The 51,665-nt window shown below is 45.8% G+C and carries 55 protein-coding genes (1 of these 55 running past the window's edge); 17 read left to right on the top strand and 38 right to left on the bottom strand.

The window, feature by feature from the left end; all coding sequences use genetic code 11:
* Nucleotides 1-53: 53 nt before the first annotated feature.
* From murI to OW491_RS01565, 18 genes are all read right to left on the bottom strand, one after another.
* Nucleotides 54-911 carry a glutamate racemase gene (murI, locus tag OW491_RS01650; protein ID WP_290034455.1) on the bottom strand — a complete coding sequence of 286 codons (858 nt, stop codon included), beginning with the start codon at nt 909-911 and terminating at the stop codon, nt 54-56.
* The gene (gene der, locus OW491_RS01645; protein ID WP_075179882.1) at nt 912-2,327 is read right to left on the bottom strand and encodes a ribosome biogenesis GTPase Der; all 1,416 of its coding nucleotides are present in this window, start codon (nt 2,325-2,327) and stop codon (nt 912-914) included.
* Between the two features lie 68 nt (nt 2,328-2,395).
* Nucleotides 2,396-3,535 carry an outer membrane protein assembly factor BamB gene (gene bamB / locus OW491_RS01640; protein ID WP_290034454.1) on the bottom strand — a complete coding sequence of 380 codons (1,140 nt, stop codon included), beginning with the start codon at nt 3,533-3,535 and terminating at the stop codon, nt 2,396-2,398.
* A gap of 4 nt (nt 3,536-3,539) precedes the next feature.
* Complete coding sequence (locus OW491_RS01635; RefSeq protein WP_290034461.1) at nt 3,540-4,190, bottom strand: tetratricopeptide repeat protein; 651 nt, start codon at nt 4,188-4,190, stop codon at nt 3,540-3,542.
* Between the two features lie 56 nt (nt 4,191-4,246).
* Entirely contained in the window at nt 4,247-5,485 is a 1,239-nt protein-coding gene (hisS, locus tag OW491_RS01630) for a histidine--tRNA ligase (protein ID WP_217693889.1), read from the bottom strand.
* A gap of 42 nt (nt 5,486-5,527) precedes the next feature.
* Nucleotides 5,528-6,487 (bottom strand): RodZ family helix-turn-helix domain-containing protein, encoded by a 960-nt coding sequence (locus OW491_RS01625; protein ID WP_290034460.1) that lies wholly within the window; start codon nt 6,485-6,487, stop codon nt 5,528-5,530.
* Between the two features lie 5 nt (nt 6,488-6,492).
* Nucleotides 6,493-7,281, bottom strand: coding sequence for a type IV pilus biogenesis/stability protein PilW (pilW, locus tag OW491_RS01620; protein WP_178969234.1), 789 nt, complete (start codon nt 7,279-7,281; stop codon nt 6,493-6,495).
* A 16-nt stretch (nt 7,282-7,297) separates the two neighbouring features.
* On the bottom strand, nt 7,298-8,431 hold the full coding sequence (gene rlmN, locus OW491_RS01615) for a 23S rRNA (adenine(2503)-C(2))-methyltransferase RlmN (RefSeq protein WP_075173868.1): 1,134 nt from the start codon (nt 8,429-8,431) through the stop codon (nt 7,298-7,300).
* A gap of 60 nt (nt 8,432-8,491) precedes the next feature.
* Nucleotides 8,492-8,899 carry a nucleoside-diphosphate kinase gene (ndk, locus tag OW491_RS01610; protein ID WP_075173867.1) on the bottom strand — a complete coding sequence of 136 codons (408 nt, stop codon included), beginning with the start codon at nt 8,897-8,899 and terminating at the stop codon, nt 8,492-8,494.
* A 109-nt stretch (nt 8,900-9,008) separates the two neighbouring features.
* Nucleotides 9,009-9,206, bottom strand: coding sequence for a Fe-S cluster assembly protein IscX (gene iscX / locus OW491_RS01605; protein ID WP_075173866.1), 198 nt, complete (start codon nt 9,204-9,206; stop codon nt 9,009-9,011).
* A gap of 34 nt (nt 9,207-9,240) precedes the next feature.
* The gene (fdx, locus tag OW491_RS01600) at nt 9,241-9,579 is read right to left on the bottom strand and encodes an ISC system 2Fe-2S type ferredoxin (protein ID WP_075173865.1); all 339 of its coding nucleotides are present in this window, start codon (nt 9,577-9,579) and stop codon (nt 9,241-9,243) included.
* Nucleotides 9,580-11,460, bottom strand: coding sequence for a Fe-S protein assembly chaperone HscA (gene hscA / locus OW491_RS01595; RefSeq protein WP_178969236.1), 1,881 nt, complete (start codon nt 11,458-11,460; stop codon nt 9,580-9,582). It lies immediately after the preceding gene.
* A gap of 13 nt (nt 11,461-11,473) precedes the next feature.
* Complete coding sequence (gene hscB / locus OW491_RS01590; RefSeq protein ID WP_290034453.1) at nt 11,474-12,010, bottom strand: Fe-S protein assembly co-chaperone HscB; 537 nt, start codon at nt 12,008-12,010, stop codon at nt 11,474-11,476.
* A 19-nt stretch (nt 12,011-12,029) separates the two neighbouring features.
* On the bottom strand, nt 12,030-12,353 hold the full coding sequence (iscA, locus tag OW491_RS01585) for an iron-sulfur cluster assembly protein IscA (RefSeq protein WP_075173862.1): 324 nt from the start codon (nt 12,351-12,353) through the stop codon (nt 12,030-12,032).
* 53 nt (nt 12,354-12,406) lie between these two features.
* Entirely contained in the window at nt 12,407-12,790 is a 384-nt protein-coding gene (iscU, locus tag OW491_RS01580; protein WP_290034452.1) for a Fe-S cluster assembly scaffold IscU, read from the bottom strand.
* 24 nt (nt 12,791-12,814) lie between these two features.
* The gene (locus OW491_RS01575) at nt 12,815-14,029 is read right to left on the bottom strand and encodes an IscS subfamily cysteine desulfurase (RefSeq protein WP_075173860.1); all 1,215 of its coding nucleotides are present in this window, start codon (nt 14,027-14,029) and stop codon (nt 12,815-12,817) included.
* A 25-nt stretch (nt 14,030-14,054) separates the two neighbouring features.
* Nucleotides 14,055-14,549, bottom strand: coding sequence for a Fe-S cluster assembly transcriptional regulator IscR (iscR, locus tag OW491_RS01570; protein WP_075173859.1), 495 nt, complete (start codon nt 14,547-14,549; stop codon nt 14,055-14,057).
* 165 nt (nt 14,550-14,714) lie between these two features.
* Entirely contained in the window at nt 14,715-15,467 is a 753-nt protein-coding gene (locus OW491_RS01565) for an RNA methyltransferase (protein WP_075179874.1), read from the bottom strand.
* Nucleotides 15,468-15,582: 115 nt separating this feature from the next.
* Here OW491_RS01565 and OW491_RS01560 point away from each other — a divergent pair, with 115 nt between their 5' ends.
* Complete coding sequence (locus tag OW491_RS01560; protein ID WP_246283256.1) at nt 15,583-16,383, top strand: inositol monophosphatase family protein; 801 nt, start codon at nt 15,583-15,585, stop codon at nt 16,381-16,383.
* A gap of 88 nt (nt 16,384-16,471) precedes the next feature.
* Here the strand turns inward: OW491_RS01560 and OW491_RS01555 are convergent, their stop codons facing one another.
* The 12 genes from OW491_RS01555 to OW491_RS01500 form a co-directional block, all read right to left on the bottom strand.
* Nucleotides 16,472-17,767: an adenylosuccinate synthase gene (locus tag OW491_RS01555; RefSeq protein WP_178969238.1), complete on the bottom strand. Its 1,296-nt coding sequence runs from the start codon at nt 17,765-17,767 to the stop codon at nt 16,472-16,474.
* A 37-nt stretch (nt 17,768-17,804) separates the two neighbouring features.
* A complete protein-coding gene (locus tag OW491_RS01550) occupies nt 17,805-18,980 on the bottom strand; it encodes an ATP phosphoribosyltransferase regulatory subunit (RefSeq protein WP_290034451.1) in 1,176 nt (391 codons plus the stop codon).
* Nucleotides 18,981-19,001: 21 nt separating this feature from the next.
* Complete coding sequence (locus tag OW491_RS01545; RefSeq protein ID WP_306460960.1) at nt 19,002-19,202, bottom strand: DUF2065 domain-containing protein; 201 nt, start codon at nt 19,200-19,202, stop codon at nt 19,002-19,004.
* Between the two features lie 106 nt (nt 19,203-19,308).
* Nucleotides 19,309-20,184, bottom strand: coding sequence for a protease modulator HflC (gene hflC / locus OW491_RS01540; protein WP_075179870.1), 876 nt, complete (start codon nt 20,182-20,184; stop codon nt 19,309-19,311).
* Nucleotides 20,184-21,389, bottom strand: a complete 1,206-nt coding sequence (gene hflK / locus OW491_RS01535) for an FtsH protease activity modulator HflK (protein ID WP_290034450.1) — start codon at nt 21,387-21,389, stop codon at nt 20,184-20,186. The genes hflC and hflK overlap by 1 nt, the downstream gene beginning before the upstream one ends.
* A gap of 101 nt (nt 21,390-21,490) precedes the next feature.
* Nucleotides 21,491-22,789, bottom strand: coding sequence for a ribosome rescue GTPase HflX (gene hflX, locus OW491_RS01530; protein WP_075173852.1), 1,299 nt, complete (start codon nt 22,787-22,789; stop codon nt 21,491-21,493).
* Between the two features lie 12 nt (nt 22,790-22,801).
* Nucleotides 22,802-23,041: an RNA chaperone Hfq gene (gene hfq / locus OW491_RS01525; protein WP_075173851.1), complete on the bottom strand. Its 240-nt coding sequence runs from the start codon at nt 23,039-23,041 to the stop codon at nt 22,802-22,804.
* A gap of 112 nt (nt 23,042-23,153) precedes the next feature.
* On the bottom strand, nt 23,154-24,092 hold the full coding sequence (gene miaA, locus OW491_RS01520; RefSeq protein WP_290034449.1) for a tRNA (adenosine(37)-N6)-dimethylallyltransferase MiaA: 939 nt from the start codon (nt 24,090-24,092) through the stop codon (nt 23,154-23,156).
* 1 nt (nt 24,093) lies between these two features.
* The gene (mutL, locus tag OW491_RS01515; protein ID WP_075179868.1) at nt 24,094-25,953 is read right to left on the bottom strand and encodes a DNA mismatch repair endonuclease MutL; all 1,860 of its coding nucleotides are present in this window, start codon (nt 25,951-25,953) and stop codon (nt 24,094-24,096) included.
* 43 nt (nt 25,954-25,996) lie between these two features.
* Nucleotides 25,997-27,355, bottom strand: coding sequence for an N-acetylmuramoyl-L-alanine amidase (locus OW491_RS01510; protein ID WP_290034448.1), 1,359 nt, complete (start codon nt 27,353-27,355; stop codon nt 25,997-25,999).
* 21 nt (nt 27,356-27,376) lie between these two features.
* Nucleotides 27,377-27,853 (bottom strand): tRNA (adenosine(37)-N6)-threonylcarbamoyltransferase complex ATPase subunit type 1 TsaE, encoded by a 477-nt coding sequence (tsaE, locus tag OW491_RS01505; protein WP_178969241.1) that lies wholly within the window; start codon nt 27,851-27,853, stop codon nt 27,377-27,379.
* A gap of 38 nt (nt 27,854-27,891) precedes the next feature.
* Nucleotides 27,892-29,394 carry an NAD(P)H-hydrate dehydratase gene (locus OW491_RS01500; protein WP_290034447.1) on the bottom strand — a complete coding sequence of 501 codons (1,503 nt, stop codon included), beginning with the start codon at nt 29,392-29,394 and terminating at the stop codon, nt 27,892-27,894.
* Between the two features lie 113 nt (nt 29,395-29,507).
* Between OW491_RS01500 and queG the strand changes: the two genes are divergently transcribed.
* The 3 genes from queG (at nt 29,508) to OW491_RS01485 (ending at nt 31,618) form a co-directional block, all read left to right on the top strand.
* Nucleotides 29,508-30,689: a tRNA epoxyqueuosine(34) reductase QueG gene (queG, locus tag OW491_RS01495; protein WP_290034446.1), complete on the top strand. Its 1,182-nt coding sequence runs from the start codon at nt 29,508-29,510 to the stop codon at nt 30,687-30,689.
* Nucleotides 30,676-31,182 (top strand): YgjP-like metallopeptidase domain-containing protein, encoded by a 507-nt coding sequence (locus tag OW491_RS01490; protein WP_290034445.1) that lies wholly within the window; start codon nt 30,676-30,678, stop codon nt 31,180-31,182. The genes queG and OW491_RS01490 overlap by 14 nt, the downstream gene beginning before the upstream one ends.
* Nucleotides 31,183-31,252: 70 nt before the next feature.
* The gene (locus tag OW491_RS01485; RefSeq protein WP_075179864.1) at nt 31,253-31,618 is read left to right on the top strand and encodes a YacL family protein; all 366 of its coding nucleotides are present in this window, start codon (nt 31,253-31,255) and stop codon (nt 31,616-31,618) included.
* Nucleotides 31,619-31,693: 75 nt separating this feature from the next.
* Here the strand turns inward: OW491_RS01485 and OW491_RS01480 are convergent, their stop codons facing one another.
* Entirely contained in the window at nt 31,694-33,952 is a 2,259-nt protein-coding gene (locus tag OW491_RS01480) for an arginine/lysine/ornithine decarboxylase (protein ID WP_290034444.1), read from the bottom strand.
* Nucleotides 33,953-34,079: 127 nt separating this feature from the next.
* Nucleotides 34,080-34,622 carry an oligoribonuclease gene (orn, locus tag OW491_RS01475; protein ID WP_075179862.1) on the bottom strand — a complete coding sequence of 181 codons (543 nt, stop codon included), beginning with the start codon at nt 34,620-34,622 and terminating at the stop codon, nt 34,080-34,082.
* Nucleotides 34,623-34,754: 132 nt separating this feature from the next.
* Here orn and rsgA point away from each other — a divergent pair, with 132 nt between their 5' ends.
* The 7 genes from rsgA (at nt 34,755) to OW491_RS01440 (ending at nt 41,324) form a co-directional block, all read left to right on the top strand.
* Nucleotides 34,755-35,786 (top strand): small ribosomal subunit biogenesis GTPase RsgA, encoded by a 1,032-nt coding sequence (rsgA, locus tag OW491_RS01470; protein WP_290034443.1) that lies wholly within the window; start codon nt 34,755-34,757, stop codon nt 35,784-35,786.
* A 23-nt stretch (nt 35,787-35,809) separates the two neighbouring features.
* Complete coding sequence (locus tag OW491_RS01465) at nt 35,810-37,498, top strand: HDOD domain-containing protein (protein WP_290034442.1); 1,689 nt, start codon at nt 35,810-35,812, stop codon at nt 37,496-37,498.
* A gap of 84 nt (nt 37,499-37,582) precedes the next feature.
* The gene (locus tag OW491_RS01460) at nt 37,583-38,404 is read left to right on the top strand and encodes a rhodanese-like domain-containing protein (RefSeq protein ID WP_075173839.1); all 822 of its coding nucleotides are present in this window, start codon (nt 37,583-37,585) and stop codon (nt 38,402-38,404) included.
* 81 nt (nt 38,405-38,485) lie between these two features.
* Entirely contained in the window at nt 38,486-39,424 is a 939-nt protein-coding gene (asd, locus tag OW491_RS01455; RefSeq protein ID WP_290034441.1) for an archaetidylserine decarboxylase, read from the top strand.
* 64 nt (nt 39,425-39,488) lie between these two features.
* A complete protein-coding gene (locus tag OW491_RS01450) occupies nt 39,489-40,532 on the top strand; it encodes a folate-binding protein (RefSeq protein WP_290034440.1) in 1,044 nt (347 codons plus the stop codon).
* 155 nt (nt 40,533-40,687) lie between these two features.
* Complete coding sequence (locus OW491_RS01445; RefSeq protein WP_075173838.1) at nt 40,688-40,951, top strand: DUF3081 family protein; 264 nt, start codon at nt 40,688-40,690, stop codon at nt 40,949-40,951.
* Nucleotides 40,944-41,324, top strand: a complete 381-nt coding sequence (locus OW491_RS01440; protein ID WP_075179859.1) for a DUF393 domain-containing protein — start codon at nt 40,944-40,946, stop codon at nt 41,322-41,324. The genes OW491_RS01445 and OW491_RS01440 overlap by 8 nt, the downstream gene beginning before the upstream one ends.
* Before the next feature lie 29 nt (nt 41,325-41,353).
* On the opposite strand, the gene ung is transcribed toward OW491_RS01440, so the two are convergent.
* Entirely contained in the window at nt 41,354-42,118 is a 765-nt protein-coding gene (gene ung, locus OW491_RS01435) for a uracil-DNA glycosylase (protein WP_290034439.1), read from the bottom strand.
* Nucleotides 42,119-42,299: 181 nt separating this feature from the next.
* Between ung and OW491_RS01430 the strand changes: the two genes are divergently transcribed.
* Nucleotides 42,300-44,198 carry an MFS transporter gene (locus OW491_RS01430; RefSeq protein ID WP_075173836.1) on the top strand — a complete coding sequence of 633 codons (1,899 nt, stop codon included), beginning with the start codon at nt 42,300-42,302 and terminating at the stop codon, nt 44,196-44,198.
* Nucleotides 44,199-44,304: 106 nt separating this feature from the next.
* Here OW491_RS01430 and lysS read toward each other — a convergent pair whose 3' ends face one another.
* Together lysS and prfB are read right to left on the bottom strand one after the other, a co-directional pair.
* Entirely contained in the window at nt 44,305-45,783 is a 1,479-nt protein-coding gene (lysS, locus tag OW491_RS01425; RefSeq protein ID WP_075173835.1) for a lysine--tRNA ligase, read from the bottom strand.
* 104 nt (nt 45,784-45,887) lie between these two features.
* Complete coding sequence (gene prfB / locus OW491_RS01420) at nt 45,888-46,982, bottom strand: peptide chain release factor 2 (RefSeq protein WP_290034438.1); 1,095 nt, start codon at nt 46,980-46,982, stop codon at nt 45,888-45,890.
* 312 nt (nt 46,983-47,294) lie between these two features.
* Here prfB and OW491_RS01415 point away from each other — a divergent pair, with 312 nt between their 5' ends.
* Nucleotides 47,295-48,053: a cytochrome b/b6 domain-containing protein gene (locus OW491_RS01415; protein ID WP_175574762.1), complete on the top strand. Its 759-nt coding sequence runs from the start codon at nt 47,295-47,297 to the stop codon at nt 48,051-48,053.
* 80 nt (nt 48,054-48,133) lie between these two features.
* Here OW491_RS01415 and OW491_RS01410 read toward each other — a convergent pair whose 3' ends face one another.
* Complete coding sequence (locus OW491_RS01410; protein ID WP_083610131.1) at nt 48,134-48,583, bottom strand: cytochrome c; 450 nt, start codon at nt 48,581-48,583, stop codon at nt 48,134-48,136.
* 278 nt (nt 48,584-48,861) lie between these two features.
* Nucleotides 48,862-49,188: a phasin family protein gene (locus OW491_RS01405; protein WP_075173833.1), complete on the bottom strand. Its 327-nt coding sequence runs from the start codon at nt 49,186-49,188 to the stop codon at nt 48,862-48,864.
* Nucleotides 49,189-49,308: 120 nt separating this feature from the next.
* Here OW491_RS01405 and gloA point away from each other — a divergent pair, with 120 nt between their 5' ends.
* From gloA to OW491_RS01385, 4 genes are all read left to right on the top strand, one after another.
* The gene (gene gloA, locus OW491_RS01400; protein ID WP_075173832.1) at nt 49,309-49,707 is read left to right on the top strand and encodes a lactoylglutathione lyase; all 399 of its coding nucleotides are present in this window, start codon (nt 49,309-49,311) and stop codon (nt 49,705-49,707) included.
* A gap of 196 nt (nt 49,708-49,903) precedes the next feature.
* Nucleotides 49,904-50,710, top strand: coding sequence for a tetratricopeptide repeat protein (locus OW491_RS01395; protein ID WP_075173831.1), 807 nt, complete (start codon nt 49,904-49,906; stop codon nt 50,708-50,710).
* Nucleotides 50,711-50,770: 60 nt separating this feature from the next.
* Nucleotides 50,771-50,953, top strand: a complete 183-nt coding sequence (locus tag OW491_RS01390) for a DUF2892 domain-containing protein (protein WP_075173830.1) — start codon at nt 50,771-50,773, stop codon at nt 50,951-50,953.
* Between the two features lie 80 nt (nt 50,954-51,033).
* Nucleotides 51,034-51,489, top strand: a complete 456-nt coding sequence (locus OW491_RS01385) for an RDD family protein (protein ID WP_178969252.1) — start codon at nt 51,034-51,036, stop codon at nt 51,487-51,489.
* 21 nt (nt 51,490-51,510) lie between these two features.
* Here OW491_RS01385 and lptG read toward each other — a convergent pair whose 3' ends face one another.
* On the bottom strand, nt 51,511-51,665 hold the end of the coding sequence (lptG, locus tag OW491_RS01380) for an LPS export ABC transporter permease LptG (RefSeq protein ID WP_075173828.1). 910 nt of this gene lie beyond the right edge of the window; only the last 155 of its 1,065 coding nucleotides appear in the window; its start codon lies beyond the right edge, outside the window — the gene reads right to left on this strand; it ends in the stop codon at nt 51,511-51,513.

Raw genomic sequence — 51,665 nt, 5'->3', positions numbered from 1 at the left:
AAGGCCAAAAAATAAAGGCGGCCATAAAAGGCGCCTTTATTAGTAGGTTTTCCTCAGCCTCCAAAGTGCTGAATATCAACCAACTCAATAGCTGAAGGCTCAACACTCCCTGAAAAGAAGCAAGGCGCAACACGAGCAAAGCGCTCTGGACCATCCGTAACCATAAACTGGACTTGCCCTTCACTTTGCTCATTCAGCAATGCTCTATCACTCAACAGACCTGCAACATATCTTGCTGTGGTTTCAGCTGAGTCAACCAAAGCGACATCACCGCCTAACACTCGGCTAATGCTCGCTTTAAGTGCTGGAAAATGGGTACAACCCAATACGAGTGTATCCATACCAGTTAAACTATTAGATGAGGCCTTAATAATAGGTGACAAACACTTCGCAACAATTTGCTCTACTAAATCCCCGTCGTGCCATCCCTCTTCTGCTAGGGCAACAAACAACGAACAAGCTTGTGCTTGAATAGTTGCATCAGGTCTACGAGTGAGAATAGCACGCTGATAAGCTTGGTTACTTACCGTGCTTTCAGTAGCAATAACACCAATATGTCCATTACGCGTTGCTTTGCAGCTTGCTTCAGCTCCCGGCTCCACAACACCAACAACCAATAAATTAGGCAAAGCAACTTGAAGAGGCTCAACAGCTACAGCAGAAACAGTATTGCATGCTAGGACCAGCAATTTAATATCACGATCAACTAACGCTTGAGCTGCCTGACGTGCATAACGCGTAACAGACAAAGCACTTTTAGTACCATAAGGAACACGCGCTGTATCACCCAGATAAATTAAGTCCTCACCGGGCAACTGCTTTTTCAGCTCATTCAAGACAGTCAAACCACCAACGCCTGAGTCGAATACTCCTATAGGCTTCTTTGACTCATCAATAGATGCAGCACTCATTTATTTACCACGTGCCTTTTTAGACTTTTTCATCACACGGTTGTGCTTTTGCTGGCGTTCTTTCTTAGCAATTTGACGCGGTGTTAAAATATTACGCTTATTCGCAAACGGGTTATCGCTTGTCTTGAATTCAAAACGCATCGGTGTACCACGTATTTTAAGCACTTTGATAAACTTATTTTGCAAATAGCGCTTATAGGATATTGGTAATTGATTGGTTTGATTACCATGGATTACGATGATTGGCGGGTTGGATCCACCCTGGTGAGCATAACGTAATTTTATACGACGACCAGCGACTAAAGGTGGTTGATGATCTGCCGTGATATCCTCAAGCAAACGAGTCAAGCGCGGGGTTGGCCACTTAGCCATAGCACATTCATAAGCCTCATCAACTGAAGCATACATCTCACCGACACCGCTACCATGCAAAGCTGAAATAAAATGAAAACGCGCAAAATCCAAAAACTCTAAACGACGCTGAATCTGTTCTTTCACTTCTTTCTTTTGATCTTCACTCATGCCGTCCCATTTGTTAAGCGCGATGACGACGGCACGCCCTGTATCAAGTACAAATGTCATCATATGAAGATCTTGGTCCGTGATACCTTGTCGAGCATCAACCACAACCACAACCACATTCGCATCTTTGATCGCTTGAAGAGTCTTGATAATAGAAAACTTTTCTACCGCTTGCGTCACATTTTTACGACGCCTTACTCCAGCCGTATCTATCAAGGTATACTTTTGACCATCGCGCTCATAAGGGATATAAACACTATCTCTCGTTGTCCCGCTTTCATCAAAAACGACGACCCGGTCTTCCCCTAATAGCCTATTCACCAATGTGGATTTACCCACATTAGGGCGTCCTACAATCGCAATACGAACACCACTGTCTTTATGGCGTGCCTCTTCATCCAGATCATCGCAGTCTGCAAGAGTGTGTTCAACAAGGGACGTCACGCCACGGTTATGCGCGGCCGCTATCGCTAGGGGGTGCCCAAAGCCGATGGCAAAGAAATCGGAAATAGCAACATCAGGATCTAAGCCGTCTGTTTTATTAACGACTAGAAATACTTTTTTCTCCGCTTTGCGAAGATAGTTAGCGATAAGCTCATCAGCCGGATGAATACCCGCCCTACCGTCTACGATGAAGAAAACAGCATCGGCTTCTTCAATAGCTTGCAACGATTGACGAGCCATCTCGTAATCAAGACCATGTTCGTCTCCTGTAATACCTCCTGTATCAACGACTATGTAAGCTTTGTCTCCGGCCTTTCCTTCGCCATATTTACGATCACGAGTTACGCCTGGCATATCAGCCACCAATGCGTCACGAGTTTTAGTCAGACGATTAAAAAGGGTTGATTTGCCTACATTCGGACGCCCTACAAGCGCTATTACCGGTAACATGTTTGTACACCAAAAAAATAGCGGCCATCTACATTACGCAGATAGCCGCCTGAATTACGAAAGCTGAATCAGTTAAGAGTCAGCGCATACAGACGGCCTGAATCCGTCAACGCATAAATTGTATTATCTTTTACTTTCATATCACCGGTAACACCGGAGCCTAATTTAAAGCGAGCAATAAAGTGCCCGTCAATCTGAGACATAAAGTGTAAATAACCTTGTTTGTCTGCAACCGCCAACGCGTTCCCAGCAACAACCGGAGACGTAATTTGACGATTTTCTAATTGCGACTGGCTCCATACACTCGCAGCTGTGCGTGTATCTAAAGCCTGTATATGATCATTGGCCTCACTGATATAGATGTTGCCAAAGCCCGCCGCTAAACTGTGGTAGCTAGAGATGTCTTTACTCCAGAGTGTTTGCGCATTAAACGGATTGATAGCAACCACCTTACCTTGATAAGAAGGAATATAAATCACGTTTTCAAATAACAATGGACGACCATCAACATCAGTCATGCGTTCAAGCTCAGAACGCCCCTCAGCCAGAGAAATACTTTGCTCCCAAAGCACACCACCTGATTGATTATCCAGAGCTACAAACTTGCCGTTGTCCAGGCCCGCTAACGTTACATCCAAAGCTACTAAAGGAGAACTTGTCCCACGCAATGTCAAACGAGGCATAGAGCTTTCATAGCTCCAAACCTGCTCTCCCGTATCAGCATTAAGCGCTACGATTCTGCCATTTACCTGCTGCGCAACAACTAACTGACTATTAAATTGTGCATCAGAAACTACTTCTGATGACAATTGAGCCACCCACAATTTAGCTCCTGTGCCAGCATCTAAACATATCAGCTCACCCGCCATGGTAGAAACAACTACCTTACCACTACCTGCACCAACGCCGCCGATTAACTCCTGATCAAGCTCTACACGCCATAAGCGGTTGCCTGTGTTTTGGTCAAATGCCGCGACTACGCCATCACCAGACACAGCAAATACAGAGTTATCCAGTAACGCTGGTGTCATTTGGTTAAAAACTTCGCCCGGACCGTCACCGACCTGACTAGACCACTTAACCACTACCTGACGCTCAGCACTAAAGTCCACTAACGGGTTAGGCTCTACTTCATCAGAGCCCCCCCACATGCTGCAGCCAGTAAGGGAAATACTAAGAATTGATGCAGCTAACAAACGGCGCAACATAATGTTAACCCTCTTGCTCAACAGCGAGATCATCCAGTTTGATAGTCAGCAACTGCCTACTTCCAGAATCGCTATTCGCTAGCAACGCTTGCTCATAAGCCTTTCGAGCTGCGGACTTATCGCCTTTAGCTAATTGCAGATCACCTGACAACTCCAGCGCCGCGGCTTTGAAGGCCTCATCAGACACCTTGTTAAGTTCCGCTAATCCTTCCTCTGGCTTACCTTGAGCCAGATATACCTGCGCTTTACGCATGAGAATAACTGACGTCATTTCTTGGCTTGGCTCATTTTCCAAAACCCAATTTAATTCTTTCATCGCTGCATCGTAATTCTTTTGATCCACAGCAATACGAGCTAACAACATGCTACCTAACTTGGCATATTCACTACCATCGTAATCATTTTTAAGTTGCTGCCCCAGATGGTTAGCTGTGGTCACGTCATCAGCAGCACCTTGCTGAACACTAATAGCCACTGCTTGGACTAAATTTTGGTAAATAATAGAAGCGGCTTCTGCATCATTAGCTTGCTTCTGCTGCCAAGCTTTCCAGCCAAAAACCCCCGCCAGCACAACGGCAACGGTTAAAACAAGCGATTTGCCATTCTCTTTCCACCAACTTTTAATCGCTGCTACTTGCTCTTCTTCTGTTCGCATCTCTGCCACGGGTAACACTCCAAAAATTTACAATTAAGCATTTTACAGATTGATGATTACTGCCAAGCACTGTTAATCATTTCAGGAAGCGCTGATAGTGCAATATCTGACTGCACAAGCGCGTCTTCATTCCATAAACTTGCCACTGGCCCTTGCTCTGTTTGTTTTATTAACACAATTAATGCGGCTCCTGACTGGCGCGCTTTATTGTTAATATTTTTCAATCCTGCGAAATGACAACGAATTCGTAGCGACGGCAATTCATCTCTAAGCGTTTCTGCTAGAGCAAAAACCGCTTGTTGAGCCGCTTTATCATCGGCGGCTAGATACAAGTCAAAGCTGCTGCGCTCTTCTTCAGGGATTGCATTAAGCGTTTCTAATAACAAAATCAAACGCTCAACACCCATCGCAAAGCCTACAGCTGGGGTTGGCTTGCCCCCTAATTGCTTAACAAGCCCATCATAGCGACCACCTGCACAAACAGTTCCCTGAGCACCTAATTTGTCAGTAACCCATTCAAAAACTGTTTTACAATAATAATCTAATCCTCGGACAAGACGAGGATTAACCTCGTAGCGGATCCCGGATGCATCTAGCAACTCTGTTAAGTGTGCAAAATGAGACTTTGAATCTTCATCTAAATAATCAGACAACACGGGCGCATCAGCTAGTAAATTCTGAGTATTGGTATCTTTACTATCTAAAATTCGCAACGGATTAGTCGCGAGACGACGCTGACTATCCTCATCAAGCTGATCGAAACGAGCTTCTAAAAAGGCGGTTAAGTCAGCTTTATAGACTTGACGGCTTTCAGTACTACCCAGTGAGTTCAACTGTAAAGTAACAGCGTCCAATATACCCAATTTTTTCCATAAACGCGCACTTAAGACAATTAACTCGGCATCAATCTCAGCGGATGCCATTCCGAAGGTCTCAACACCTATCTGATGAAATTGACGATAACGCCCCTTCTGAGGCTTCTCATAGCGAAACATGGGACCTTGATACCAAAAGCGCTGTGTCTGATTAAATAACAAACCATGCTCTTCACCGGCACGAACGCACCCAGCCGTACCTTCAGGCCTTAACGTTAAGCTCTCGTCGTTACGGTCATTAAAGGTATACATTTCTTTTTCAACGATATCGGTAACTTCACCAATAGAACGCTTAAAAAGCTCAGTCTGCTCAACGATTGGCATACGGATTTCGTTGTACCCGTACGAAGACAGCACAGTGGAAACTTGTCTTTCTAAATATTGCCAGATAGGGGTACTGCTCGGGAGAATATCATTCATCCCCCGAATTGCTTTAACTTTAGCCAACAGGTTACTCGCTTACTATCGATTCAGTGGTAATGAGAATTTTGAAATATTATTATTACTTAACGGAGCCAAATCTATCACATCACCATTGAAGGTAATTTGAGAAACAGCCGACTGCCGCCCTAATGTGAGCCTGATCGGCGTTGGTCCATCAACATTCAATGACTCACCCGCTTTACGTATATTATTAAATAGTGTGCGCCCATTGGCGTCTTTTATCGTTACCCAACAATCATCATTAAACGCTATGTATACTCCAGAAGCCGATACCGGTTCAGAAGAAGCTGGTTCATCGGTAGTCGTGGCGTCAGTTGCTGATGGTTCTGAAGTATCAGACGCAGATACTGCTGCCGGCTGAGCATCTAACTCGGCTTGCAAGCTGGCGACCTGGTCATCAGACATATATTCTGGCTCTGGCTCTGCCTCTGTGGTTAGCGGCTCATCTGAAGAAACCGCTTCTTCTGTTACCTCAGAGTCATTAAACTTAGGTAAAACAAGTGTATTGCCATCTGCCGTTTCTACAGACAGCGTCTGCTCCGCAGCACTAGGCATGGTTTCTGGAGACAAACCATATTGTGTTTTCCACCACCAAACCGTTACAGCGATAATTGCTAAAATAAACAGCCATACCGAGTATTTAATCATCGGATCGCCCAATTTAACTTGCTCTTGTACTTTAGAAACAGAGCGTATGGGTGTGGTGCTGTTAGATTTACCGTATTGTCTATCAAAAGACTCAATTAAAGAAACGCCGTCGAGATCAAGAACCTTCGCATACGAACGGATATAGCCTCGCGCAAAAACAAGACTTGGAAGCTTCTCAAAAGCGCCTTCCTCAATCCATTGAATGTAACGAAGCGGCAGATGCAACTCATCTGCTGCCGATTGCTGAGTCATGTTTTTAGACTCACGCGCAATAATCAGGCGCTCACCGGGGAAGCGGTTAGCCTCTTGGATTACACTATCATCTGGCATACTACTCACTGAGCCGATTCCTTATAGGATTTATATTCTTCAGAGGCAGGATATAGGTTTTTCAAAAGAAGCGCGTAAGTCGCAGCGGTAGAAACATCATTATTCATCCGTGCGATCAAGATACCAACCCACAAGCTTTTTGCTGAGTGACTTACTCGCTTATCATCAACCAAACCTGAAAATTCTTTGTAATAGCCTTCCGCATTCGCTATTTGATTAGCATCTAAATACAACTGAGCTAATTCAACTAATGCTTGGGGCCGGCGACCACCTGTTTTAAGTGAGCGCTCAAAAGCCGAGATAGCCTCAGCTGTTTTGCCTATTCGATTTAAGCACCGGCCTAAGTTTTCAAAGGCCTGACCACGACTATTATAAAACGGGTCTTCTGTTGCTATTGCTAACTGCTTACAAGCCTCTTCGTAACGCTGCTGAGAGAATAAGAAAGCGCCATAGTTATTGTGAAACATGGCCGACTTTTCATCTAAGCTGATTGCTTTGCGATAATACTGCTCAGCCAATCCTTTTTCATCTTCCACTTGAAAGATCAAACCCAACGCGTTGTAAGCTGGCGCGTAGTCATCACGAATTTCGAGCGCTCTCTGAACCGATGACTTAGCACTAGACGTATCTCCACCTCGCAAATACTGCAGACCCAATCGAGTATAAGCTTCTAGCGCTGCTTCTGATGACACCGTATTTTTATTAACGTACTTCTGATCATCTGTTTGTAAATTGGTACATGCATAAAGATTGAGCACCAAAACAGAAAGAACAACTACCCGAAATCCATTCATTGTACACTTCCTTTTGTTACAAGGACTTAACAACTTCAGCCGTACTCTCTTGTACCACAGGTATATATTTTTGACTACGACGTGTTTTGTCTTCTACCTGACCTACTAGCTGGCCACAAGCTGCATCAATCTCATCCCCACGAGTTCTTCGAACGGTCGTCAAAACACCAGCCTTTAGCATAATATCTTTAAATGCCTTAATGGCAGCCTCGGATGGTCGCTCATACCCAGAATTAGGAAATGGATTAAACGGGATCAAATTCAACTTACACGGCAGTGTTTTGAGTAGCTTGCCTAGCTCTTTAGCATGCACAACTTGATCGTTGATACCCGACATCAAGGTATACTCAATGGTAATCACACGACGATCATTTAAATCTTCAAGATAACGGTGACAAGCTGCGAACAATTCTTTAATTGGGTAACGCTTGTTAATTGGTACTAATACATCACGCAGCTCGTCATTAGGTGCATGCAATGAAATCGCTAAGGAGACATCTGTGACCTCACGCAGCTTATCAATAGCAGGAACAACACCAGCAGTACTTAACGTTACTCGACGTTTCGATAAGCCATACGCATTATCTTCCATCATCAAAATAATAGCTTTGACGACGTTATCAAAATTCATTAACGGCTCGCCCATCCCCATCAAAACAACATTGGTCACACGGCGAGGCCCAGCAGGGTCCATTGGACCAAATGATTTAATGGCGATACGTAATTGACCGATAATCTCAGCCGCTGATAAATTGCGATTAAAACCCTGTTTACCCGTAGAGCAAAAGCTACAGTCTAACGAGCAACCCGCTTGAGATGAAATACACAGCGTTGCTCGATCCCCTTCAGGAATCAAAACAGTTTCAACACAAGAGCCACCATCGATACGGATAACCCATTTACGCGTGCCGTCTTTAGATATATCTTGAGTTACCACCTCGGGCTCTCGCACCTCAGCGACTTTACTCAACTTATCGCGCAGAACTTTGCTGATGTTAGTCATCTCATCAAAGCTATCCGCTCCATGTTGATGCATCCACTTTAAAACCTGAGTGGCGCGGAAACGCTTCTCACCCTGTTCAGCAAAAAAAGCATCCAGCTGCTCAGGAGACATCCCTAAAAGATTGGTTTTTGTGGTGTTATCAGTCATGGTCATATCCAAATTAATTACGGTGTGCAGAGAGCCTAGACTCCCTGCACAACCAAAAGATTACTTACCGAAGAAGTAAGCGATCTCACGTGCAGCCGATTCAGCAGAGTCTGAGCCGTGTACCGCATTCGCATCGATTGATTCAGCAAAGTCACGGCGAATAGTGCCTTCAGCTGCTTCTTTAGGGTTAGTAGCACCCATTAAATCACGGTTGGTTGCTATAGCATTTTCACCTTCTAACGCTTGAACCACAACAGGGCCAGACGTCATGAAAGCAACAAGATCCGCAAAGAAAGGACGCTCGCTATGCTCAGCGTAAAAACCTTCTGCATCGGCTTTGCTAAGTTGCTTCATTTGCATCTCAACAACTTTAAGACCCGCTTTTTCAAAACGAGTAACGATTTCACCGATAACATTTTTTGCAACAGCGTCCGGCTTGATAATAGACAGTGTACGTTCGATAGCCATGTGATTATATCCTCTAAAGGGCAATTTCGAAAAACGCGCAATTATACGCGAAGGCAGTGACAGGTCACAACACGCATGAATGAAACAGCCCGGCGAACCGGGCTATTATTTAATCTATTTCATCGATCCATGCCATCTGAATCGCTTCGAGCACTTTTTCACCACATCGATCGGGGTCATCATCAAACTCCGAGAGATCCATTACTTTTTGAAAAAGATCCGGAAAGCTCAATGTTAACGGGTCTACTTGTGGATAAGTTTCTGACAATTCTATAGCCAATTCATTCACATCTACCCACTTAAGCATAAATCCCCCTATCGCCACATGGCGCAAAGTGTCTTTAATGGCGCTCAGATACTTGGTTTATAGTGTAACGAGGTATCTCTACAACAAGATCCTTGTCAGCCACTACTGCTTGACAACTCAAACGAGATTCAGGTTCAAGACCCCATGCTTTATCAAGCATGTCATCTTCTAATTCGTCAGACTCTTCTAACGACTCAAACCCTTCGCGAACGATGACATGACACGTTGTACAGGCGCACGACTTTTCACAGGCATGCTCTATATCAATACCATTCGCCAACGCCGCGTCACACACTGTCACACCTGACTCTGCTTCAATTACCTGCCCTTCTGGACAAAGGTCTTCATGAGGCAGAAAAATAATTTGCGGCACTTAAGAACCCTCCTCGATCTCTTCGATAGTATGCCCTTGAAGAGCACGCTGTATACTTGCGTCCATACGACGCGAAGCAAATTCATCACTTGCCTTTGCTAACTGCTCTACAGCCAACTCAAGCGTCCGCGCATCTTGCGATTGATCGCGGATTAGTTGTAACTGTTCAATACCTGCAATCAAAGCGCTTACTTCATCTGCAGATAAAAGACGCTCACCATCATCAATCATAGCTTGACGAAGCGATAATAGAAGCCTGTCTGCATCCACCTGCTGCTCACGCAAAGCACGTCGGTCTTTATCACTATCAGCTTCAGTATATGAAGCCTTCAACATAGATGTAATTTGCTCATCATCAAGGCCATATGACGGCTTCACCTGAATACTGCTTTGCGTACCTGTGGATAACTCCTTGGCGGAGACATTTAGCAAGCCATCTGCATCTACCTGGAAGGTAACACGGATCTTAGCCGCCCCAGCTGCCATAGGAGGAATACCCTGCAATACAAATCTAGCCAGCGAACGACAATCCTCAACCAACTCACGCTCGCCTTGCAGTATATGAATGGCCATCGCTGTTTGACCATCTTGATAAGTGGTAAATTCTTGCGCCATAGCAACTGGAATAGCAGTGTTACGGTGGATTACCTTTTCAACCAAGCCACCCATCGTCTCCAACCCAAGAGACAGTGGAATCACATCCAGTAGCAACATATCTGATTCCGGCTTATTGCCTGCCAATACATCAGCTTGAAGTGCCGCACCAATAGCAACCACACGGTCAGGATCAATATCTACATGAGGGGCTCGACCAAACAGTGCTTCTACTTCCTCTCTTACAATTGGCACGCGTGTAGAACCGCCAACCATAACAACATCTTGTATCTCACTAAGACCTAAACCGGCATCTTTGACGACACGTTTACATGAACGGATAGTCCGTTTCACTAAAGGATTGACGAGCTCATTGAACTGATTTTTGGTGATAGAGATGCTCATCACATCCGAACCCAGTTGTATGCTAGCTGTCGCCACATCAGACTCAGACAACGCTTCTTTTACAGCTCGCGACTGGTCCATTAACTGCCTAGAAAGCTCTGCAGAGATAGTTCCTGTAATTCCAGCCTCCACCATCAACCACTCAGCAACGGCTCTATCAAAATCATCACCACCTAGGGCGCTATCTCCCCCAGTTGCCAACACTTCAAAAACACCTTTATTCAGGTGCAATACGGACACATCAAAAGTCCCACCACCCAAGTCATATACTAATATGGTGGCTTCATCTTTTTGATCTAGACCATACGCTACCGCTGCCGCTGTAGGCTCACTCAAAAGCCGCAGCACTTTAATATTCGCCAGCGTAGCGGCATCTTTCGTTGCTTGACGCTGCGCGTCATCAAAGTAAGCTGGTACGGTAATAACCGCCCCTACCAACTCGCCTTGCAATGAATCTTGAGCACGCTGCACTAACTCAGACAAAATATCAGCGGAGACTTCTACTGGGCTTTTCGCTCCAGCTACAGTTTTAATGAAGGGCATTCCACCGTTATCAGCTTCAAACTCGTACGGAAGCACATTACCTAATGAAGCGACATCGTCGATACCGCGACCCATTAAACGCTTAACGGAGACAACTGTATTATAAGGATCTTTACTGGCTTGTTCCCGAGCATCAAAACCAACGACCACAGCGTCTTTTTCGTAACGAACAACGGAAGGCAATAAATGACGCCCTTCAAGATCAGGCAATGTCACAGCCTCACCACTGCGAACAGTCGCTACTAGAGAGTTTGTTGTACCTAAATCAATACCTACCGCTAAGCGATGCTGATGTGGTACTGAGCTTTGACCGGGTTCTGCTATCTGCAGTAATGCCATAAACCTAAAACACCTATAAATCGAGTTCGTTTTCTGCCTGCTCTATTTCTTTTTGTAACTTTACCGCAAATTGCATCTTACGAATGACCACTTCAGCCTCGGCCAATGCAGAGTCAGACTCGCTAACTATGCATGCAGAAAATTGCTTCTCCAATAGAGCCAATTGTGACTCTACCGAGTCAGCCATTGTTTCAAGTTGATCTTCTGCATCAGCTGCCACTTTTGCTTGCTCTAATGATTCACGCAACTCCATTTGCTCAAACAAGAACATAGGATCGAGTTTTACTGATGATTCATTAGTAGTATCAACACCTCGTTTCTTCAGCAGGTATTGCGCACGCAACAGTGGGGATTTTAAAGTTGAATAGGCTTCGTTTAGATATGCTGTATATTGAACAGACATACGCTGTTCTTTCTCGGATAGATGAGCATGCCGGTCAGGGTGAAGCTGCTTTTGCAGCTCCCTAAAACGACTCGTCAACTCTCGCACATCTAGATCGTATGCGGCAGGCAACCCTAAGAAAGCAAAATAATCTTGTTGTATATCCATGCTACCTGGTTGCCAACACTTAGACGTTAAAACTTTCGCCGCAACCGCATTCGCTGCGAACATTTGGGTTATTAAACTTAAACCCTTCGTTCAATCCTTCTTTGACAAAGTCGAGCTCAGTGCCGTCAAGGTACGCCAAGCTTTTAGGGTCGACCACTACGTTTACGCCACCCATTTCAAATACTTCATCATCGGATTCTTGCTGATCCACAAACTCCAACACATACGCCATACCGGAGCAGCCTGAAGTTCGCACACCCACACGAATACCAAACCCAGAACCTCTTTTTTCAATAAAGCGAGAGATATGCTGAGCCGCAGCGGGGGTCATTGATATTGCCATAGTTACTTCCTATGCCTCTTCACGAAGCTGTTTAGTCAGAAACTAAAGCAGGCTTATTTAGCCTGCTTGTTCTTATAATCGTCAATTGCTGCTTTGATTGCATCTTCAGCAAGAACAGAGCAGTGAATTTTCACAGGTGGTAGCGCCAACTCTTCAGCAATCTGAGTATTCTTAAGCTCAGCCGCTTGATCTAGAGTCATCCCCTTAACCCACTCTGTTATTAGTGAGCTGGACGCAATTGCAGAACCGCATCCATAGGTTTTAAATTTAGCGTCTTCTATAACACCTTGATCACTCACTTTAATTTGCAAACGCATGACATCGCCACACGCAGGAGCGCCCACCATACCAGTACCAACACTGGCATCTTCATCGCTCATTTTACCGACGTTACGCGGATTTTCGTAATGATCTATAACTTGATTACTGTAAGCCATTGTCTCTCTCCAATCAGTGCTGGTTTAGTGATGAACCCACTCAACCTTGCTCAGATCCACACCGTCTTTAAACATATCCCACAGTGGTGAAAGCTCACGCAATTTTTCCACTGCACCTTTAATTTGATTGACTGCATAGTCAATATCTTCGTTTGTAGTAAAACGGCCAAATGAGAAGCGGATAGAACTGTGCGCCAACTCATCACTCAAGCCCAGTGCCCGTAAAACATAAGAGGGCTCTAGACTAGCCGATGTACATGCAGAGCCTGAAGAAACCGCCAAGTCCTTAAGAGACATTAGCAAAGACTCACCTTCTACAAAGGCAAAGCTAACATTCAGGTTAGCTGGTACACGCTGTTCTAAAGAACCATTAATGTGCACCTCTTCAACATCTTTCAAGCCGTCCAACATACGTTCGCGCAAGGCTAAAACGTGAGCGGTATCTGCTTCTAGCTCTTCTTTAGCTAAGCGGAAGGCCTCTCCCATCCCAACTATCTGATGTGTTGGCAAAGTACCCGAACGCATACCGCGCTCATGACCACCGCCGTGCATTTGCGCTTCTAGGCGAATACGCGGCTTACGGCGCACGTACAAGGCACCAATACCTTTAGGGCCATATGCTTTATGTGCGCTGAAAGACATTAGGTCTACTTTCATTTTTTCCATATCGATAACTACTTTACCCGCACTCTGGGCAGCATCTACATGGAAAACAATTCCTTTACTACGCGTGATTTCACCAATAGCAGCGATATCTGTAATCGTGCCAATTTCGTTATTCACATGCATCAATGAAACAACAGTTGTGTCTTCACGAACCGCATTTTCGACCATTTCAGGTGTGATTAAACCATCAGAACCTGGGTCAAGATATGTCACTTCGAAGCCTTCACGCTCCAGCTGACGACAAGTATCTAAAACCGCTTTATGCTCGATTTTAGAAGTGACGATATGCTTACCTTTCTTTTGGTAAAAATGAGCTGCCCCTTTGATTGCAAGGTTATCTGATTCTGTAGCACCAGAAGTCCAAACAATTTCACGAGGATCTGCGTTAATCAAATCAGCAACTTGGCGACGCGCCGTTTCTACCGCTTCTTCTGCTTTCCATCCAAATAAGTGAGAACGTGAAGCAGGGTTACCAAAGTTGCCATCCAATGTTAGACAAGCCACCATCTTTTCCGCTACGCGCGGATCAACAGGCGTTGTAGCAGAATAATCAAAATAGATGGGTAATTTCATTGTAAAAACTCCGGTTCGTCACTAACTACACGGCTGCTTTATCAAGCAGGAGGTCGTTTGATGATAAAAATATTTGGCTATCTTGGCGGCGATCTTGACGATCCGCGACTTGGCGCACATCTTTACGAGCAACCAGATCAGCCAGCGATATATTATTCAAAAAAGAGTGGATCTGTTCACTAAGATCACACCATAAATTATGCGTTAGGCACGTTTCGCCACCCTGACAATCACTTTGACGACTGCAGCCAGTAGCATCAACCGATTCATTAACCGCATCAATTACTTGGGCAACGCTAATAACATCTTGACCGTGGTTTAGCTGATAACCACCGCCTGGACCACGTACACTTTTTACCAAGTTGCTTCTACGAAGCTTGGCAAACAGCTGTTCAAGATACGATAAAGAAATGCCTTGCCTTTCAGAGATATCCGCCAGACTAATAGGCCCTTTTCCTTCATGCAGAGCCAAGTCAAGCATGGCCGTTACTGCATATCGCCCTTTTGTCGTCAGTCTCATAACACTTCCGCCATTTGTTTATTCAATGACGATATTATCCTTAAACCGACAAAAACAGTCAAGTATTTATCCTACTAATTTAGTCAGGTTTAAAGACGTGCTGGCGCAATCTTAACATTGTCTTGGCAAAATATCTTGCCACCCCACGAAGAAGCGCTGTTTATGTTATCGGCGACGCTTTTTTTCGATGTGAGTTAGCATTCCACGCAGGACGTTAATTTCAATTTTATCTAGAAGCGCACGCTGGAATAAACGACGCAACCTAGGCATCAACTGACGTGGTTTCTCAGGGTCTAAGAAGTCAACATCAATTAACACACGTTCAAGATGTTCATAAAACAACTCTAATTCTTTGTGCTCTGCCAGGTCCGCATCCCATTCCGTGCCCCACTGAGGCGCCTGCTGCACAGCTGTTTGATTTGCCAAATAAGCCATGCGACATTCATACGCTAGCACTTGAACCGCCGCTGCTATATTTAACGAGCTGAAGGACTCTACAGAGGGAATATGAACGTGAATATGACACAACTGTAACTCTTCATTAGTTAAGCCGCGATCCTCACGTCCAAAAACCAAAGCCACATGCGAACTAGCGCTACCCGACTGAGCCTTTGCTATAACACCAGCCATTTCATGTGGGTCCATGATAGGCCAAGGAATATGTCGCCCACGCGCACTTGTACCAACCACCAAATGCGCATCAGCGACCGCTTCCTCAAGCGTGCTCACAATGGCAGCCCCTTCCAGCAAATCAGTTGCGCCAGACGCTCTTGCATCTGCATCAGGTGAAGGAAAAGCCTTTGGCTCAACTAGCGTTAAAGATGATAAGCCCATATTTTTCATGGCACGTGCCACACCACCAATATTGCCTGGATGGGTGGTATTTACCAAAACGACACGAATATTATCTAAATTCATAACAATCTCACCGAAAAAACGCTCAATAGTTTAACAGATTGTGCATTAGGTATTCTTTAGCTTGGTTAGCTTTTGTATAATCTCTTTTTTGTTCTAACAGCAGGCTCACTATCTAATGCAACCCATGCTAAACATTGCCCTACGTGCCGCTCGCCTTGCAGGCGAACAGATTGCGCGTGCCGCCGAGCGTCTTGACCTGATCAAATCAGAGCACGACAGCGTCACCGACTTTCTTAACGAAACTGCAACCAAGGCAGAGCAGACTATTGCTTACACGCTTCAAAAAGCATACCCGGCACATGAAGTTAACGCCGAATTCTCAGGGACATATGCACCAGCAGAGGGTACTGCGGAAGTGATCTGGCATATTAACCCTATCGACAGCATCAACAACTTTATGTGCGGCCTACCGGACTTTGCTATTTGCTTAGCCGCCACCCATAAAGGCCGTGTTGAACATGCCGTCATTCTTAACCCCATGACCGGTGAAGAATTCACAGCTAGTCGCGGCCATGGCGCCCAACTCAACGGCAAGCGTATGCGCGTAACCAATCGACGCGAACTACCACAGGCCGTTATTGCCACTAGCTTTCTGAACAGTAAAAAAGAAAAAAGCTATACCGGCACCTTTACTAACATCCAGCAAAGCATACTCAACGCCAACGGTATTTTTCTAAACACAGGCTCCACCGCTTTGAACTTAGCTAATACAGCTGCTGGTCGTCTTGATGGCTTTGTACAAATAGGCTTAAGCCCTGTCGTTCTTGAAGCTGGCTCTTTGCTAATCCAAGAAGCTGGCGGCTTACTCGGTGATTTAAAAGGAGGCAACTCTTTCCGCCAACATGGCGACACCGTATCAGCTAACCCTAAAATGTTTAAATCTCTCTTAAAAGCACTGCATGGCATCGCTGATTAAAATCAGCTCCCGCCAACCAAGCAATACGCTTAAGGGAACTTAAACAAAAAAACCGGCAAAAGCCGGTTTTTTTATGCATTTACACTACTTACACCGTAAATGGGTCACGCAATACGATAGTCTCGTTGCGATCAGGGCCTGTTGAAACAATATCAATAGGCGTCTCAGTCAGCTCTTCTAAACGCTTAATATAAGCAAGCGCCTCTTTAGGCAGGTCATCAATCGACTTAGCGCCCACCGTAGAACCACTCCAACCTGCGATTTCTTCATACACAGGTTGAACAGCTTCGTAGTCTTCGCTACCTGTCAACGTTTCTACCGGATTACCTTGAGCATCAAGATAACCTGTACAGATATTAATCGTCTCCAAGCCATCGAGCACATCCAGCTTAGTCAAACAAATACCCGAAACCGAGTTAATCTGCACAGCATGCTTTAAAGCGACTGCATCAAACCAACCACAACGGCGCGCACGCCCTGTGGTAGAGCCAAATTCATGGCCTCTCTCAGCTAAACGATCACCAATTTCACAGTCAAGCTCTGTCGGGAAAGGACCTCCACCCACACGCGTTGTGTAAGCTTTAGTAATACCTAAGATGTAATCTAAGTAAAGCGGACCAAAACCAGAACCTGTTGATGTACCACCCGCCGTTGTATTTGATGACGTAACAAACGGATAAGTACCATGATCGATATCTAGCAATGAACCCTGAGCACCCTCAAACATAATGCTCTCGCCATTTTTGCGCATTTTATGCAAAATAGCGGTCACATCAGCGACTAGCGGGCGTAGTTGCTCACCCATTTCCAAAGCTTCTGCGAGCACTTGCTCAACATCCACTTCTTCAACTTTGTAATAGTTTTTCAATGTAAAGTTGTGATATGCCACAACTTCACGAAGCTTCTCTTCAAAACGCTTCGCATCCATCAAATCAGCTAAACGTAATCCACGACGCGCCACTTTATCTTCGTAAGCTGGGCCTATACCACGGCCTGTCGTGCCAATTTTAGCGTTACCACGAGCCAGCTCACGAGCTTGATCAAGAGCAACATGGTAAGGAAGAATTAATGGGCAAGCACCGCTAAGCTTTAATCGCTCACGAACCGGCACACCCGCTTCTTCCAGTCCACGCATCTCTTTGATGAGCGCTTCTGGTGATAACACCACACCATTACCAATCAGACAAAGCACGTTTTCACGTAGCACGCCTGATGGAATCAAGTGAAGGACTGTTTTTTTGCCGTCAATCACCAAAGTATGGCCCGCATTATGGCCACCTTGGAAACGAACAACCGCTGATACTTGCTCAGTTAACAAATCGACAATTTTACCCTTGCCTTCATCGCCCCACTGAGTACCTAAAACAACTACGTTCTTGCCCATTGTTGTCTCTAAATTAATTGCGTTAATCGTAGTAGGGTTACCGAGTCTGTACGACCCAGCTTCCCGCTTTTTGAACCAATTCTTTTTGAACAGATGACGCTAACTTATCACCCGGCAACTGCTGCACGACACGATAACCTTGATCACGCAACAATTTTATTGCACTTAGCAAGTCTGCCTCATCCCCAGATGGAGCAACCACTATGTCACCGACCCGATGAGAGCCAGCACTAAGTGAAGCCAAAGTTTTCAAGTCGGCACTAAAACCGGTAGCCGGTCTAGCCCGCCCAAAATCACGACCTATTGCGTCATAACGCCCACCCTTTGCTACAGCCTGCCCAAAAGCAGGCGTAAGCGCCGAAAAGACAACACCCGTGTGGTAGTGATAACCACGCAACTCACCCAAATCAAAGTACAGATCTATAGATGGGAAACGTTTAAGAATCTTTTGAGAAAGCGCATCGAGATAATCGACCGCTTCAAGAATAGCAGGGTTGGCATGAGCAAAAAGAGCTCTAGCTCGCTCCAACACTTCGAAGCCACCATTAAGTCGGGGTAACGCAGCAAGCTTATCTTTTAAGTCTTGCTCAGCCTCAAGTTCTGCCAAAAAGAGATCAAGCTCTGGCAACGCTTTGCGCTGCAGGAGCTCCATATAGCGGTCCGTAACACTAGCATCTAAACCCGCATCAACTATCAGGCCGCGAAAAATACCTATATGTTCTAAATCTAAACTTAGGCCATCTTTCAAACCCGATGCATACAATGTTTCGATCATCAGAGAGATCACTTCTAAATCACTCTCGATTCCAGCATGACCGTAAAGCTCAGCACCTATTTGCAGCGGGTTTCGGGAAGCTAGCATGTTCGCTTGATGCGTGTGTAAAACAGAGCCGCAATAACAAAGGCGGTTAGCGCCATCTACATGCATTCTGTGCGCATCAATACGCGCTACTTGAGGAGTGATATCTGCTCTTATACCTAGCGTTTGACCTGTTAACTGATCAACCAACTTAAAGGTATTTAAATCTAAATCTTTACCAACGCCTGTTAGCAGGGACTCTAAATGCTCCATCAGGGGCGGCATAACTAATTCATAGCCCCAAGCATCATACATATCCAACAAACTGCGACGCAGCGCTTCAACCTGGCGCGCATCTGATGGCAGCATTTCTTTTACACCATCAGGAAGTAACCAGCGATCAGCCAATGCCATTTAACAACTCCAAAACTGACTTCAGTGAATCAGATATAAACCAGAAACTCCGGCTAGCATGCTTAATAACCCAATGATACGTAACATACGATCATCGATAGTTGCCAACTGCTCCACCATACGACGCCAACGCCCAGGATGTAAAAAAGGAATAATTCCTTCCAATACAAAAACCAAACACAAAGCGATTGCTAATTCGTACCAAAAATTGGCGGACATCATAACCACACTTCACACAAAAAAACCGGGTCTCAGCCCGGTTTTGTAGATTTTAACACGGTTTGGTTGCCAAAGTGCAGTACATAACCACAAATTGGCAACAATCCGATTAATTAGTCGCTTTAGAACCTTTTAAGTACCTAAAGAACTCAGAATCCGGCTCCAAAACCATGATATCGCCCTTACCATTAAAGGACTCTGTATACGCTTTCAAGCTTCGTGTAAAAGAGTAGAACTCAGGGTCTTTACCGAAAGCGTCCGCGTATACAGCAGCGGCAATGGCATCACCTTCACCGCGCAGCTCTTCAGATTCACGATACGCTTGAGCTTCGATGACCGTTTTCTGACGATCAGCATCAGCACGGATACCTTCTGCAAGCTCAAAACCACGAGATCGCAATTCTCGCGCCTCTCTCTCACGCTCGGTTCTCATACGTTCGTAAACAGATTGAGATACTTCTTGAGGTAACTCAACTCGCTTAACGCGAACGTCGATGATACTAACACCCAGTTCTTTTTGAGCAACCTGACTCAGGTTGTTGATCACCTCTTTCATCACTTCATCGCGCTCACCAGACACAACCTCATTCAAAGTACGAGAAGCGAACTGGTTACGCAATTCATTCTCTACTTTAGAAGATAATAAGTCTGCTGCACGAATTTCATCACCCGAAGTTGCACTGTAATACGTTAAGTTATCAACAATTTTCCACTTAACAAATGCATCAACGCTCAAACGTTTTTTCTCGATGGTTAAGAAATCACGAGGGCGACCATCCATTGTCATCACACGCGCATCAAATTTACGCACTGCGTTAACAAATGGAATTTTGAAGCGCAAACCAGGCTTAACATCTGTATCGACGATTTCACCAAATTGCAGCTTAATCGCGCGCTCTGTTTCTTTAACGATATATACCGAGTTAGAGACCACTATAATGATAACTAACGCTAGAATAATCGATATTAAGGACTTACCGCTCATTATCGACCCTCCCTACGAACCGTTGCCTGGCGCTGACGCAACTCTTCAATTACTTGACTAGTCACGTTTTTGACTGACTGATCATCCAGACGCGTTGTGCGCGGTGATGTAGTCGTCGTTGATTGACGATCAGAGCTATTCTGCATCAACTTATCCATAGGCAAGTACATCACGTTATTGCCACCTTCTACGTCCATCAAGACTTTAGCGTTATTGGAAAGCACACTTTCCATCGCATCAAGATACAAACGTTCGCGAGTAACAACAGGAGCTTTTTGATATTCAGTTAGTAACGCATCAAAACGCTTAGTCTCACCTTCAGCTCGTGCAACTACTTGCTCGCGGTACGCATTCGCCTCTTCGAGAATACGTTGCGCACGGCCTCGTGCTTCCGGAACAATACCGTTAGCATAAGACTGAGCTTCGTTTTTCGCGCGCTGCTCATCCTCTCGCGCCTTGATCACGTCATCAAAGGCATCTTGAACTTGTGACGGAGCTTGCGCATCTTTGATGTTTACCTTGTTAACGGATAAGCCCGTCTGGTATTCATCCAAGTAGCTCTGTAGCCGGGCTTGTACATCAATACCCAACAGCTCACGTCCTTCGGTTAAGATTGAGTGCATATCAGTTGAGCCAACCACCTGACGAAGTGCAGACTCAGCCGATTGAGCAAGACTACCATCTGGATCACGAACCTGAAGCATGTAAGCAACAGGGTCAGAAACCACATATTGAGTCACCATGCTTACGTCGACGATGTTTTCGTCTTCCGTTAGCATCAATGCTTTATGATCATGCTCACGAACACGGGTTGTGTTAATGATGCTAACCTGATCGATTAATGGTGGGTTCCAATGCAGACCCGGATTAACTGTTTCGTAGTACTTACCCAACCTAAGAACAACACCCCGTTCCTGTTGATCGACCGTGTAGGCACCCATAGCTGCCCAAACGCCTAAAGCAACCACCGCAGCAATTACCAATACAAAACCACCGCCTCCGCTTGATGAAGATTTATCTCCACCACCAGAAGAGCCATTTTTGTCCGACCCAAACAGACTGTTTAACTTATCTTGAAGTTTACGCAGCGCTTCATCTAGATCTGGTGGGCCTTGGTCATTATTACCACGATTCCCGTTGTTGCGATCTTTACCGCCCCAAGGATCCTGGTTGTTACCGTTACCGCCAGGCTCATTCCAAGCCATATCGTTCTCCGTTAAAACCAATTAAAAGTCTTTAAATTATTATATCGGCTACTCTTTGGCAGCCGCACCAATCACTTTTGCCCACACATTACTGTATGGGCTTAGTAGATCTCATGTATGCGATATTGCTCTGTTGGCAAGCCTAAGCGACTCAATATCTGTAACAAGTCTTTACGCTGCAGACGCACTTCTAGATGCATCGCACCTTGATCATCTACTGTTTCCTGCAAAACGGCACCCTGTGCGTATAGCTGTGCACGCAGTTGCCCTTCGCGAGGTGATAGATTCATTGTCTCATGGAAAATATCATCCGTCAGTCGCTCATTAATCGCTTGCAGAAGAAGATCAATCCCCTCCCCGGACGCCGCAGACAACCACACCCGCGTTGGGACACCCTCGTCATTTCGATCAATACGAGGTTGCTGCCCTGGCATTTGGTCTATCTTGTTATAAACCTGCAACAAAGGCACCTCGTCAGCACCGATTTCACGCAGTACATTCTCTACTTCGGTTATGTGCCCCTGACGTTCCTCATCAAAAGCATCGATAACATGAAGCAATAAGGTAGCGTCAATCGTTTCCTGTAACGTAGCACGAAATGATTCAACTAACTTATGCGGCAAATGACGAATAAAACCAACAGTATCAGCCAATATAGCTGGCCCTACGTCTGCTAACTCTACCTTTCTCAAAGTTGGATCTAGCGTAGCAAACAATTGGTCCGCCGCGTAAACATCCGCGTCGGTAATACGATTAAATAATGTCGATTTCCCGGCATTGGTGTAACCCACCAACGATAGCGTAGGTACTTCGGCTCGCTGACGCGAACGACGACCTTGTTCTCGCTGCTTACGTACTTTTTCTAATCGAGAATGAATAGTTTTTATACGTGCTCGCAATAAACGTCGGTCTGTTTCCAGCTGTGTTTCACCCGGACCTCGTAAACCTATACCACCCTTTTGACGCTCTAGGTGAGTCCAACCTCGAACAAGCCGAGTAGACATGTACTCCAGCTGGGCTAATTCAACTTGTAATTTACCTTCATGAGTGCGAGCGCGTTGAGCAAATATATCCAAAATCAATCCGGTGCGATCTAACACTCGACATTGTATTTCACGCTCAACATTTCGCGCCTGAGCAGGCGATAAAGAATGGTTAAAAATAACCACTTCAGCTTTATGCTCGGCAACTAACGTACGCAACTCATCTAATTTACCCGTACCAATAAAATATTTAGACACGGGACGATGACGAGTACCTATTAAAATATCAATAGGATCCGCACCAGCGGACAAAGCGAGCTCTTCTAGCTCGCGCGGAGATTCCTGGACAGACTCATCGTACATATCCATATGAACGAGTATGGCTCTTTCACCAGACTCCGGACGTTCAAAAAACAATCAGTGTATACCTCAGTCGGCGGGTTTCTCTTCTGGCTGTGGCAGCTTGACCGGACGGGCAGGTACGACAGTAGAGATAGCGTGTTTATAAACCATTTGGCTAACTGTATTTTTTAGCAAAATGACAAACTGATCAAATGATTCAATTTGGCCTTGCAGCTTAATACCATTGACCAAGAAAATAGATACCGGAACACGCTCCTTGCGCAGCACGTTTAGATAAGGGTCTTGTAGCGATTGCCCTTTTGACATTGGAAACTCCTTCCTGAATAAAATTATTCGTTATTATGTAAGCCCATTCTGACCAACAACGGTCTGAAAACAAGGCATTTATTGTGCACAGCACCAAAGATTAACAGAAGCATTATATAATGGCAGCATTGATCAATTTCAAGCTGTCATTAACAACATCCCCACTCTTGCTATCCAACCAGTGTAGATCATCCCAGCTTCGCAGCCAGGTTATTTGTCTTTTTGCTAGCTGCCGGGTAGCGACAACACCCTTAAAGACCAGTGTGTCGTAATCATAGTCGCCCGTTAAATAACTCCATGCCTGTCGATACCCTACACAACGGATTGACGGCATGTTTATATCTAAATCCCCACGATCATACAACGCTTGAACCTCATCAAGGAACCCTGCTTCAAGCATTAATTCAAACCGTTGTTCGATTCGCTGATGCAAAACCGATCGATCGCCCGGCATAACGGCTAAATTAGCAACCTGATAAGGTAGCGAATTAGTTGTTTGTTCGGCCCAGAGCGACGTCATTGTACGCCCTGTAATTTCATAGATCTCTAATGCTCGTTGAATACGTTGTGAATCGTTAGGCTTTAGCCTTTTCGCTGATTCCGGATCCACTTCAGCTAAGCGGGCATGCACTGCAGGCCAGCCTTCGGCAGCTCCCCAATCAGATAAACGCTGCCGAATAACAGGATCCGCTTCTGGCAAATTAGCCAAACCCTTGACCAATGCGTTGTAGTACATCATCGTACCGCCAACCAACAACGGAATTTTGCCCGCGGCGGTAATTTCACTCATGGCAGCTAAGGCATCTCTACGGAAGTCGGCCGCTGAGTAGCTTTGTGATGGATCCAGTATATCGACCAATCGATGAGGATATCGTTCCAAGGTTTCTCGATCAGGCTTAGCAGTACCAATATCCATCCCTTTGTAAATTAAGGCTGAATCGACACTGATAATCTCACAAGGTAATTCTTCGGTTAAACGCAGTGCCAAGTCAGTTTTTCCAGCGGCGGTAGGCCCCATCAGAAAAATCGCGGGAGGTAATATAGACGGCATTTTATTGCCCCCGCATGAATAATTTATCAAGTTCAGACAAGCTCAGCTGCGTCCAAGTAGGACGTCCATGGTTGCACTGTCCACTGCGCTCTGTCGCTTCCATATCACGTAATAAGCCATTCATTTCGGGAATCGTTAATTGTCGATTTGCCCTAACCGCTCCATGACAAGCCATAGTGCCTAGCAATTCGTTAGTATGCTCTTCTATGCGCCGACTATTGCCATACATCAGCACGTCCGACAGCACATCGCGTAATAACTGTTCAACATTAGCTTTTGCCAAAGTCACAGGCACCTGACGGATAACGAGAGACTCCTCGCTAACGCGCGCTAGCTCAAACCCTAACTGTTGAAATAGCGCCTCATTCTCCTCTGCTGCATCAGCTTCTCGGCTGCTAACAGCCATACTGACTGGCACCAATAGCGGCTGGCTACGAACGCCTTCTTGTTCATAAGCCAGCTTAAGACGCTCATAAACGATACGCTCATGGGCCGCATGCATATCAACTAGAATCAAGCCTTCCTGATTCTGAGATAAGATGTAAATCCCGTGTAACTGCGCAACAGCAAAGCCCAAAGGAGGCACTTGCTCATCGGCTTCAGCCGCCGGCATAACCTGACGCGAAGGCGTTACGCCTCCAGAAAAAGAGCGTGTACTGGTATCACCAACAAACGGCCGGGCTCCCTCGCTATGTAACTGACCATAGGCGGCTACTTGTTCTCGCACCGCACCAGCAGGGACAGATTCACGCGCTGGCTGGAGCGGCATGTTATGTTGTTGGTAATTCATTTCCTGCGGCTGCGTCGTGGGTTGCAGGGTTTGCGCCGCCGGAACACTGGTATTATCAGGCCGCACATCACCTATTACCCGATGAATGGAACGGAAAATAAAGTCATGAACCAAGCGGCTCTCGCGGAAACGCACTTCATGCTTGGTAGGATGTACATTTACATCCACCAGCGCGGGATCTAGATCTAAGTACAATACATAAGCAGGATGCCGGCCATGATAAAGCACATCAGCATAAGCTTGACGTACCGCATGCGTCACAATTTTATCGCGAATCATGCGCCCGTTTACAAAGAAATATTGAAGATCAGCTTGGCTACGAGAAAAAGTTGGTAAGCCAATCCAACCACTTAATCTCAGCCCTGAAGCCTCGGCATTGACATCAACACGTAGGGATTGCTCGATAAATGCAGGGCCGCAAACAGAGGCTACACGGCGCTCAGCTTCTACCTGAGAGTCAGCGGGGCGCAGCTGATGGATCACTCGGCTATTGTGCTTAAGTGTAAACGCCACATCAAAACGGCTCAGTGCCAGACGTTTCACCACTTCTTCAAGATGCTTAAACTCTGTATTTTCTGTTTTTAAAAACTTCCGGCGCGCTGGTGTATTAAAAAAGAGATCACGCATTTCAACCGTAGTGCCCTGCGGGTGTGCTGCGGGAGCTAGCTCTGCCGCCATATCACGCCCTTGGGTTTGTACTTGCCAAGCTTGATCGCTCCCCTCCCGTCGAGACGTAAGCGTTAACCGGGATACCGAGCTAATACTGGCTAACGCTTCCCCCCGAAACCCCAAACTATTAACGGCTTCAAGGTCTTCTAACTCATATATTTTAGAAGTGGCGTGACGGCTGAGCGCCAAAGACAGGTCATCTTTTTCGATACCAGCACCATCATCCCGTATGCGAATGAGCTTGATACCAGCCTGTTCCACATCGATCTCTAAACGCATAGCACCGGCATCAATACTATTTTCAAGTAATTCTTTAACAACCGATGCTGGCCGCTCTACCACCTCACCCGCCGCTATTTGGTTAGCCAGACGAGGAGACAACAACTGTATACGTGAAGACATGTAAACTCTTATCGTTAATGAGACCGTTTAGCCAAGGTTTTAGCTACGTAGAAGGAATCTGTAACACTTGGCCAATGCGTATCTTATCACCTTTAATCTCATTAGCCTTGCGCAGGGTATTTAAAGAAACGCCGTGCCGAGACGCAATAACCGATAAAGTGTCGCCGCTTTCTACTTTATATACCCGCTTACCTTGCGCATTTAACCCCTCGCTTTTTTGATGAGCTACCAAAGTATACGCAGGCGGTTTGTTCCAAAAATGAGTCCGTATTCCACTGTAAATGGCCTTAGCCATTTTTTTGCGGTACGCACTCGTTTTTAACAAACGTGCTTCTTCGGGGTTTGAAATAAAACCAGTTTCTACCAATATAGAAGGAATATCAGGTGATTTAAGCACCATAAAACCCGCACTCTCAACATGGGGCTTATGCATTTTTGCAAAGGTATCAATATTGGCATGTATACGATTAGCAATTTGCTTACTGTCCGAACGGCTCGCATGCATCGACATATCTAACAGAACGCCAGCCAGCACCTCATCTTTATCTTCTAAGCTCACACCACCCACACCACCAATTAAGTCGGTGCTGTTCTCTTTGCTCGCCAACCAGCGGCCCATTTCACTGGTCGCTCCCCGGTTTGAAAGTACCCAAACTGAGGCACCTTTAGCACGTGCGTCTTTAAACGCATCGGCATGAATAGAAACAAACATATCTGCACTTTGGTTTCGTGCTTTTTTGGTACGTCCACGCAGGCTAATGTAATAATCGCCATCACGAATAAGCTCTGCCGAGAAGCCCGGCTCTTGATCAATTAAACGCTTCACTTCCCGAGCTATTTCAAGCACAACATCTTTTTCACGAACACCACCTGCGCCAATTGCACCGGGGTCATCACCACCATGGCCTGCGTCAATTGCGATAACAATATCACGTAATTTTGCAGGAACAGCAGGCGCGGTTGCTTGCGCAACAGGAGTCTTGGACTGCACATCCGTGAACAAATCTAAAACGAGACGGTCTCCATATTGCTCATTAGGCTTGAGCTCAAAACTCCTAGGTTTAACAGCTCGATTCAAGTCCAAAACCACGCGTAAGTCGTCACCATTTTCACCAGTGCGTATTTTACTGATGGGGCTATTAGTTAACTCAAGAGTAGATAACGAGGCTTTCATTTGAGCGCCTGTAATATCTAAGACAAGACGCTCAGGACTGGATAAGGTAAAAATTTTATGTGTGACGCCCGCTGACAAATCAAAAACAAGACGCGTTTTTTCTGGCGAGAGCCACATGCGCACCTGCTGAATATCAGCCGCCATACTCGTTTGTGCCAGCAATAAGCCGCTAACTAAAAATGCAGCCAGGGTAAAGCGTGGGATGAATGATCTCTTTAAAAGCGTCATATAAAACGTAATCTACCGTTACTATGTCAATGAAGAAAAAGTGTCATTTATTATATCGGCCGCTTTTTGACCTTTTGCAGTGTGGCTTACACATTGAATTGCGCGCCCTTCGCCGTGAGGTTCAATGTAAACCTCTAAGTCCGGCGCAGGTAGTAAACCATCACCTCTGTCGGGCCATTCAACTAGGCACAGGTGTTGCTCGCTAAAGTAATCACGTATGCCAAGGTACTCTAGCTCCTCCGGATCCATCAGGCGATATAAATCAAAATGATGAACAATACCCGCAGGAAGCTCATATGTTTCAACGAGCGTATAGGTAGGACTTTTGACAGCCCCCTTATGCCCAGCCGAGCGAATTAAGCCGCGGCTCAGGGTTGTCTTCCCCATCCCTAAATTGCCTTGCAGAAAAATAACACCCGTATGCTCCATCGCTGATAGCAAACGCGCACCAAACTCCTCCATAGCTCCCTCATCTGGGATAAAATAAACCGGCAGCATCTTCACCTTACATATTGTTATTTAACGTATTACACCGTTTATCGATGATTAAGAATTAATTTAACATACGGAGGCAGATCCGTCGCCTTCAATCCTCGTTCTCCCGTTGCGGCCGCACAGCGATCAGCTGCCGCTGCGTGGGCATAAACGCCAATTCGAGCCGCATCAATAGTGCTTAGGTTTTGAGCCACTAGTGCGCCAATAACCCCAGACAATACATCACCCATTCCCCCTGATGCCATACCCGGATTACCCGCAGCGCAAAGGTGCATTACATCGCCATCTGTTACTAGCGTACCAGCCCCTTTTAATACGACCGTAGCACCTGTTTGTTCATGTAAGCGTTGTGCCGAGCTTAAACGGTCTTGCTGAACCTGCGCAGTAGGCATAGAAAGCAGACGGCTTGCTTCCCCTGGGTGCGGTGTAATCACCCAATTAGCTCGGTCTACTTCATATAATTTACCCGTACGTTTTAATAGCGTAAGTCCATCTGCATCGACAACACAGGGTAATGATGAGTTCCACAGCGCTTGAAGCATTTGCTCAGCCCATGCGCCTAAACCTAACCCTGGCCCAAACACAACAGCATCCACTTTATCTAACAAAGGAACCAACTCTTGGCCTGAGTTGATACCCTGCACCATGACTTCAGGGCTGCGCATCAGAGCGGCTGTCACATGCTCAGGACGGGTAGCAAGGGTTACTTTACCCGCTCCGGCATTTACCGCCGCTTCAGCAGCCATAATCGCAGCACCGCCCATACCATGATCGCCACCAATGACCAATAAATGACCAAAGTCGCCTTTATGCGCCGAGCGCTTACGGCGGGGTAAGCATGCCTCAATATCTTCATCACTTAACCGGAAGGCACTAACGTTTACAGACTCGTAAACACTGTCAGGCAAACGCAAACTTTCAAATACCAACTCGCCTACGTAATCAACGGCCTCATGCATCAGCAACCCAAGCTTTAAGCCTATAAAGGTTACAGTAACAGACGCCCTCACAGCCTCGCCTAAAACCGACCCAGTGTCGGCAGATAACCCCGATGGAATATCCACGGCTAACACAGGCTTGTTCGATTTATTCACGCGTTTAATGGCAGCGATAAAACTAGGCTTCACGGTGCCGTTCAAGCCCGTTCCCAACATAGCATCGACTACAACCTCACCACGCAGAGGCTCATCAGCGTCAAAAGGCAAAAACTCTACCCCCTCAGCACAGGCCCATTGCCAAGCTTCAAATGCCTCACCCCGCAACTGTTGTGCAAACATCGCGTCACCTACGTATCGCGCCTGCACTGTCCAACCTCGCTGGACAGCCAACGTTGCCATCACAAACCCATCGCCTCCATTATTACCCGCACCACATAGTACCGTTATTGAACGAGCATGAGGCCAACGCTGCATCAACACTGAAAATGCAGACTTCGCCGCGCGCTTCATTAATGTGAAGCCAGGAATTCCCGCTTCATTAATCGCTGTTTTATCCAGTAAACGTGTTTGCTCAGCCGTGTATAATGGTAAGGGTAATTCATTCATTGCAGGCGTATCCTATCGGTCTTCGATAGATCAAGTGGGCGCATTAGTGCATCCACGCATCCATTGTGTACCATCATTATAGAATAACGCGCACGCTAACAGGCAAGCACTCAGTGACAGAACACGTATCATCATCAGAAATAAAGCCCAAAAATCCGTTATCTGATCAGCAGCTAGCCACATTGGCGCAAAAAATCCATGATCTGGCGGCTGACTTTGGTTTTCAACAAGTCGGCATTGTTGACCCACAACTGGATGAAACGCTCAAACATCATATGGCGTGGTTAGATAACGGCTTTCATGGCGAGATGAGCTATTTAGAAGGCAACCTAGATAAGCGAGCTAAGCCATATGATATGGTCCCCGGCAGCTGCCGGATTATCAGTGTGCGCATGAACCACTTACCTCCTGCGTTTTCAGCCCTTACACTGCTTAAACAACCGGAAAAAGCGTACATTGCGCGTTACACTTTAGGTCGTGATTATCATAAAACCTTTCGTAAACGCCTAACACAATTTGGCCAAAAGATTTCAGAGCTAGCTGGCGGCATGGGTTATCGTGCTTTTGTTGATAGCGCCCCCGTGTTTGAACGCCCTATCGCTGAACAAGCAGGATTAGGCTGGACTGGGAAACACACCCTCATTTTAAACCGCTCAGCAGGTTCTTGGTTCTTTTTGGGCGAACTGTTCATTGATCTGCCTTTGCCTGTAGATAACGTTAGCACTCAACAACATTGCGGCTCTTGTACTGCCTGTTTAGACGTATGCCCCACGCAAGCTTTTACTAAAGCATACGAACTCGATGCCACACGTTGCATTTCCTATCTAACCATCGAAAAAAAGGGAGAAATACCTGTAGAGCTCCGCTCTTTGATGGGCAATCGTATCTTTGGCTGCGATGATTGCCAACTTGTCTGCCCTTGGAATCGCTTTGCTAAACATACTGACGAGACCGACTTTCATCCTCGCCACTCATTAGATGACGTTTCGCTGCTAACCTTATTTAGCTGGGATGAAGCCACTTTCTTAAAACGCACCGAGGGGTCTGCAATTCGCCGCACGGGCTACGAGGGATGGTTGCGAAATATTGCCGTCGCACTAGGGAACAGTAAAGGAGGACAGCCTGTGATTGATGCGCTCGTTTCAAAACGTCCCGAATGCAGTGAGATGGTACAATCTCATATAGACTGGGCCGTAGAGCAATTACAAAAAGACCTAAGCGAACCCGTTAAGCTGCTACAATTTAACGATAACGACACAACTTCACGCAATCGAGATTCGCATGAGCACTCTTAAATACCTCGTCGCTTATCCTGCCGACGTGCAAGCTCAAGTGGCACAATTGTTACAACAAAACACACTGCGCAACTTTTTACTCAAACGCTATCCAGAACCGCACAATATCGCGAATGACAAAGCACTGCGCGAATACATATTTGATCTGAAGAACCAATATTTAAAAAGTTCTTCGCCATTAAGCAAGGTCATCTACGACAGCAAACTTCATGTTGTGCGCAACGCTTTAGGCACACATAGCTTTGTTTCACGCGTGCAGGGTAACAAACTAAAAAGCAAAAATGAGATACGCATTAGCTCAGTATTTAAAAAAGCCCCCGAGGCCTTTTTAAACATGATAGCCGTGCACGAACTGGCACATATACGCGAGAAAGAACACAACAAAGCCTTTTACCAACTATGCGAACATATGCAGCCAGATTATCATCAGCTCGAATTTGAAATGCGTGTTTATCTCACACAACTTGAAACCCACGGATCGATTTACGACTAAACTGGATTTTAACGGCGAAAGCCCTTCTAGATGGCCCATTACCTACCCCGAACAGCATAAGAGATTTTCCGTGGAATACGACTTTTACATTGATGATTTAAACCACCCCACAGCCCGCTGCTCAATGGAATCAGAAGCGATAGGCCGTTGGCTGACAGATGAATGCACGTCCATTGCTCAAAGCGAACACCTACTCAGAGTCATTACCGAGCTCATTCATCAAAAACGATTTGATTACCAACAGGCCAGTGAAGATTGGTTATTGCGTATGACCGGGACCGATGTAGAAGTCGTCGCTAACACTCTCGGTTTTGAACCCGATGTTGAACTTCCAGAAGATCTCTCCTTTTACGATTTAGAATCTATGGCAGGCTGTGGATTAGAGGACTTTAAAGCACTGATAGAAAACTGGCTCATATTTTTAGCTGAGTGCTAACGCCGCTTATTAAACGCAAAACGGCGGCCTTTTATTGACCGCCGTTTTGTTATCCACCTTCGCGCAGCTTTTTACTTAATTCTCTACACAATCCACGAAGTACGATGTCTCGGAACCGTGCTTTTCGGCAACCAAACCATGTACATAGGTTTCAAAGCCAGGAAATGCACTGTTAAAAGTTCGCGCAAACTTCAAGTAGTCGACAATTGTTTTATTGAACACCTCCCCAGGCACCAACAACGGAATACCTGGTGGGTAAGGTGTCAACATAACAGCGGTAACGCGCCCTTCAAGCTTATCAAGCGGTACGCGTTCTATATCCTTGTGTGCCATTTTAGCAAACGCTTTAGCGGGCTTCATGGCAGGCACTAGATCTGACAAGTACATCTCAGTCGTTAAACGCGCCACATCGTTTTCACGATAAATGCTGTGAATCTGCTGACAAAGTTCTTTTAGGCCAATACGTTCGTACTGAGGATATTGTGCGATGAACTCCGGCAGCACACGCCACAACGGAGCGTTCTTATCATAATCATCCTTAAACTGTTGTAACGCCGAAATCATCGTATTCCAACGCCCCTTCGTGATGCCGATAGTAAACATAATGAAGAACGAGTACAGACCATTCTTTTCAATAACGACACCATGCTCTGCCAGATATTTAGCAACAATCGACGCTGGAATACCCTGATCCGCAAAATCACCATCCACATTCAAGCCCGGTGTTAAGATGGTCGCTTTAATAGGGTCGAGCAAATTAAAGCCTTCGGCAACGTCGCCAAAACCATGCCAGCTCTCGCCTGGCTTGAGCATCCACGCATCACGCTCATCTAGACCTTCACTGGTTAAGTCGTCTGGGCCCCATACTGAGAACCACCAATCTTCTTCATATTCTTCATCCACTTTGCGCATAGCACGACGAAACTCAAGCGCCTCATCTAAGGACTCTTCCACCAAAGCAGTACCACCGGGCTCTTCCATCATCGCGGCAGCCACATCACAAGACGCAATAATCGCGTACTGCGGGCTAGTAGACGTATGCATTAAATACGCTTCATTAAAGATGTCGCGGTCTAATTTATTCGTATTGGCATCTTGAACTAATATCTGAGAAGCCTGAGACAAACCCGCTAGCAATTTATGAGTCGATTGAGTAGCAAAAACCATGGACTCATCGCAACGAGGCCGGCCTTCTCCTATAGCGTGATAATCACCATAGAAATCATGGAACGCCGCATGTGGTAACCAGGCTTCATCAAAGTGCAAGGTTTCGATCTCACCATCAAGCAAGTCTTTGATTTCCTCGACATTATATAAAACGCCATCATAGGTAGACTGGGTAATGGTCAACACACGCGGTTTAATATCTGGATTCTCTTCTAATTTTTTACGACAGAACGGATTCGCTAGCATCTTCTTACGGATGTTCGCAGGTTCAAACTCGCTACGCGGGATAGGCCCTATAATGCCGTAATGGTTGCGAGTTGGCATTAGGAAGATAGGTACTGCACCCGTCATCATAATGGCGTGCAAAATTGACTTGTGACAGTTACGGTCAACAACAACAATATCGCCCGGCGCCACCGTGGAGTTCCAAACAATCTTGTTAGAAGTCGATGTACCATTGGTCACAAAAAACAGGTGATCCGCATTAAAAATACGTGCCGCATTACGCTCAGAGGCAGCCACAGGGCCTGTGTGATCAAGTAACTGACCTAACTCATCCACCGCATTACACACATCGGCACGTAACATGTTCTCGCCAAAAAACTGATGGAACATTTGACCTACTGGCGATTTCAAAAATGCCACGCCGCCCGAATGCCCTGGGCAGTGCCAACTATAGGACCCGTCTTGCGCGTAATCTGTTAACGCTCGGAAAAAAGGCGGGGCTAACGTTGCTAAATATGACTTAGACTCACGAATAATATGGCGCGCCACAAACTCTGGGGTGTCTTCGTGCATGTGGATAAAGCCATGCAGCTCTCGCAAAATGTCGTTAGGCATATGACGGGAAGTGCGAGTTTCACCGTATAAATAAATCGGAATTTCTTGGTTCCTACGGCGAATTTCACCCACAAATGCACGAAGTTCTTCTAACGAACGTATACCTTGGTCATCGGTTTCAAAATCGTGATCATCAATCGACAAAATAAAGCCAGCTGCGCGGCTCTGTTGCTGAGCAAACGAGGTCAAATCGCCGTAACTGGTATAACCTTCTACTTCAACACCTTCTTTTGAGATGGCGTCAGCTAGCTGGCGAATCCCTGACCCACTGGTGTTCTCAGTACGAAAATCTTCATCGATAATGACGATCGGAAAATGGAAACGCATAATTTGACCCTTTCATTAATGATGGAACCGACACTCGCTACCTAAAGCCAGCCGCCCTCTAAAGTGTTGCGAGTGTAAGATAGTTTTATGTCAGTGTAATCCTCTTTTCGATGAGGAAAACGAATATTTATACGTTGAAGAAGTTTTCGCGATAATGCTGTAATTCTGCGATTGAGTCTCGGATATCATCTAACGCCAAATGCGTCCCTTGCTTCGTAAAGCCCGTTAGCACCTCTGGCTTCCAGCGACGTGCTAACTCTTTAATAGAGCTAACGTCCAAATTGCGATAATGGAAGTAAGCCTCGAGTTCTGGCATGTAACGGTGCAAAAAACGACGGTCCTGACCAATGCTGTTACCGCACATAGGAGAAGCCCCTTGATCTACGTAATCAGCAATAAAAGCGATGGTTTGTTGTTCGGCTTCGCGTTCCGATAGCTGACTCTCACGTACCCGTTGGGTCAGCCCTGTTTTTCCGTGCTGATTAATACACCACTCATTCATGTTATCAAGAATATCGTCGGGTTGATGTATCACTAATGAAGGGCCTTGCGCGATGATATTCAAATCAGCATCAGTAACGATCGTCGCCATCTCAATAATATAGTCTGTTTCAGGCTCTAAGCCTGTCATTTCGAGATCTAACCAGATCAGATTTGTTTTACGTGACATTACGTGTCCTCTTATTCTGTATAACCGACTGATTTTGACGTGATCTTCCGGTTCGTGGCGCATATTTTATTGCTTCGGTATAGAATACCACGAAGCGAAAAGCCCGCGATCGAACTTAGGTAGTTATTTTTAATGTCAAAACGCAAAGTTACCCGCCGTCAGGCGTGGCGAATTGAAAAAATTCAAAAAGAGCGCACTGACCGCGCCTCCAAAAAAGATGACCGCCTAGAACAAGCATTAAGCGGTGGAGAGCTTGGACCTGAGCAGCCAGGATTAATCATCTCTCATTTTGGTAAACAGGTCGACGTAGAGGCTACCGAAGGCGAAGCCGCTGGCACTATTTTCCGCTGCCACTTGCGTACCCACTTAGGCCAACTGGTCACAGGCGACCGTATTATCTGGCGCAAAGGCACAGAATACGGTGTTGTTGTGGCGGCATTAGCACGTGACAGTGAACTCATTCGCCCAACTAATCATGGCGAATTGAAACCGGTTGCCGCCAATATTGACCAAATAGTCATCACTTTTGCCGTTGAGCCACAGCCTTTCGCCAACTTGATCGATCGATACCTAGTTGCCTCTGAGCTAAGCAATATTAAACCGGTTTTACTTCTCAACAAATCAGACCTAATTACTGAAAAAAACCAAGATGAGATCACACAACTTGTCGAGCGTTATCGAGCGATTGGCTATGAAGTGCTACTCGCATCGACCAGCCATGATGACGGCCTAGCTGAGCTTAAAGCTGAATTAAAAGATCGTACCAGCGTTTTTGTAGGGCAATCTGGCGTCGGAAAATCATCTTTAATTAATGTATTGCTGCCGGGTGTCGATATAAAAGTAGGCGGGCTGTCCGAACAATCGCGTAAAGGCCGTCACACCACCACAACGGCTAGGCTATTTCATTTCCCAGCCGGTGGTGACTTAATCGACTCCCCTGGGATTCGTGAGTTTGCACTCTGGCACCTCGAACCAGAAAAGTTGATAGAAGGCTTTGTCGAGTTCAAACCTTTTATAGGCTATTGCAAGTTTCGAGACTGTAAACATGAGCATGAGCCAGGTTGCGCTATACTGGAAGCTATCGAACGCGGTGACATTAGTGCCTCCCGTATGGATAGCTACCAACGTATTCTTACGTCTTTACTGGAGAGTCCTAATAATTAATCAATAGGCGACAGTGAGAGTTCATGGAACAACAGGAAAAGTCAGGCGATTTTCAGGCTAAAAGTGACGAACTTTTTGGGCCTGAAGCATGGATTAGCTTTCTTAAAGATAAGCCTTTTCCTGTCAGAGCAAGCAGCTTAAAGCGTTTGCGGCTTCTCGTGCAAAATGACAACACTATGATCAGCCAACTCACCGCTTTAATTAAAAGCGACCCTATTTTAAGCCTTATTTTTGTACGCGCTGCCCAACAAGCGCACAAAGCAGCTAAGCGCGATTCAGTAATCACGAGCGTTGAACATGCGGTTTCCTCACTGGGTATGGACCCTATAGAGCAGCTAGCTAACCGGCTAAAACCCGTTAAAGTCAGCCCAAACAGTATCCAACAACAGCTTTATTTCCGCGCTATTGCTAATAGTCATCTGGCTGCTTTCCACGCAGAACGCTGGATGCGCCGTAAAAACCAGCCCTTTGTCGATGAGACCTTCTTAGCCAGTCTGTTTTACGGGGTTGGCTTATGGTCTTTATGGCTACACGCCCCTTTACACATACATGAAGTACATATCCTAATTAATGAAAAAGGGAGCGACCCTGTAGCCGCCGAAAAGAAAATCTTAGGCTGCACCATGCAAGACATCTCACATGGACTCTCTACTGAATGGGGGTTTTCCGACGTAATCTGTCAAGCGCAGGACCCAAACACATCCCCTTCTCGTGCATTACTGGCTAAGTTTCGTGAACGCACTGTAGGCAATAGCGAGATCAGCGATGACGATAATCGTGCCATCGGTCACATGCTGCAAGACCGCAGCTTTATTATTAAACTGGCCAACTGGTATGCCATGAACGTTAGCCGTGAATGGCAAACGAGCCGCCCAGCCGATACCACTGAAACGGTTTGTTGCTATCTGGGGGGCGATCATGATGAGACTCGCACCATGCTGAACCAGATAACGATTTCGTCATCTCATCATTATCATGTAGCAGGCACGCTAGCACCTGCGGCTGAAATGCTGCTTATTGCCTCTGATAATATGGGGAACTATAAGTTATCCAACAAAGAGCTTAGCGCCTTAATCAATACAGCCCCAGCAGTGAAAAAGTCTGCAGCTAAGAAACCAAGGCTGGCCGCTAAGGCGGTAACGGCCCCATCCGCCCCTACCCAACCAGCAACCCGCTATAGAGCACACCCAACCAGCCCCGATGAATTATTAGATAACAGCAAGTTTAAAATCATCATGGACAGGTTTAGAGATGGCTACCATCTTTACACAAAACCATCTCATATATTGGGGGGGCTATTACAAGGATTATCACAGGGTTTAGGCTTACAACGAGTCACTCTGAGCTTAGTAAACACGAAAAACCAAACAGTAAAAGCTGCGCAAGCCATTGGAATGGAGAAATCAGATCCCTTGGCTAGCTATGAAATTGACATTAGCACGGGAGGGCTCTTTAAAAAGCTCAGTGAGAAGCCCGTTTGCGTCTGGATCAAACAAAGTAACCGCGCCCAATATGAGCGCTTAATGTCGAAGGCATATACACAAATTTTGCCGCATCAAGATATACTCATCATGTCAATTTTTAAGGATGACAAGCCCGTAGCTGTTATCTACGCTGACGGAGGCGACAATCCATCGGCCTTGACTGACTTCCAACACCAGCAGTTCCGCTTGCTGTGCTCAGCGGCTAGTAAGGCCTTACACGCCCTATAATTTTACTTAGGCTATTCATGCTACCATTGAGGCTCGGACAACAAATCGTTATGATCATTTTCCAGTCTACGATGAGAACAAGCCATGCAATTGCCACTGGTAATCGACGCGGTCGAACTATCAAAAGTCATTGATCAACCTCATGTGATCGTCATTGATCTATCTTCAGAAGCTCATTACGAAACCAGCCACATCCCCGGCGCGATTCGTCTTGAGCCTACACGTATGCTCTGTGGACAAGCTCCAATACCCAATAAAATAGCCAGCGACGCTCAACTATCAGAGTTGTTCTCCGATGCAGGCATCACCGAAGCATCACACGTTGTTGTGTATGATGACCAAAAAGGTCCGTGGGCCGGTCGTTTTGTGTGGACCATGCATTGTTGCAACTTATTTAATGTCTCTTTTTTGAATGGCCATTTAGATGCATGGCGTTTAGAAGGCTTCCCAGTTGAACAAACTCCGCATACCCCTGTGCCGTCATCCCTTACCGTGAGTCATCAGGGGACGCCTCTATTAGCGGATTATAGCTTCATAGAAAAACACGTCGCACAAGGTGATATCAGCATTTGGGATGCGCGCGCACTCGATGAATACCAAGGTACAAAAGTAGTTAATGCCAGTAAAGGTGGGCACATTCCCACCGCTAAATGGTTAGAGTGGACGGACGTTCTCGCCCATGAGGCTCCTGCGCTTTTGCTATCCCCCAATGCCATCAAACAGCAAATAGTAGCAGCCGGGCTGGATACGACTAAACCGATTGTGACGCATTGCCAAACCCATCGCCGCTCTGGGCTCACTTACATCGCAGGCCTCTATGCAGGTATTGATGATATGCGGTGCTACGACGGCTCCTGGTTTGAGTGGGGCAACCTACCCAATAGCGCCGTCGAAAAAAGCCACTAACGTCCCATTTAACATCTATAAACCACCTTCTGTGGGTATTATGGCCTCAGGCACCCTACGGAAGGTTTTGGAGATACTGGTTTGAAAACCAAACTATTTATTCTGTTCCAACATATTGTTCCACAACATTTATTATCTCGTTTAGTCGGCAAGATTGCTGACTCTACAACACCGTGGATAAAAAATACCTTTATCACGCAGTTTGCGAAAAAATACCGAGTAAACATGAGCGAAGCGCTTATCGAAGAGCCTACCGCCTACCCTACTTTCAATGCATTTTTTACACGCGCTCTAAAAGAAGACGCCCGTCCAATTGACTCTTCAGCAAACAGTGTCGTTTCTCCTGCTGATGGTGCCATCAGCCAAATTGGCTCAATAGATCATGGCCGTATTTTTCAAGCCAAAGGACGCGGTTATGGGCTATCAACTTTACTGGGCGGATACGAGCACTTAGCCACGCCCTTTAAAAACGGTTACTTTGCCACCATATATTTATCACCACGTGATTATCACCGCGTACACATGCCGATTAAAGGCACTTTAATCGAAACCGTTTACGTACCCGGAGATTTGTTTTCTGTTAACCAAACAACAGCAGAAAACGTCGATCAATTATTCGCACGCAATGAGCGGTTAGTCGCGATATTTGAGACCGAGGTAGGGCCGATGGCTATGGTGTTAGTTGGTGCAATGATTGTCGCCGGTATTGAAACTGTCTGGAGCGGCCAAGAGGCTCCCGCTATCAAAAAACCGGTATTGACGCATTTTACACCTCAAGTTAGCGACCCTATCGTCCTAGAGAAAGGTGAAGAAATGGGGCGCTTTAAGCTAGGCTCTACGGTAGTGCTGTTGTTCGGACCTGAAGCAATTGAGTGGGTAGAACAGCTCAAAGCAGAATCACCCGTCAAATTGGGAGAGTCCATTGGCCACATGGGTAGCAATAATGCCACCCAAGCACCGCCCCAGCATGACAATACGCTGTCTGCGGATGATACGTCGTCTGAATCACGTTCCGTTTAATTGCTAGATATATTACAGAGCAAGCGCTCAATACGCTGGCTCTGAACCTTTACAGGATAATGTCATGAATCAATGGACAACACTGCTGGCTCCTTATCATATTACCTTAGCCGATAACCAACGAGCCATTTCAGCTGTTCCTAAAGCAGATAGCCCAACACGTATTGTGCCGCTTATTCACCAACGCGTTATTTCGGTGCTAGGCCCTGATGCCGAGAAGTTTCTGCAAGGTCAACTCACATGCGACATGCGTGAAGTCAGCAAACACGGTAGCCGGTTAGGTGCACACTGCACCATCAAAGGCAGCATCATAGCGCTCTACCGATTAATCGCCGTTGATAACGGTTTTCTACTTCGGCTGAACCACGAGGCTTTTGACCTAGGTCTTCAAACGCTCAAAAAGTACATCATGTTCTCTAAAGCCGAAGCCGTCGATGAGTCCGAGAACTGGTTAGGTTTTGGTTTATTAGGCCCGGGAGCAGACGCGCTCGTTGAACAGCTGCTCGAAGGCAATCCATTAGAAGTCGACTGTACGGTAAAAACAGGCAACCTAATCGCGGTTAAAGTGCCGGTAGCAGACAGTGAACCGGGTAACCGGTACGAACTATGGGTGCCAGCAGAGCAAGCCGAAGGCGTCTTGAAAAAGTTGACTGATCGAGCGCCACTAGGCACAACTAACGACTGGCTTTTAACAGAAATTGACGCTGGCATTCCTGAAATCGATGCAAAAACGCAAGAATCTTACATTCCACAAATGACGAATCTACAGGCGCTCAAGGGCGTGAGTTTCGCCAAGGGTTGTTATACAGGCCAAGAAATTATCACTCGCTTACAGCATCGCGGGAAACTCAACAAACCCATGTATTTACTCTCTGCGGACACTCAAGGGCTACCGAACAGCGGAGATGCCATTAACACGGAAACCAAACAAAACATTGGCCAAGTGCTAAGTGCCGCACGGGTTAACGACCATCAAGTTCATTTACTGGCTGTAATTACTAAATCACAAGCCGATGAACACCCTTTGAGTCTCGCTGACGGCACAGCTCTGAACCTGCTCGACTTACCCTACGAACTAGACCCCGAGTTATTTGTTGCTAAACGCTAGCAGCATACTCACTGCAGGATAACCAGCACGTATTACTAACAACATGCACTCTCGGGTGCGTGTTGTTCGGTGCTTCTTTCACTTCAAAAATAAACCGCACACCCATCCATTTTTACTGTCTATACGTATTAATAGTCATTGATACGGGTGGATTTATGGATCACAAATTAGATATACAAACGGCATTGCAAGCCTTCTTCAAGATCACTCAGCATGGAGAAAAGATCGGTGACGATTATGTTCTGGATGGCATACGCGCAAATAGCAGCATTGATGGCTACACCGTTACCTTAAAAGACAACAACGTCGAAGTGAGCATCTTTTTTCACAACAAGTACTCTGTTGAAACGGGCTCTCGCGGTCATTTCAATCAATTCCTCGACACGCTGTCATTGATCAATAAAAAAGATTATGAATAAACCGATTTTATTTTACGACGGAGGATGCCCGCTATGCAGGAAAGAGATCGCGCATTACCGTAAGCTAGATAAAGCAAACCGCATACAGTGGGATGATATTCACCAGTCATCCGCAACTTTGCAGCAATACGGCATTGAATACTCTCAGGCCATGCAAATTATCCACGCTATTTCAGAAGACGGCAAACAGTTACAGGGGGTGTCCGCTTTTATATGTATTTGGAAAAAGCTGCCCTATTACCGACACTTAGCGAGCCTAGTCTATTTTTTAAGAATAACTCCCTTACTTAACCGACTGTATTTATGCTTTGCTAAGCGGCGCTATAAACGACGTTGTTCAGAAAATAGCTGCCACATTTCAGATAAACAATAATCCGGCACAGTTAAATCAACCTAACTGCTCTACAAATCTGGCAGCTGCCATTGAATGGGGGTTATCGAATGTGAGGTTAGATAAGCATTCGCTTGACTAAAAGGGCGACTTCCAAAGAATCCACGGTGCGCAGACAATGGAGAAGGATGAGGTGCTTCTAGTACGCAGTGCCGACTTCTATCTATCGAAGCCCCTTTCTTTTGCGCGTAACTCCCCCACAACAAAAAAACAACATTCGTGCATTCACGGTTAACTATCTCGATTATTTTATCGGTAAAGCGCTCCCAGCCCTTATCTTTGTGAGCATTGGGTGTCGAATCTTCTACCGTTAACACACTATTGATCATCAGCACGCCTTGTTTGGCCCATGATTCTAGAAAGCCGTGAGCAGCTGACTCAATACCTAGATCAGTTGATAGCTCTTTATAGATATTAACTAAGGAAGGCGGGACCTTAATATCAGGTTTTACAGAAAAGCATAAACCATGAGCCTGATTAGGCTGGTGGTAAGGATCTTGACCAATCATCACCACTTTAACAGCGGATAAAGGCGTCACTTCAAGAGCGTGTAACCAATCATGTGCTGCAGGATAAATAACGGCATGCTGACTGCGCTCCACGAGATATGATAACAATTGCTTCATATAAGGTGCGCTAATCTCATTTGATAACTCAGGTTGCCAGCCTGCTGGCAAGTCTAGACTGACATCCTCGGGTAAAGGGGCCAGAGGCGCTCCTTCATCTAACGTTGAAAATAAGCTAGCTTGTTTTGGATTTCTCTTTATTGGAGGCATAACAATTATCTTATTATCGATTGGGTTAGCGGAGGATTATTAGCCTTCAAATGATACCTGAATTTTCAACGTGAACATTGTTTTTATCGTATCCTTTCCTTGACTTGCCTGTGATAGATTGACACTTAGGTACTAGATCCCTAGTCTGACCTTTTCTCACACGAACATTTAAAGGACTCTCGTGATACTCACCCTTCTTCCTTTGGTTTCTTTATACATAAGCTGCTTCATTCTTATGCTGGGCTTCGGCTTGATTGGTATTTTATTACCAGTACGCATGGGTATAGAAGGTACTGAAACGGATGTTATAGGTCTAGTTCTAGCTATGTATGCAGTTGGCATGCTCTTAGGAGGCCTTTACTGCAGAAGCTTAATCGCCCGAGTCGGCTACATTAGGGTCTTCGCCGCTTCGGCTGCTCTTAGCGCTATTGCTATTTTAGCCTGCAGTTTAACGATGAATGTTTGGGTTTGGGGAGCCATGCGAGGCTTGATGGGCTTTTGTATAGCCTGCTCTTTTGCCGTCATCGATGGCTGGTTGAGTCATGCGGCTACTGAAAAGACACGCGGGCGGATGCTAGCTACCAGCCAAATCACCATCATGGCTGCTATTTTCTGCGGGCAGTTTTTACTCAACATAGCCCCTGCTGACAATTCGACACTATTTACTATAGCGGCTATGCTGCTCACTATGGGGCTTGTTCCACTAGCAATGAGCCGACGCAGCGGTCCTGTATTGCAAGAAACACACGGCATGTCTTTATTACAAATTTTAAAGATATCACCGTTAGGTGCCGTCACATGCTGCTTTGGCGGTGTACTTTATGGCTCTATCATGAACCTGCTTCCAGTTTTTGCTGGCGGCTACGGTATTTCTGGCTTCATGTTATCCGTATTTATGGCTTCGGCTGTTTTAGGCGCCTTTTTGCTTCAGTTACCAATCGGGATGCTCTCTGACAGATTAGACAGACGTACTCTGTTGTTTGGTCTACTGGTTATCAATATCCTAACGACGATTGCCATCCCCTTCGCTGCTAATTACAACCTAACAACGCTAATGATGATACTCACAGGCATCTCAACCGGTGTGTTCTCCTGTTTGTATCCTATGAGTATTTCAGAAACTTTTGATAGGGTGCGCACCTCAGACATGGCGGCGGCCATGGGAGGCTTGTTAAGCATTTACGCCATAGGCAGTATCATAGGTCCTATTACATCTTCAAAAGCGATGGAAATTTGGGGCAATGATGCCCTCTTTGGATTTTTAGCAACCTTTGAATTAGCGCTACTATTGTTTGTTGTTTACCGCATGCGCGCTCGCCCATCTCTGCCTATCAGCGAACAAGAAGGCTTTGTTATGCACACAGATATCGGTAGCGGTTTATATGATCTCGACCCGCGTATTCCACACCAAGAAGATGAAACACCTAACAGCCTAGAAGCCCAAGTTGCCATTACTATTGCAGAAAGCAACCCTGGAGCAGCGGTTCGTATGGTGAAAGAATTAACACAGAGCTCACCCGAGAAAGCAGCAGAACTCTACACCGCACTGGCTCAGGTTGACGATATTGATGTGGGGCGCTTATTTGCGTCAATCACCCGGGCGGCTCCAGGGCTTAGCCTAGAAATTGCCGAGGCATTGGCTGATAACGCACCAGAACAAGCAACTGAACTGGTCCAGTGGCTAAGCGAGCACCGACCAAATGAGCTTTCTGATATTGTCACGGCTATTATCAACCACATCCCGAGCAACCCAGCTCCTGCGACCGAGCCGGATAATACCGAAACACAGGAAGAAAGCTTAGCTGTAGACACCTCTGACATGCGCCCTGCCGATTTAGAAGCATATCATGAGTCAGCAACGGAGCTGGTAACGCACTTTGCCGAAAATCATCCAGAGCAAGCGTACGATATTGCGGCTGCCGTCGTGGAAACAGTACCTGAAATGGCTTCTGACGTTGTGGATATTTTGCACGATTCAGATAACTTGGATGACAATATATCAATGGATATTAATGATCGTCCGGACGATTATGAAGTTAACGACCTGACAGATAAAACAACAGCCGACAAGCCTACGTAGCAGATCAAGGCACGCCAATTGGCTGCCCATAAGAAGACGCTTGTTCACCTACAAAAAAGCCGCTCTAAGAGCGGCTTTTTAACACATGTAGCAAACTGAATCTGGGTTATTTTGCTGCTAGAGGGCGCATAGCTGGGAACAACAAAACATCACGGATTGAATCGCAGTCTGCAAAGAACATGACCAGTCGATCTATGCCAATACCTTCGCCTGCCGTAGGTGGCAAACCGTATTCAAGTGCGTTGATGTAGTCTGCATCATAGTGCATCGCCTCATCATCACCGGCATCCTTATCAAGGACTTGCTGACGGAAGCGCTCAGCTTGGTCTTCAGAGTCGTTTAACTCCGAGAAACCGTTTGCAACTTCTCGACCACCCATGAAGAACTCGAAACGATCCGTAATAAAATCATTATCGTCATTTCGGCGCGCCAATGGAGAAACTTCCGCTGGGTACTCAGTGATAAATGTTGGCTGTTGTAACAAATGTTCAACGGTTTCTTCAAAGATTTCAATTTGAACCTTACCAAGCCCAAAACTATCTTTAATGTGGATACCAAGCTTCTCGGCTGTCGCGCGTGCGGCGTCGAGTGTATCTAGGTCAGCAGGTTTTAGCTCCGGGTTGTATTTCAAGATTGAGTCGTACACGCTAATACGAGCAAACGGCTGACCTAAATCGAATTCGCTACCTTGGTAGGTAAGCGTCGTTGAGCCCAACACATCAATCGCCAATGTACGCAGCATGTCTTCGGTTAGGTCCATTAAATCTTTGTAATCCGCATAGGCTTGGTAAAACTCAAGCATTGTGAATTCTGGATTATGACGCGTCGACAAACCTTCATTTCGGAAGTTACGGTTAATCTCAAAAACACGCTCAAAACCACCAACGACCAAACGTTTCAAATAAAGCTCAGGCGCTATACGCAAGTACATATCCATGTCTAATGCATTATGGTGCGTAACGAATGGACGCGCGGTAGCACCACCTGGAATCACCTGTAACATTGGCGTTTCGGCTTCAACAAAGCGGCGATCAGCCAAATAACTACGGATACCGGCTACCATTTTTGAACGTATTTCAAACACTCGGCGAGAATCGTCATTGGTGATCAAATCGACATAACGCTGACGGTAGCGCTGCTCCGTATCAGTTAAGCCTTTGTGCTTTTCTGGCAATGGGCGTAAGTTTTTAGTAAGCAGTTGATACTCACCTAAATCAACGTACAGGTCACCCTTACCTGATTTATGTAATACGCCAGTCACGCCAACGATATCGCCTAGGTCCAAGCTTTTCGCGAAAGGACGAGACTCTTTATTGACGTACAGCTGGATACGACCTGTCATATCTTGCAATACCATAAAGGCACCGCGGTTCAACATGATCCGACCCGCTACACTGACCTTGATGCCCGCCTCGGCTAACTCTTCCTTTGTCTTGTCGCCATACTGGTCTTGCAAATCTTGTGCGTAACTATCACGACGAAACTGGTTAGGGAATGCATTACCCGCTTCGCGCAACGCGTTAAGTTTTTCGCGGCGCTCTGCTATCAAGCGATTTTCATCTTGTTTCTGAGTGTTATCAGACATCAATTAAGAACCTTTTATTATTCAAAGTATCAGCGCCGCTAAGGAACTACTCTGCAACCAGAGCCCTTATACGAGCCATGAGCGCTAAGCGCTTTCGTTGGTATTTAAAGTCCGGCTTTCAAACTTGCTTCTATAAACTGGTCTAAATCGCCATCTAGCACTTTATCGCAGTTAGAAGTTTGCACACCGGTACGTAAATCTTTAATACGTTGGTCATCTAACACATAAGAACGGATTTGGCTGCCCCATCCTATATCAGCTTTAGAGTCTTCCAATTCTTGTGCAGCTGCACTGCGTTTAAGCATTTCCATTTCGTAAAGCTTGGCACGCAATTGTTTCATACAGGTGTCTTTGTTTTGGTGCTGCGAGCGCTGGCTCTGACTCTGTACGACGATGCCTGAAGGCGCATGGGTAATACGCACAGCAGATTCTGTTCGGTTTACGTGCTGACCACCCGCACCCGAGGCTCGATATACATCAATACGCAAATCGGCTGGGTTGATATCAATATCAACGTTGTCGTCGATTTCCGGCGACACAAAAACAGAACAGAACGAGGTATGGCGGCGGCCACCCGAGTCAAAAGGTGATTTACGCACTAGACGGTGAACCCCTGTTTCAGTGCGTAGCCAGCCAAATGCATACTCACCCTGGAAGCTGATTGTCGCCGACTTGATACCGGCCACTTCACCATCAGAGACTTCAATAAGCTCTGTTTTAAAGCCTTTATCTTCGCCCCAGCGCAAAAACATGCGTAATACCATATTGGCCCAGTCCTGGGCTTCTGTACCGCCTGAACCAGACTGTATGTCCAAAAACGCATTATTCTGATCATTTTCGCCGGAGAACATCCGACGAAACTCAAGCGTTGTTAACTTTGCCATGAGCGCGCCAACTTCGGCTTCGACTTCTTCAACAGTGTCTTCGTCGTTTTCTTCAACAGCCATATCCAATAGCTCTCGTGTATCGACGGCACCTGTTTTTAGCTCATCAAGGGTTTTAACCACGAGTTCTAGTGCTGAGCGTTCTTTACCCAATTTTTGAGCATTATCTGGATCATTCCACACCGTTGGATCTTCTAGCTCACGCTCAACCTCTTCCAGACGCTCTTTTTTGCCTGGATAGTCCAGATAGGTGTACAACGCTTGGGTGCGCTCACCGATATCTTTAAGGTTTTGGATAATTGGATTGACTTCCATTGCTCTGCTCAACACTCGCCGAATTCAAAAGGGCACATATTTTAACCGATCCGAGCGCGGCTTTAAATCATTGTGAAAAGAATCCGCACTCGCCCTTAAAATTAACCCCTAATTAACCCAATAGCTGCCAGTATTTGACCAACTAACGCGCGACATCAAACGAATGAAGGGCAAAAGACAGAGTCACTTGCACTAGCGGCCGTTTACAGTATCTTATGCCCTAAAATCCCCTAGGTTAGCGTTATTATTTTAACAACGAACTACAATGGGGCTCAATTATAGCCGTTCATGAGACAACGGAGTGCCGCTAACATGACAAATAACTCGCAAGAACCACAAACCGCACCTTTAACCGCAGAGGTGCGTACTAAAAAAACTGTGGCCGACACAGAGACATCCTCCAAACCTCAACCAGAACGCACCATAAAGGTGTGGGATATTTCTGTGCGTTTACTGCACTGGATGTTAGTGCTCGGTATAGGCTTTTTGTGGTATTCGGGTGAAACTGGCGGCAATATCATGACGTGGCATATGTACGTTGGCTATCTAATGCTGGGCTTAGTGACCTACCGTGTCATCTGGGGCTTTATTGGTAGTAAATATGCACGCTTTGGGGCATTTTTAACCGGCCCTTTTGTGACAATGAAATACGCTGCGCTTTTTTTAGTAGGACGAGAAAAGCACTACCTGAGCCATAACCCGCTAGGTTCATGGATGGTATTTATCTTATTGCTGCTAGTCTTGATTCAAGCGTCAACGGGGCTTTTTGCGACGGATGATATTTTTACTGAAGGCCCTTTGTATGCTCTCATTCCAAGCGACATTGCAGACATTCTAACTAGGATCCACAAACTTAACTTTAATATACTTTTAGCGTGTATCGGCGCGCACGTATTTGCTGTGTTAATTCATGCAGTTTTTAAACGAGACAAGCTGATCAAAGCCATGTTCACAGGCAACAAAGTCACGCATGACCCCCATGCTATTTCGATTAAAGAGCCATTTATACGGATTGGTATTACGGCCATCATCGCGTTTGCGGCTATATATAGTCTGCTGCAATTAGGCTAAGTGCTTTTAATTATATTATGTTTATAAAAAAACGGGCTAAAGCCCGTTTTTTTATAAGGTTAGTAGCACCGTAAATGGGCTTACTCTTCTCGGAATTCGTCATGGCAACCTTTGCAGGTCTTACCTACTTCACCAAAAGCGGGTTTGATCTGATCTAAATCCCCCGTTTTAGAGACGTCTAATAAAGCCGATGTATTTTCAGCCAATGCAGCCAAATGCTCATCAAACTCGCCTTTATTATCCCAAATAGAAGCTTTAGCTTCTGTGTCACCTTTATCCGAACCTGGGATAAAACCATCACCCGGCATCTTAGCCAATTCAGCGACTCGCTCGGCATGCAGTGTAAAAGCGGCGGGATCGTAATCAATTTTGCCACGAATCATGCCGGCCATTGGGCCAAAGTGGTATTTAATCGCTTTAAAGATACTTTGACGGTACTCAATTGCGTCCTCAACATCATCTGCAAATGAAAGCGTCGTCGTGCTCAGCAACAAGGCGGCTGCAGCAGTTAGTAGCGGCTTTTTCATCATCACGGTCTTCCTTTATGTCGTTAATAAAAATGTCGCTCTCTTTTCAGAGTTAGCTCCTGTAAGCCAACAATGGCGAAGCGATCATAGTGGATCAGTTTTTTATTTTTCTTGCCGTGCTCGCAACACAACAAGAAAACCTACATTAATAATATGACTAATTTCCTTTTACAAGGTTCCTGTCATTAACGTAATTAACATGACAATTAGACCTATTATAGACACAAAAAAAGCAGCTTAAGAAACTGCTTTTTTATTGAATGGGTCGTATGAACCATGAGTTACTTTGGCATAAATCCATTAAAACCTTCAGCTGTGATTTTTTCGATTTCTTCACGCGCTTCTTGTAAAGCTTTCATATTATGGGCGCTGGCGCTATTTAGAGTTTCCTCTAGTTCCTTTGCATAGGCCTGCTGCAAGGTGACTAAGTCGCTCGGCGTTTGGCACTTAGTTAGCTCTTTGGTTTGCTGAATGGTCGCTTCTATACATGAGTTCGTACAATCCATTTGATGTCGCGTTAGCTCTTCCAACATCTTGGTTTGCACATCAATTAATGCTTTGAACGGCCCCATTGATTCGGTCATTTTTTTACTCATATCCTGAAACATAGTGTTGTTACTCCCTCTTGTGCACATCTTTAACGTGTACTTGGTTATACTTAAGCACGCTATTGAGTTTTCAGCAAACATGTATAGCCCTTTATAACAATTTATTGACAGGAACCAATAATGCGCATACTTCACACCATGCTTCGCGTGACTGATCTGGAGAAGTCCATCGCTTTCTACACAGAAGTGCTGGGCATGACACTGCTACGAAAAAACGATTACCCAGAAGGGCGCTTTACTCTGGCCTTTGTTAGCTTTGGTCCCGAATCACAAGAAGCTGCCTTAGAGCTCACTCACAACTGGGATACCGACAACTACGACCTTGGTAACGCTTACGGACACATCGCTATTGAAGTGGATGATGTTTACCAAGCATGCGATGCCATAAAAGCCCGCGGCGGAGATGTGGTCCGAGAAGCCGGTCCAATGAAAAATAGCAGCTCAGGTACAATCCTCGCATTCGTTAAAGATCCTGACGGATACATGATTGAGCTACTAAGCCCGCAGCGAAAAGATTAAGAAAAGATTAATCGACATCAATATTCCGGCTAGTAATACAAAAACGAGATGGCTTTTTAGAACCATTTCGATATATTAGCACGATCTAATTAATGACACCTTGGTAGCCACTCACTAAGGTGTCATTTCTACCATAAAGTAGCTTATGTATACTGACGCTCTTTATACCCAGACAAATTGTAAGGTAGAACCTGACATGAACAGAAAGGTGTTATTAGGCATTTTAGGCCTAGTGATGGGATTACAGTCCATTTCAAGTATGGCTGCCGATATTTCTACGGCGGAAAAAGCCATCGAATCGCGTGATTACGCAACCGCCATTAGCGAGTTACAGCCACTTGTTAAAGAAGGCAACACCGATGCACTTAACCTGATGGGCCAGCTTTACGAAAACGGCTGGGGTGTAGATCAAGATATCGCTTTAGCCGAAAAGCTATACGACCGCGGTGCTCGTGTGGGTCATATTGGTAGTGTTAATAGTTTGCGCGCACTCAAAAACAAAGCCTACCGCATCGAATTAGCAGGCTTAGCGCCGCAACTGGAAGCGGGAAATCCGTCAGCTCAAAACAGAGCCGGTGAGATGTATGAATTTGGATATGGCGCTAAACGCGATGGCGTAAAAGCATTTGAATTGTATAAAAAAGCCGCTGAGCAAGGCCTAATTGTTGCGCAACACAACTTAGGCCGCAGTTATAACTTTGGTACAGGCGTAGAACAAAACTTTGAGGAAGCCGAACGCTGGTATCGTATTGCCGCACGCCAAGGCCATACTGATTCTATGTTCTACCTAGGTACTCTATATTCAAATGGCTATGGTTCAGACACTAGCCACGAACAAGATATTATTGCCTATGCTTGGATGCATAATGCATCAGAGCTTGGCAACCGCACAGCCAAAGCCATTGAGAGCCGCTTATTAATGAAGCTTAAAGACTCGCAAATGGCTGAAGCTAACTCGTTGGCCAGTGAATACGCAGAAGACTACGTTAAACCGTTCAAGTAACCCAGTACCACCGCCACGAGTTTTTGTTTCTTTAACACGTCATTTGCAGAGGAAATCGCAATGAAATGTAATGTTGGTAAAGCAGACAAGATCGCCCGGATTATCATTGGCTTATGCATTATTGCCGCCGGTGTTTATTTCAACTCGTGGTTCGGTGTTATTGGAGTTGTTCCTATAGTTACCGCTATACTGGGCTGGTGTCCGCTATATATTCCTTTTGGGATATCTAGCTGTAAAAAATAAACACGGAGCCTCCTAATGATTGGCAGTCTCCCACAAACGGCGATGTAATAGATCGCCGTTTTGATGTAACGGATAAAGTCATGCCGCGCCAATTAGACCAAACAGGCACTCAACAAGCCTCATTAGCTAAACGATTTGCTGCCCTGATTTACGATTTGTTAGTTCTGATAGGCTTACTCTTCTGCGTAAGCGCTTTGTGGATTGTGTTTAACAACGGAGAAGCCGTCTCTGGCCCGTTTTACAATACATCTTTGTTTTTAACCATCTTCTTATTTAACGCATATTTTTGGACGCGCTCCGGGCAAACCATCGGTATGATGGCATGGCGATTACGCGTTCAAACGGTTGATGGCTACACCCTAAATTGGACGCAATCATTAATTCGCTTCTTTAGCTCATTATTCTCTATTGCGTGTTTTGGCGCAGGCTATTGGACGATGCTACTCAATGACGAACGCCTTACCTGGCATGATCGTTTTTCAGATACCCGCGTTGTTGTTTTACCCAAGCGCGATACTAAAAAACAACCTAAATAAACAAGCATGCTAGCTCCTGCGCTAGCTAGCCCTGCGCAGCAATAGCAGCCCCACCGCAAAGCAAATTAAAATGGGGATTAACGAAGCAAGCAGTGGTGTAAACCCTAAGATTGCGCTTGCCGGAGATAACAGGTCTTGCGAAAACTTAAAGATTAACCCGACCACCACGCCAGCTA

This window comes from Neptunomonas sp. CHC150 (assembly GCF_030397555.1).
GTDB lineage: Bacteria > Pseudomonadota > Gammaproteobacteria > Pseudomonadales > Balneatricaceae > Neptunomonas > Neptunomonas phycophila.
This window is presented reverse-complemented; position numbering and strand designations above follow the sequence as displayed.

Excerpts from the sequence above, each read along its gene's own strand:
- OW491_RS01500 (WP_290034447.1), bottom strand. The coding sequence starts at position 29,394 with ATGAATGAATTACCCTTACCATTATACACGGCTGAGCAAACACGTTTA.
- OW491_RS01415 (WP_175574762.1), top strand. The coding sequence starts at position 47,295 with ATGACAAATAACTCGCAAGAACCACAAACCGCACCTTTAACCGCAGAG.
- iscU (WP_290034452.1), bottom strand. The coding sequence starts at position 12,790 with ATGGCTTACAGTAATCAAGTTATAGATCATTACGAAAATCCGCGTAAC.
- OW491_RS01405 (WP_075173833.1), bottom strand. The coding sequence starts at position 49,188 with ATGTTTCAGGATATGAGTAAAAAAATGACCGAATCAATGGGGCCGTTC.
- lysS (WP_075173835.1), bottom strand. The coding sequence starts at position 45,783 with ATGTCTGATAACACTCAGAAACAAGATGAAAATCGCTTGATAGCAGAG.
- rsgA (WP_290034443.1), top strand. The coding sequence starts at position 34,755 with ATGTCAAAACGCAAAGTTACCCGCCGTCAGGCGTGGCGAATTGAAAAA.
- pilW (WP_178969234.1), bottom strand. The coding sequence starts at position 7,281 with ATGAATGGATTTCGGGTAGTTGTTCTTTCTGTTTTGGTGCTCAATCTT.
- OW491_RS01445 (WP_075173838.1), top strand. The coding sequence starts at position 40,688 with ATGGATCACAAATTAGATATACAAACGGCATTGCAAGCCTTCTTCAAG.
- hfq (WP_075173851.1), bottom strand. The coding sequence starts at position 23,041 with ATGTCAAAAGGGCAATCGCTACAAGACCCTTATCTAAACGTGCTGCGC.
- OW491_RS01440 (WP_075179859.1), top strand. The coding sequence starts at position 40,944 with ATGAATAAACCGATTTTATTTTACGACGGAGGATGCCCGCTATGCAGG.
- OW491_RS01450 (WP_290034440.1), top strand. The coding sequence starts at position 39,489 with ATGAATCAATGGACAACACTGCTGGCTCCTTATCATATTACCTTAGCC.
- hflK (WP_290034450.1), bottom strand. The coding sequence starts at position 21,389 with ATGGCTTGGAATGAGCCTGGCGGTAACGGTAACAACCAGGATCCTTGG.
- iscX (WP_075173866.1), bottom strand. The coding sequence starts at position 9,206 with ATGCTTAAGTGGGTAGATGTGAATGAATTGGCTATAGAATTGTCAGAA.
- tsaE (WP_178969241.1), bottom strand. The coding sequence starts at position 27,853 with ATGCTGCCGGTTTATTTTATCCCAGATGAGGGAGCTATGGAGGAGTTT.
- mutL (WP_075179868.1), bottom strand. The coding sequence starts at position 25,953 with ATGTCTTCACGTATACAGTTGTTGTCTCCTCGTCTGGCTAACCAAATA.
- iscR (WP_075173859.1), bottom strand. The coding sequence starts at position 14,549 with ATGAGACTGACGACAAAAGGGCGATATGCAGTAACGGCCATGCTTGAC.
- OW491_RS01395 (WP_075173831.1), top strand. The coding sequence starts at position 49,904 with ATGAACAGAAAGGTGTTATTAGGCATTTTAGGCCTAGTGATGGGATTA.
- bamB (WP_290034454.1), bottom strand. The coding sequence starts at position 3,535 with ATGTTGCGCCGTTTGTTAGCTGCATCAATTCTTAGTATTTCCCTTACT.
- OW491_RS01565 (WP_075179874.1), bottom strand. The coding sequence starts at position 15,467 with ATGAATTTAGATAATATTCGTGTCGTTTTGGTAAATACCACCCATCCA.
- rlmN (WP_075173868.1), bottom strand. The coding sequence starts at position 8,431 with ATGACTGATAACACCACAAAAACCAATCTTTTAGGGATGTCTCCTGAG.
- ndk (WP_075173867.1), bottom strand. The coding sequence starts at position 8,899 with ATGGCTATCGAACGTACACTGTCTATTATCAAGCCGGACGCTGTTGCA.
- OW491_RS01625 (WP_290034460.1), bottom strand. The coding sequence starts at position 6,487 with ATGCCAGATGATAGTGTAATCCAAGAGGCTAACCGCTTCCCCGGTGAG.
- OW491_RS01550 (WP_290034451.1), bottom strand. The coding sequence starts at position 18,980 with ATGGCATTGGCTGATCGCTGGTTACTTCCTGATGGTGTAAAAGAAATG.
- OW491_RS01545 (WP_306460960.1), bottom strand. The coding sequence starts at position 19,202 with ATGATGTCCGCCAATTTTTGGTACGAATTAGCAATCGCTTTGTGTTTG.
- prfB (WP_290034438.1), bottom strand. The coding sequence starts at position 46,982 with ATGGAAGTCAATCCAATTATCCAAAACCTTAAAGATATCGGTGAGCGC.
- gloA (WP_075173832.1), top strand. The coding sequence starts at position 49,309 with ATGCGCATACTTCACACCATGCTTCGCGTGACTGATCTGGAGAAGTCC.
- OW491_RS01480 (WP_290034444.1), bottom strand. The coding sequence starts at position 33,952 with ATGCGTTTCCATTTTCCGATCGTCATTATCGATGAAGATTTTCGTACT.
- OW491_RS01460 (WP_075173839.1), top strand. The coding sequence starts at position 37,583 with ATGCAATTGCCACTGGTAATCGACGCGGTCGAACTATCAAAAGTCATT.
- OW491_RS01385 (WP_178969252.1), top strand. The coding sequence starts at position 51,034 with ATGCCGCGCCAATTAGACCAAACAGGCACTCAACAAGCCTCATTAGCT.
- OW491_RS01410 (WP_083610131.1), bottom strand. The coding sequence starts at position 48,583 with ATGATGAAAAAGCCGCTACTAACTGCTGCAGCCGCCTTGTTGCTGAGC.
- OW491_RS01635 (WP_290034461.1), bottom strand. The coding sequence starts at position 4,190 with ATGCGAACAGAAGAAGAGCAAGTAGCAGCGATTAAAAGTTGGTGGAAA.
- OW491_RS01555 (WP_178969238.1), bottom strand. The coding sequence starts at position 17,767 with ATGGGCAAGAACGTAGTTGTTTTAGGTACTCAGTGGGGCGATGAAGGC.
- der (WP_075179882.1), bottom strand. The coding sequence starts at position 2,327 with ATGTTACCGGTAATAGCGCTTGTAGGGCGTCCGAATGTAGGCAAATCA.
- orn (WP_075179862.1), bottom strand. The coding sequence starts at position 34,622 with ATGTCACGTAAAACAAATCTGATCTGGTTAGATCTCGAAATGACAGGC.
- hscA (WP_178969236.1), bottom strand. The coding sequence starts at position 11,460 with ATGGCATTACTGCAGATAGCAGAACCCGGTCAAAGCTCAGTACCACAT.
- iscA (WP_075173862.1), bottom strand. The coding sequence starts at position 12,353 with ATGGCAATATCAATGACCCCCGCTGCGGCTCAGCATATCTCTCGCTTT.
- OW491_RS01510 (WP_290034448.1), bottom strand. The coding sequence starts at position 27,355 with ATGACGCTTTTAAAGAGATCATTCATCCCACGCTTTACCCTGGCTGCA.
- OW491_RS01490 (WP_290034445.1), top strand. The coding sequence starts at position 30,676 with ATGAGCACTCTTAAATACCTCGTCGCTTATCCTGCCGACGTGCAAGCT.
- hflC (WP_075179870.1), bottom strand. The coding sequence starts at position 20,184 with ATGAGCGGTAAGTCCTTAATATCGATTATTCTAGCGTTAGTTATCATT.
- OW491_RS01390 (WP_075173830.1), top strand. The coding sequence starts at position 50,771 with ATGAAATGTAATGTTGGTAAAGCAGACAAGATCGCCCGGATTATCATT.
- OW491_RS01575 (WP_075173860.1), bottom strand. The coding sequence starts at position 14,029 with ATGAAATTACCCATCTATTTTGATTATTCTGCTACAACGCCTGTTGAT.
- OW491_RS01560 (WP_246283256.1), top strand. The coding sequence starts at position 15,583 with ATGCAACCCATGCTAAACATTGCCCTACGTGCCGCTCGCCTTGCAGGC.
- hscB (WP_290034453.1), bottom strand. The coding sequence starts at position 12,010 with ATGGATATACAACAAGATTATTTTGCTTTCTTAGGGTTGCCTGCCGCA.
- ung (WP_290034439.1), bottom strand. The coding sequence starts at position 42,118 with ATGCCTCCAATAAAGAGAAATCCAAAACAAGCTAGCTTATTTTCAACG.
- OW491_RS01465 (WP_290034442.1), top strand. The coding sequence starts at position 35,810 with ATGGAACAACAGGAAAAGTCAGGCGATTTTCAGGCTAAAAGTGACGAA.
- miaA (WP_290034449.1), bottom strand. The coding sequence starts at position 24,092 with ATGCCGTCTATATTACCTCCCGCGATTTTTCTGATGGGGCCTACCGCC.
- murI (WP_290034455.1), bottom strand. The coding sequence starts at position 911 with ATGAGTGCTGCATCTATTGATGAGTCAAAGAAGCCTATAGGAGTATTC.
- hisS (WP_217693889.1), bottom strand. The coding sequence starts at position 5,485 with ATGAATGATATTCTCCCGAGCAGTACCCCTATCTGGCAATATTTAGAA.